At 62.2% G+C, this 45094-nt stretch carries 57 protein-coding genes (1 of these 57 running past the window's edge); 51 read left to right on the top strand and 6 right to left on the bottom strand.

From position 1 onward, the window contains the following. The 32 genes from ACTJK4_RS22900 to dsbD form a co-directional block, all read left to right on the top strand. Nucleotides 1–423 (top strand): EF-Tu/IF-2/RF-3 family GTPase (locus ACTJK4_RS22900; protein WP_440819059.1); only part of this gene is annotated, 423 nt, incomplete at its 5' end. Nucleotides 424–530: 107 nt separating this feature from the next. After that, a complete protein-coding gene (gene rpsJ, locus ACTJK4_RS22895) occupies nucleotides 531–842 on the top strand; it encodes a 30S ribosomal protein S10 (protein WP_004634473.1) in 312 nt (103 codons plus the stop codon). A gap of 285 nt (nucleotides 843–1127) precedes the next feature. After that, nucleotides 1128–1781 carry a 50S ribosomal protein L3 gene (gene rplC / locus ACTJK4_RS22890; RefSeq protein WP_024977883.1) on the top strand — a complete coding sequence of 218 codons (654 nt, stop codon included), beginning with the start codon at nucleotides 1128–1130 and terminating at the stop codon, nucleotides 1779–1781. Nucleotides 1782–1792: 11 nt separating this feature from the next. Then, on the top strand, nucleotides 1793–2413 hold the full coding sequence (gene rplD, locus ACTJK4_RS22885; RefSeq protein ID WP_004634475.1) for a 50S ribosomal protein L4: 621 nt from the start codon (nucleotides 1793–1795) through the stop codon (nucleotides 2411–2413). Continuing rightward, entirely contained in the window at nucleotides 2410–2724 is a 315-nt protein-coding gene (rplW, locus tag ACTJK4_RS22880; RefSeq protein WP_004634476.1) for a 50S ribosomal protein L23, read from the top strand. Before rplD ends, rplW begins: the two co-directional genes overlap by 4 nt. 2 nt (nucleotides 2725–2726) lie before the next feature. Next, nucleotides 2727–3557, top strand: coding sequence for a 50S ribosomal protein L2 (gene rplB / locus ACTJK4_RS22875; protein ID WP_004634477.1), 831 nt, complete (start codon nucleotides 2727–2729; stop codon nucleotides 3555–3557). Between the two features lie 21 nt (nucleotides 3558–3578). Continuing rightward, nucleotides 3579–3854 carry a 30S ribosomal protein S19 gene (gene rpsS, locus ACTJK4_RS22870; protein WP_004634478.1) on the top strand — a complete coding sequence of 92 codons (276 nt, stop codon included), beginning with the start codon at nucleotides 3579–3581 and terminating at the stop codon, nucleotides 3852–3854. A gap of 9 nt (nucleotides 3855–3863) precedes the next feature. After that, nucleotides 3864–4193 carry a 50S ribosomal protein L22 gene (rplV, locus tag ACTJK4_RS22865; protein ID WP_004634479.1) on the top strand — a complete coding sequence of 110 codons (330 nt, stop codon included), beginning with the start codon at nucleotides 3864–3866 and terminating at the stop codon, nucleotides 4191–4193. A 9-nt stretch (nucleotides 4194–4202) separates the two neighbouring features. Continuing rightward, nucleotides 4203–4991, top strand: coding sequence for a 30S ribosomal protein S3 (gene rpsC, locus ACTJK4_RS22860; protein WP_009241892.1), 789 nt, complete (start codon nucleotides 4203–4205; stop codon nucleotides 4989–4991). A gap of 2 nt (nucleotides 4992–4993) precedes the next feature. Further along, on the top strand, nucleotides 4994–5410 hold the full coding sequence (gene rplP / locus ACTJK4_RS22855) for a 50S ribosomal protein L16 (protein WP_003264123.1): 417 nt from the start codon (nucleotides 4994–4996) through the stop codon (nucleotides 5408–5410). 12 nt (nucleotides 5411–5422) lie between these two features. Beyond that, nucleotides 5423–5617, top strand: a complete 195-nt coding sequence (gene rpmC / locus ACTJK4_RS22850) for a 50S ribosomal protein L29 (RefSeq protein WP_004634481.1) — start codon at nucleotides 5423–5425, stop codon at nucleotides 5615–5617. Next, a complete protein-coding gene (gene rpsQ, locus ACTJK4_RS22845) occupies nucleotides 5614–5883 on the top strand; it encodes a 30S ribosomal protein S17 (RefSeq protein ID WP_004634482.1) in 270 nt (89 codons plus the stop codon). The genes rpmC and rpsQ overlap by 4 nt, the downstream gene beginning before the upstream one ends. 267 nt (nucleotides 5884–6150) lie before the next feature. Then, a complete protein-coding gene (gene rplN, locus ACTJK4_RS22840) occupies nucleotides 6151–6519 on the top strand; it encodes a 50S ribosomal protein L14 (RefSeq protein ID WP_003264129.1) in 369 nt (122 codons plus the stop codon). A gap of 11 nt (nucleotides 6520–6530) precedes the next feature. Then, nucleotides 6531–6839 carry a 50S ribosomal protein L24 gene (rplX, locus tag ACTJK4_RS22835; protein ID WP_009241893.1) on the top strand — a complete coding sequence of 103 codons (309 nt, stop codon included), beginning with the start codon at nucleotides 6531–6533 and terminating at the stop codon, nucleotides 6837–6839. A 26-nt stretch (nucleotides 6840–6865) separates the two neighbouring features. Then, entirely contained in the window at nucleotides 6866–7408 is a 543-nt protein-coding gene (gene rplE, locus ACTJK4_RS22830; protein WP_009241894.1) for a 50S ribosomal protein L5, read from the top strand. A 9-nt stretch (nucleotides 7409–7417) separates the two neighbouring features. After that, on the top strand, nucleotides 7418–7723 hold the full coding sequence (rpsN, locus tag ACTJK4_RS22825) for a 30S ribosomal protein S14 (RefSeq protein ID WP_004634486.1): 306 nt from the start codon (nucleotides 7418–7420) through the stop codon (nucleotides 7721–7723). Nucleotides 7724–7750: 27 nt separating this feature from the next. Beyond that, nucleotides 7751–8146, top strand: a complete 396-nt coding sequence (gene rpsH / locus ACTJK4_RS22820; RefSeq protein ID WP_004634489.1) for a 30S ribosomal protein S8 — start codon at nucleotides 7751–7753, stop codon at nucleotides 8144–8146. A 12-nt stretch (nucleotides 8147–8158) separates the two neighbouring features. Beyond that, nucleotides 8159–8692 carry a 50S ribosomal protein L6 gene (gene rplF / locus ACTJK4_RS22815; protein ID WP_004634491.1) on the top strand — a complete coding sequence of 178 codons (534 nt, stop codon included), beginning with the start codon at nucleotides 8159–8161 and terminating at the stop codon, nucleotides 8690–8692. A gap of 11 nt (nucleotides 8693–8703) precedes the next feature. Continuing rightward, on the top strand, nucleotides 8704–9060 hold the full coding sequence (gene rplR, locus ACTJK4_RS22810) for a 50S ribosomal protein L18 (RefSeq protein WP_004634492.1): 357 nt from the start codon (nucleotides 8704–8706) through the stop codon (nucleotides 9058–9060). A gap of 21 nt (nucleotides 9061–9081) precedes the next feature. Then, the gene (gene rpsE, locus ACTJK4_RS22805) at nucleotides 9082–9600 is read left to right on the top strand and encodes a 30S ribosomal protein S5 (protein ID WP_004634493.1); all 519 of its coding nucleotides are present in this window, start codon (nucleotides 9082–9084) and stop codon (nucleotides 9598–9600) included. Between the two features lie 22 nt (nucleotides 9601–9622). Next, complete coding sequence (rpmD, locus tag ACTJK4_RS22800; RefSeq protein ID WP_003264137.1) at nucleotides 9623–9805, top strand: 50S ribosomal protein L30; 183 nt, start codon at nucleotides 9623–9625, stop codon at nucleotides 9803–9805. Between the two features lie 18 nt (nucleotides 9806–9823). After that, nucleotides 9824–10255: a 50S ribosomal protein L15 gene (gene rplO / locus ACTJK4_RS22795; protein ID WP_024977880.1), complete on the top strand. Its 432-nt coding sequence runs from the start codon at nucleotides 9824–9826 to the stop codon at nucleotides 10253–10255. 57 nt (nucleotides 10256–10312) lie between these two features. Then, complete coding sequence (gene secY / locus ACTJK4_RS22790) at nucleotides 10313–11635, top strand: preprotein translocase subunit SecY (RefSeq protein WP_009277656.1); 1323 nt, start codon at nucleotides 10313–10315, stop codon at nucleotides 11633–11635. Nucleotides 11636–11661: 26 nt separating this feature from the next. Then, nucleotides 11662–11880 carry a translation initiation factor IF-1 gene (gene infA / locus ACTJK4_RS22785; protein WP_003264140.1) on the top strand — a complete coding sequence of 73 codons (219 nt, stop codon included), beginning with the start codon at nucleotides 11662–11664 and terminating at the stop codon, nucleotides 11878–11880. Nucleotides 11881–11910: 30 nt separating this feature from the next. Then, nucleotides 11911–12027, top strand: a complete 117-nt coding sequence (gene rpmJ, locus ACTJK4_RS22780; RefSeq protein WP_003264141.1) for a 50S ribosomal protein L36 — start codon at nucleotides 11911–11913, stop codon at nucleotides 12025–12027. Nucleotides 12028–12048: 21 nt separating this feature from the next. Next, entirely contained in the window at nucleotides 12049–12414 is a 366-nt protein-coding gene (gene rpsM / locus ACTJK4_RS22775; protein ID WP_004634501.1) for a 30S ribosomal protein S13, read from the top strand. A 24-nt stretch (nucleotides 12415–12438) separates the two neighbouring features. After that, nucleotides 12439–12840, top strand: coding sequence for a 30S ribosomal protein S11 (gene rpsK, locus ACTJK4_RS22770; protein WP_003264143.1), 402 nt, complete (start codon nucleotides 12439–12441; stop codon nucleotides 12838–12840). A 202-nt stretch (nucleotides 12841–13042) separates the two neighbouring features. Then, a complete protein-coding gene (rpsD, locus tag ACTJK4_RS22765; RefSeq protein WP_092975823.1) occupies nucleotides 13043–13666 on the top strand; it encodes a 30S ribosomal protein S4 in 624 nt (207 codons plus the stop codon). Nucleotides 13667–13905: 239 nt separating this feature from the next. Continuing rightward, nucleotides 13906–14886 (top strand): DNA-directed RNA polymerase subunit alpha, encoded by a 981-nt coding sequence (locus tag ACTJK4_RS22760; protein WP_004634508.1) that lies wholly within the window; start codon nucleotides 13906–13908, stop codon nucleotides 14884–14886. 155 nt (nucleotides 14887–15041) lie between these two features. Further along, nucleotides 15042–15440, top strand: coding sequence for a 50S ribosomal protein L17 (gene rplQ, locus ACTJK4_RS22755; RefSeq protein ID WP_024977878.1), 399 nt, complete (start codon nucleotides 15042–15044; stop codon nucleotides 15438–15440). Nucleotides 15441–15598: 158 nt separating this feature from the next. After that, nucleotides 15599–15937 (top strand): divalent-cation tolerance protein CutA, encoded by a 339-nt coding sequence (gene cutA, locus ACTJK4_RS22750; RefSeq protein ID WP_440475935.1) that lies wholly within the window; start codon nucleotides 15599–15601, stop codon nucleotides 15935–15937. Between the two features lie 18 nt (nucleotides 15938–15955). Continuing rightward, complete coding sequence (dsbD, locus tag ACTJK4_RS22745; RefSeq protein ID WP_440819046.1) at nucleotides 15956–17788, top strand: protein-disulfide reductase DsbD; 1833 nt, start codon at nucleotides 15956–15958, stop codon at nucleotides 17786–17788. Here dsbD and hemB read toward each other — a convergent pair whose 3' ends face one another. After that, nucleotides 17789–18784, bottom strand: a complete 996-nt coding sequence (hemB, locus tag ACTJK4_RS22740) for a porphobilinogen synthase (RefSeq protein ID WP_232041193.1) — start codon at nucleotides 18782–18784, stop codon at nucleotides 17789–17791. A gap of 150 nt (nucleotides 18785–18934) precedes the next feature. Further along, nucleotides 18935–19636 (bottom strand): ribosome biogenesis GTP-binding protein YihA/YsxC, encoded by a 702-nt coding sequence (yihA, locus tag ACTJK4_RS22735; protein ID WP_045203015.1) that lies wholly within the window; start codon nucleotides 19634–19636, stop codon nucleotides 18935–18937. Between the two features lie 256 nt (nucleotides 19637–19892). Between yihA and ACTJK4_RS22730 the strand changes: the two genes are divergently transcribed. The 8 genes from ACTJK4_RS22730 to msrQ all read left to right on the top strand — a co-directional run bounded on the left by ACTJK4_RS22730 (nucleotide 19893) and on the right by msrQ (nucleotide 27828). Further along, the gene (locus ACTJK4_RS22730) at nucleotides 19893–20552 is read left to right on the top strand and encodes a c-type cytochrome (protein ID WP_232041192.1); all 660 of its coding nucleotides are present in this window, start codon (nucleotides 19893–19895) and stop codon (nucleotides 20550–20552) included. Between the two features lie 112 nt (nucleotides 20553–20664). Further along, nucleotides 20665–22869: a cytochrome c biogenesis protein ResB gene (locus ACTJK4_RS22725; RefSeq protein WP_316871530.1), complete on the top strand. Its 2205-nt coding sequence runs from the start codon at nucleotides 20665–20667 to the stop codon at nucleotides 22867–22869. A gap of 7 nt (nucleotides 22870–22876) precedes the next feature. Beyond that, nucleotides 22877–24064: a c-type cytochrome biogenesis protein CcsB gene (ccsB, locus tag ACTJK4_RS22720; protein WP_092975806.1), complete on the top strand. Its 1188-nt coding sequence runs from the start codon at nucleotides 22877–22879 to the stop codon at nucleotides 24062–24064. A gap of 108 nt (nucleotides 24065–24172) precedes the next feature. Beyond that, nucleotides 24173–24607 (top strand): COG4315 family predicted lipoprotein, encoded by a 435-nt coding sequence (locus tag ACTJK4_RS22715; protein WP_232041190.1) that lies wholly within the window; start codon nucleotides 24173–24175, stop codon nucleotides 24605–24607. Between the two features lie 25 nt (nucleotides 24608–24632). Then, nucleotides 24633–25205: an RNA polymerase sigma factor gene (locus ACTJK4_RS22710; RefSeq protein ID WP_440819042.1), complete on the top strand. Its 573-nt coding sequence runs from the start codon at nucleotides 24633–24635 to the stop codon at nucleotides 25203–25205. Between the two features lie 8 nt (nucleotides 25206–25213). Then, nucleotides 25214–26074 carry an anti-sigma factor family protein gene (locus tag ACTJK4_RS22705; protein ID WP_440475931.1) on the top strand — a complete coding sequence of 287 codons (861 nt, stop codon included), beginning with the start codon at nucleotides 25214–25216 and terminating at the stop codon, nucleotides 26072–26074. A 94-nt stretch (nucleotides 26075–26168) separates the two neighbouring features. Next, nucleotides 26169–27164: a protein-methionine-sulfoxide reductase catalytic subunit MsrP gene (gene msrP, locus ACTJK4_RS22700; RefSeq protein WP_440819040.1), complete on the top strand. Its 996-nt coding sequence runs from the start codon at nucleotides 26169–26171 to the stop codon at nucleotides 27162–27164. Nucleotides 27165–27171: 7 nt separating this feature from the next. After that, a complete protein-coding gene (gene msrQ / locus ACTJK4_RS22695; RefSeq protein ID WP_232041186.1) occupies nucleotides 27172–27828 on the top strand; it encodes a protein-methionine-sulfoxide reductase heme-binding subunit MsrQ in 657 nt (218 codons plus the stop codon). 63 nt (nucleotides 27829–27891) lie between these two features. On the opposite strand, the gene lysA is transcribed toward msrQ, so the two are convergent. Further along, nucleotides 27892–29151: a diaminopimelate decarboxylase gene (gene lysA / locus ACTJK4_RS22690; protein ID WP_260804358.1), complete on the bottom strand. Its 1260-nt coding sequence runs from the start codon at nucleotides 29149–29151 to the stop codon at nucleotides 27892–27894. 64 nt (nucleotides 29152–29215) lie between these two features. Continuing rightward, nucleotides 29216–29449 carry an LPS translocon maturation chaperone LptM gene (gene lptM / locus ACTJK4_RS22685; RefSeq protein WP_004634541.1) on the bottom strand — a complete coding sequence of 78 codons (234 nt, stop codon included), beginning with the start codon at nucleotides 29447–29449 and terminating at the stop codon, nucleotides 29216–29218. 138 nt (nucleotides 29450–29587) lie between these two features. On the opposite strand from lptM, the gene cyaY reads away from it, so the two are divergent. Then, nucleotides 29588–29932, top strand: coding sequence for an iron donor protein CyaY (gene cyaY, locus ACTJK4_RS22680; protein ID WP_232041184.1), 345 nt, complete (start codon nucleotides 29588–29590; stop codon nucleotides 29930–29932). A gap of 69 nt (nucleotides 29933–30001) precedes the next feature. Here cyaY and ACTJK4_RS22675 read toward each other — a convergent pair whose 3' ends face one another. Continuing rightward, a complete protein-coding gene (locus tag ACTJK4_RS22675; protein WP_440819037.1) occupies nucleotides 30002–32413 on the bottom strand; it encodes a penicillin-binding protein 1A in 2412 nt (803 codons plus the stop codon). Nucleotides 32414–32865: 452 nt separating this feature from the next. Between ACTJK4_RS22675 and pilM the strand changes: the two genes are divergently transcribed. From pilM to ACTJK4_RS22635, 8 genes are all read left to right on the top strand, one after another. Then, entirely contained in the window at nucleotides 32866–33936 is a 1071-nt protein-coding gene (pilM, locus tag ACTJK4_RS22670; protein ID WP_316871539.1) for a pilus assembly protein PilM, read from the top strand. A 10-nt stretch (nucleotides 33937–33946) separates the two neighbouring features. Then, entirely contained in the window at nucleotides 33947–34588 is a 642-nt protein-coding gene (locus tag ACTJK4_RS22665) for a PilN domain-containing protein (protein ID WP_440819035.1), read from the top strand. 2 nt (nucleotides 34589–34590) lie between these two features. Next, complete coding sequence (locus tag ACTJK4_RS22660) at nucleotides 34591–35250, top strand: type 4a pilus biogenesis protein PilO (protein ID WP_260804092.1); 660 nt, start codon at nucleotides 34591–34593, stop codon at nucleotides 35248–35250. Continuing rightward, nucleotides 35247–35792: a pilus assembly protein PilP gene (locus ACTJK4_RS22655; protein WP_045203028.1), complete on the top strand. Its 546-nt coding sequence runs from the start codon at nucleotides 35247–35249 to the stop codon at nucleotides 35790–35792. The genes ACTJK4_RS22660 and ACTJK4_RS22655 overlap by 4 nt, the downstream gene beginning before the upstream one ends. A gap of 2 nt (nucleotides 35793–35794) precedes the next feature. Then, entirely contained in the window at nucleotides 35795–37954 is a 2160-nt protein-coding gene (pilQ, locus tag ACTJK4_RS22650) for a temperature dependent type IV pilus secretin PilQ (protein ID WP_440819065.1), read from the top strand. Between the two features lie 138 nt (nucleotides 37955–38092). Continuing rightward, on the top strand, nucleotides 38093–38665 hold the full coding sequence (locus ACTJK4_RS22645; protein WP_316871541.1) for a shikimate kinase: 573 nt from the start codon (nucleotides 38093–38095) through the stop codon (nucleotides 38663–38665). After that, nucleotides 38662–39768 (top strand): 3-dehydroquinate synthase, encoded by a 1107-nt coding sequence (gene aroB, locus ACTJK4_RS22640; protein ID WP_260804094.1) that lies wholly within the window; start codon nucleotides 38662–38664, stop codon nucleotides 39766–39768. Before ACTJK4_RS22645 ends, aroB begins: the two co-directional genes overlap by 4 nt. 19 nt (nucleotides 39769–39787) lie before the next feature. Beyond that, nucleotides 39788–40954 carry a deoxyguanosinetriphosphate triphosphohydrolase gene (locus ACTJK4_RS22635; RefSeq protein WP_440819032.1) on the top strand — a complete coding sequence of 389 codons (1167 nt, stop codon included), beginning with the start codon at nucleotides 39788–39790 and terminating at the stop codon, nucleotides 40952–40954. A 219-nt stretch (nucleotides 40955–41173) separates the two neighbouring features. On the opposite strand, the gene ACTJK4_RS22630 is transcribed toward ACTJK4_RS22635, so the two are convergent. Continuing rightward, on the bottom strand, nucleotides 41174–41848 hold the full coding sequence (locus tag ACTJK4_RS22630; protein ID WP_440819030.1) for an OmpW/AlkL family protein: 675 nt from the start codon (nucleotides 41846–41848) through the stop codon (nucleotides 41174–41176). 250 nt (nucleotides 41849–42098) lie between these two features. Between ACTJK4_RS22630 and ACTJK4_RS22625 the strand changes: the two genes are divergently transcribed. Both ACTJK4_RS22625 and ACTJK4_RS22620 read left to right on the top strand, forming a co-directional pair. After that, complete coding sequence (locus ACTJK4_RS22625) at nucleotides 42099–42824, top strand: transposase (RefSeq protein WP_232043061.1); 726 nt, start codon at nucleotides 42099–42101, stop codon at nucleotides 42822–42824. Between the two features lie 260 nt (nucleotides 42825–43084). Beyond that, nucleotides 43085–45094, top strand: the 5' portion of a protein-coding gene (locus ACTJK4_RS22620) for a glutamate synthase-related protein (protein ID WP_440819029.1). 2703 nt of this gene lie beyond the right edge of the window; only the first 2010 of its 4713 coding nucleotides appear in the window; the start codon lies at nucleotides 43085–43087; its stop codon lies off the right edge, out of view.

Raw genomic sequence — 45094 nt, 5'->3', positions numbered from 1 at the left:
ACCTGCACGGGCGTGGAAATGTTCCGCAAGCTGCTGGACCAAGGTCAAGCAGGCGACAACGTCGGTATTCTGCTGCGCGGCACGAAGCGCGAAGATGTCGAGCGCGGCCAAGTGCTGTGCAAGCCGGGTTCGATCAAGCCGCACACGCACTTCACGGGCGAGGTCTACATCCTGTCGAAGGACGAAGGCGGCCGTCACACGCCGTTCTTCAACAACTACCGCCCGCAGTTCTACTTCCGTACGACGGACGTGACCGGCTCGATCGCCCTGCCGGAAGGCAAGGAAATGGTCATGCCGGGCGACAACGTGTCGATCACCGTCAAGCTGATCGCCCCGATCGCCATGGAAGAAGGTCTGCGCTTCGCTATCCGTGAAGGCGGCCGTACCGTGGGTGCTGGCGTCGTTGCCAAGATCCTGAAGTAAAAGGCGGATCGATGCGCTGTTCGTCGTAAGGGGCGCAGCGCATCGCCTGTTGCATCGCTCTTTCAATTTACCGGCGGCCTGGCCGCCATGCTCTTTAAGGAAACATCATGCAGAACCAGAAGATCCGTATCCGCCTGAAAGCTTTCGACTATCGCCTGATCGACCAGTCGGCCGCTGAAATCGTCGAGACCGCCAAGCGCACCGGCGCGATCGTCAAGGGCCCGGTGCCCCTGCCGACCCGCATCCAGCGTTTCGACGTTCTGCGTTCGCCGCACGTCAACAAGACCAGCCGCGACCAGTTCGAAATCCGCACGCACCAGCGCCTGATGGACATCGTCGACCCGACGGACAAGACCGTCGATGCGCTGATGAAGCTGGACTTGCCGGCTGGCGTGGACGTCGAGATCAAGCTGCAGTAAGCAACACAACGCTGCCGGGCCACTCCGGTAACGGGCAAGCGGCGAGCCAAGTGCTCGCCGTTTTGCTTTTGAGCACTGGATGTTGCATCGCACACGACGTCCGGACCGCCATCCGGCAATCGCTCTTGCATATTGTTCGTAACCCGGATATATTGTAGGGCTACCCCTTTAGTCGGGGGAGTGGGCTGGCCATTTGGCCTCGCGCTGTCTCTTTAGGCGCAGTCCAGTTCAAGATTCGTAGTATCAATCAGCCCCGGCCAATCGCAGCTGGGAATGGAGCAAACCATGAGCCTTGGCCTTGTAGGTCGCAAGGTTGGCATGACCCGTATTTTCACGGACGACGGCGATTCGATTCCCGTTACCGTGCTCGAGGTCGGCGACAACCGCGTGACGCAAATCAAGACGGACGAGACCGACGGTTACACCGCGGTTCAAGTCACCTTCGGCACCCGACGCGCCAGCCGCGTCACCAAGCCGCTGGCGGGTCATCTCGCCAAAGCCGGCGTGGAAGCGGGCGAAGTCATCAAAGAATTCCGAGTGGATGCCGCTCGTGCCGCTGAATTCCAGCCTGGCGCGAACATCAGCGTCGACCTGTTCGAAGTCGGTCAAAAGATCGACGTCCAGGGTGTGACGATTGGTAAGGGCTACGCCGGTACCATCAAGCGTTACCACTTCTCGTCGGGCCGCGCCTCGCACGGTAACTCGCGCTCGCACAACGTGCCGGGCTCGATCGGTATGGCGCAGGATCCGGGTCGTGTGTTCCCGGGTAAGCGCATGACCGGTCACATGGGTGACGTCACCCGTACCGTTCAAAACCTGGAAATCGCCAAGATCGACGCAGAGCGCAAGCTGCTGCTGGTCAAGGGTGCGATTCCGGGCGCCAAGGGCGGTCAAGTCATCGTCACGCCGGCCGTGAAGGCCCGCGCCAAGAAGGCATAAGGAGCAAACGCATGGAACTGAAGCTGCTCCAGGACAACGGTCAACTCGGCGCCGGCGTTGCTGCCTCGCCGGAAGTCTTCGGCCGTGACTACAACGAAGCCCTCGTTCACCAAGTCGTCGTCGCTTACCAAGCCAACGCTCGCAGCGGCAACCGTAAGCAGAAGGACCGTGAAGAGGTCAAGCACACGACCAAGAAGCCGTGGCGTCAAAAGGGTACGGGCCGCGCCCGTGCAGGTATGAGCTCCTCCCCGCTGTGGCGCGGGGGTGGTCGTATCTTCCCGAACAGCCCGGAAGAAAACTTCTCGCAGAAGGTCAACAAGAAGATGTACCGCGCCGGCATGCGCTCGATTTATTCGCAGCTTGCCCGTGAAGGTCGCATCAACGTCGTTGACAGCCTGTCCGTCGACGCGCCCAAAACCAAGCTGCTGGCCGACAAGTTCCGCGCCATGGGCCTGGATTCGGTGCTCGTGATTACCGATAACCTGGACGAAAACCTCTTCCTGGCATCGCGCAACCTGGCGCACGTGCTCGTGGTTGAGCCGCGTCACGCCGACCCGCTGTCGCTCGTGCACTACAAGAAGGTGCTCGTGACCAAGGCAGCCGTCGCGCAGATCGAGGAGTTGCTGAAATGACGCAAGTTGCCAAGAACGACCATCGCCTGATGCAGGTGCTGCTGGCGCCTGTGGTGTCTGAAAAGGCAACCCTGGTGGCCGAGAAGAACGAACAGGTCGTGTTCGAAGTGGCTCGCGACGCCAACAAGGGCGAAGTGAAGGCTGCCGTCGAACTGCTGTTCAAGGTCGAAGTTGAGTCCGTCCAGATCCTGAACCAGAAGGGCAAGCAAAAGCGCTTCGGTCGCTTCATGGGTCGTCGTGATCACGTGAAGAAGGCCTATGTTTCGCTGAAGCCGGGCCAGGAAATCAATTTTGAAGCGGAGGCCAAGTAATCATGGCACTCGTCAAAACCAAGCCGACATCGCCGGGCCGCCGCTCGATGGTGAAGGTCGTTAACCCCGACCTTCACAAGGGCGCGCCGCACGCTCCGCTGCTGGAAAAGCAAATCCAGAAGTCGGGTCGTAACAACAACGGCCACATCACCACGCGTCATAAGGGCGGTGGTCACAAGCATCACTATCGCGTCGTCGACTTCAAGCGTAACGATAAGGACGGTATCCCGGCCAAGATCGAACGCTTGGAATACGATCCGAACCGTAGCGCCAACATCGCGCTCGTGCTGTTCGCTGACGGCGAGCGCCGCTACATCATCGCCCCGAAGGGCGCTGTGGTTGGCCAAGCCATCGCTAACGGCTCGGAAGCGCCGATCAAGGCCGGTAACAACCTGCCGATCCGCAACATTCCGGTCGGTACGACAATCCACTGCGTGGAAATCCTGCCGGGCAAGGGTGCTCAAGTTGCCCGTTCGGCTGGGACGTCCGCCGTGCTGCTGGCTCGCGAAGGCATCTACGCTCAAGTGCGACTGCGCTCGGGTGAGGTGCGCCGCGTGCACATCGAGTGCCGCGCGACCATCGGTGAAGTCGGCAACGAAGAACACAGCCTGCGCCAGATCGGTAAGGCCGGTGCAACTCGTTGGCGCGGTATTCGCCCGACCGTTCGCGGTGTGGTGATGAACCCGGTCGATCACCCGCACGGTGGTGGTGAAGGTAAGACTGCTGCTGGCCGTGATCCGGTGTCCCCGTGGGGCACGCCGACCAAGGGCTACCGCACCCGTCGTAACAAGCGCACTGACAGCATGATCGTTCAGCGCCGTCACAAGCGTTAATCGGTAGGTAGGAGCTTAGATATGACTCGTTCCGTAAAAAAGGGTCCTTTCATTGACGCCCACCTGCTGAAGAAGGTTGAGGCGGCGGTGCAAACGAAGGACAAGAAGCCCATCAAGACGTGGTCGCGTCGTTCGACCATTCTGCCGGACTTCATCGGCCTGACGATCGCCGTTCACAACGGCCGTCAGCACGTGCCCGTGTATGTCACGGAAAACATGGTTGGCCACAAGCTCGGCGAATTTGCGCTCACGCGTACGTTCAAGGGCCACGCTGCCGACAAGAAAGCGAAGCGATAAGGGGCAATCATGGAAGTTAAAGCGATTCATCGCGGCGCCCGTATCTCCGCACAGAAGACGCGGCTGGTTGCTGACCAGATCCGCGGCCTGTCGATCGAGCGCGCGCTCAACGTGCTGACGTTCAGCCCGAAGAAGGCGGCTGGCATCGTGAAGAAGGTGGTTGAGTCCGCCATCGCGAACGCCGAGCACAATGAAGGCGCCGACATCGACGAGCTGAAGGTCAAGTCGATCTACATCGACAAGGCTACGTCGCTCAAGCGCTTCACGGCGCGTGCAAAGGGCCGTGGCAACCGCATCGAGAAACAAACCTGTCACATCACTGTGACGCTGGGCAACTAAGGGGTCACGATGGGACAGAAGATTCATCCGACTGGCTTCCGTCTGGCTGTCAGCCGTAACTGGGCATCGCGTTGGTACGCGAGCAACACCCAGTTTGCCGGCATGCTCAAGGAAGACATCGAGGTTCGCGAGTTTCTGAAGAAGAAGCTGAAGAACGCGTCGGTGGGCCGCGTGGTCATCGAGCGTCCGGCCAAGAATGCTCGTATCACCATTTACAGCTCGCGTCCGGGCGTGGTGATCGGCAAGAAGGGCGAGGACATCGAACTGCTGAAGGCTGAGCTGCAGCGTCGCATGGGCGTGCCCGTGCACGTGAACATCGAAGAAATCCGCAAGCCGGAAGTCGATGCACAGCTGATCGCCGATTCGATCACCCAGCAGCTCGAGCGCCGCATTATGTTCCGTCGCGCAATGAAGCGCGCGATGCAGAACGCGATGCGTCTGGGTGCCCAAGGCATCAAGATCATGAGCTCGGGCCGTCTGAACGGCATCGAAATCGCCCGTACCGAGTGGTACCGCGAAGGCCGTGTGCCCCTGCACACGCTGCGCGCCGATATCGACTACGGCTTCTCCGAAGCGGAAACCACCTACGGCATCATCGGTGTCAAGGTGTGGGTGTACAAGGGTGACCACCTTGGTCGCAACGACGCACCCGTCGTGGAAGAGCCGCAAGAAGAGCGTCGCAAGCGTCCGGGTCGCCCGGAAGGTCGTCGCCGTGAGGGCGAAGGTCGCCCGGCCGGTCAGCGCCGCGGTGCTGGTGCAGGTGCCCGTCGTGGCGCCGACGCCAAGACTGGAGAATAAACATGCTGCAACCTAAGCGCAGGAAGTACCGCAAGGAGCAGAAGGGCCGTAACACCGGTATCGCGACGCGCGGCAACGCAGTCTCGTTCGGCGAATTCGGTCTGAAGGCGATGGGCCGTGGCCGTCTGACGGCGCGTCAGATTGAGTCGGCCCGTCGTGCGATGACCCGTCACATCAAGCGTGGCGGCCGCATTTGGATCCGGATTTTCCCGGACAAGCCGATCTCGAAGAAGCCTGCCGAAGTCCGTATGGGTAACGGTAAGGGCAACCCGGAATACTACGTGGCTGAAATTCAGCCGGGCAAGATGCTGTACGAAATGGACGGCGTTGGCGAAGAACTGGCACGCGAGGCTTTCCGCTTGGCCGCTGCCAAGCTGCCGATCGCGACCAGCTTCGTGGTGCGTCAGGTCGGAACGTAAGGAGCACACACCATGAAAGCATCCGAACTGCGCGACAAAGATGTCGCCGGGCTGAACCAGGAGCTCTCCGAGCTGCTGAAGGCCCAATTTGGCCTGCGCATGCAAAAAGCGACGCAACAGCTGCAGAACACCAGCCAGCTGAAGAAAGTGCGTCGTGACATCGCGCGTGTCCGCACCGTGCTGGGCCAGAAGGGGAACCAGAAATGACTGAAGCCGCAACGTCCCTGAAGCGCACGCTCGTCGGTCGCGTTGTCAGCAACAAGATGGACAAGACCGTCACGGTCCTGATCGAAAACCGCGTCAAGCATCCGCTGTACGGCAAGTACGTGGTGCGCTCGAAGAAGTACCACGCGCACGACGAAGCCAACCAGTACAACGAAGGCGACAAGGTTGAGATCACCGAATCGCGTCCGCTGTCCCGCACGAAGTCGTGGGTGGTGTCGCGTCTGCTTGAAGCTGCACGCGTGATCTAAAACAACAGCGGAGTAGTTTGCTGTTGCAAGGCCGAGATTATGTGATATAGTCTCGGTCTTTCCCTTTGTGAGGGTGGCCGGCAAACCTGCTGGCGGCTCAAGTGAGGGGAAAAGCGAATGGGCCAGGCGGCAATCGCCGTCGGGCAGCTACCGACTTCAAGTTGATCAACCCAATCGCAGTTGGCGCAATGCCAGCAGCCGGCGGGACCAAGACTGATCGCCTCTGCGCATTGTGCGCTTGGCGAATTAAGTTGGGACGAGAACACCATGATTCAGACAGAAAGCCGGCTCGAAGTGGCCGATAACACGGGTGCGCGTGAAGTCATGTGCATCAAGGTGCTGGGCGGTTCGAAGCGCCGCTACGCCAGCGTCGGCGACATCATCAAGGTCAGCGTCAAGGATGCTGCCCCGCGTGGTCGCGTGAAGAAGGGCGATATCTACAACGCCGTGGTGGTGCGTACCGCTAAGGGCGTGCGCCGTCCTGACGGCTCGCTCATCAAGTTCGACGGCAATGCCGCCGTGCTGCTGAACACCAAGCTTGAGCCGATCGGCACCCGCATTTTCGGGCCGGTCACTCGCGAACTCCGTACCGAGCGCTTCATGAAGATCGTGTCGCTCGCGCCGGAAGTGCTGTAATCGGAGGCCGCATGAACAAGATTCGCAAGGGCGATCGCGTCATCGTCCGTACCGGTAAAGACAAGGGCAAGCAAGGTACCGTGCTGGCCGTGCTGGCCGAGCATGTGACGGTTGAAGGCGTGAACGTTGCCAAGAAGCACGTGCGCCCGAACCCGATGCTGGGTACGACGGGTGGTGTGGTCGACAAGGTCATGCCCATCCATATTTCGAACGTTGCGCTCGTGGATGCCAATGGCAAGCCGTCGCGCGTCGGCATCAAGGTTGAAGGCGGCGTGAAGACGCGCGTGCTGAAGACTACCGGTGCTGCCGTCGGCGCTTGATTCTGGGCAATAGAGAGGAGTTGAGCATGACTGCACGTCTGCAAGAGTTTTACAAAGAAAAGGTTGTGCCCGAACTGATCAAGCAGTTTGGTTACAAGTCCGTGATGGAAGTGCCGCGCATCACCAAGATCACCCTGAACATGGGTCTTGGCGAAGCCATCAATGACAAGAAAGTCATTGAGCACGCCACGGGCGACCTGATCAAGATCGCTGGCCAGAAGCCCATCGTGACGAAGGCCCGCAAGGCTATCGCCGGCTTCAAGATCCGCCAGGGTTACCCGATCGGCACGATGGTCACGCTGCGTGGCCAACGTATGTACGAATTCCTGGATCGCTTCATCACTGTGTCGCTGCCCCGCGTGCGCGACTTCCGTGGTGTGTCCGGCAAGGCGTTCGATGGTCGTGGCAACTACAACATCGGTGTGAAAGAGCAGATCATTTTCCCCGAGATTGAATACGACAAGATCGACGCACTCCGTGGTCTGAATATCAGCATCACGACGACTGCGAAGAACGACGAGGAAGCGAAGGCGCTCCTCAACGCGTTCAAGTTCCCGTTCCGTAATTAAGGGGTTACCGTGGCTAAATTGTCTCTGATCGAACGCGAGAAGAAGCGTGCCAAGCTCGTGGCCAAGTACGCTGAGAAGCGCGCCGCTCTCGAAGCCATCGTGGCCGACCAAAGCAAGTCGGAAGAAGAGCGCTACGAAGCGCGTCTGAAGTTGCAAGCGCTGCCGCGCAATGCAAATCCGACTCGTCAGCGCAACCGCTGCTCGATCACCGGTCGTCCCCGCGGTACGTTCCGTAAGTTCGGCCTGGCGCGTAACAAGCTCCGCGAGATCGCCTTCAAGGGCGAGATCCCGGGTCTGACGAAAGCCAGCTGGTAATCACGCACAGGCTACAGGAGAAACAGTATGAGCATGAGCGATCCGATCGCCGATATGCTGACGCGTATCCGCAACGCGCAAGCGGTGGAAAAAGCGTCGGTGGTCATGCCGTCGTCGAAGCTGAAGGTGGCAATCGCCAAAGTCCTGAAGGACGAAGGCTACATCGACGAATTCGCCGTGACCGAGCAGGGTGGCAAGTCCACGCTGACGATTGGTCTGAAGTACTACGCTGGCCGTCCGGTCATCGAGCGCCTGGAGCGCGTCTCGAAGCCTGGTCTGCGTGTGTACAAGGGCCGTAATGAAATCCCGCAAGTGATGAACGGCCTGGGTGTCGCCATCATCTCGACCCCCCAGGGTCTGATGACGGACCGCCGCGCCCGCGCAACCGGTGTCGGTGGCGAAGTCATTTGCTACGTCGCCTAAGGGAGGGGAACCATGTCTCGCGTAGGTAAGGCTCCCATCGCGCTGCCCAAGGGCGCAGAAGTCAATTTCGCAGGTGGTCTGCTGACCGTTAAGGGCCCGCTGGGCACTCTGACGCAGCCGATTCACTCGCTTGTCAAGGTCAACACCGACAACGGCACGATCACGTTCGCGCCGGCAGATGAGTCGCGTGAAGCCAATGCGCTGCAAGGTACGATGCGCGCCCTGACGGCCAACATGGTCAAGGGTGTGACGACGGGCTTCGAGCGCAAGCTGAACCTGGTCGGCGTGGGTTACCGTGCATCGGTTCAGGGCACTGCTCTGAAGCTGCAACTCGGTTTCTCGCACGACGTGATCCATGAGATGCCGGAAGGCGTGAAGGCGGAAACGCCGACGCAGACCGAGATCATCATCAAGGGTTCGGACAAGCAAAAAGTTGGTCAGGTCGCCGCTGAAGTGCGTGGTTATCGTCCGCCGGAGCCCTACAAGGGCAAGGGTGTGCGCTACGCCGATGAGCGTGTGATCCTGAAGGAAACCAAGAAGAAGTAAGGGTGCACATCATGAACAAAAATGACTCGCGTCTGCGCCGTGCACGTCAGACCCGCCTGAAAATTGCGGAACTGAGCGTCGCCCGTCTGGCTGTGCACCGTACGAACCTGCACATTTATGCGCAGGTCTTCTCGGAAGATGGCACCAAGGTCCTGGCTTCGGCCTCGACGGCGGAAGCCGAAGTCCGCAAGGAACTGAACGGCAACGGTGGCAACACCGCTGCTGCCACCCTGGTGGGTAAGCGTATCGCTGAGAAGGCGAAGGCTGCCGGCATCGAAGCCGTGGCGTTCGATCGCTCGGGTTTCCGTTATCACGGTCGCGTAAAGGCTCTGGCCGACGCGGCACGCGAAGCTGGCCTGAAGTTCTAAGCCGGCATAGAGGATATCGTCATGGCAAAAATTCAACCTAAGGTCCAAGGGGACGAACGCGACGACGGTCTTCGCGAGAAGATGATCGCGGTCAACCGTGTGACCAAGGTGGTCAAGGGCGGCCGGATTCTCGGTTTCGCCGCTCTGACTGTGGTCGGCGACGGCGACGGCCGTATCGGCATGGGCAAGGGTAAGGCTAAGGAAGTGCCTGTGGCCGTGCAGAAGGCAATGGACGAAGCCCGTCGCAAGATGGTCAAGGTCCCGCTGAAGAACGGTACGCTGCAGCACGAAGTGGTTGGCAAGCATGGCGCCGCAAAGGTGCAGATGATGCCCGCGAAGGACGGTACTGGCGTGATCGCCGGTGGTCCGATGCGCGCTATCTTCGAAGTGATGGGCGTGACGAACATCGTGACCAAGTCGCACGGTTCGACCAATCCTTACAACATGGTGCGCGCAACGCTGGATGGCCTGCGCAAGATGAGCACCCCGGCCGAAGTTGCCGCCAAGCGTGGCAAGTCGGTCGAAGAGATCCTCGGCTAAGCCGAAGGGATAGGTGAACGATATGTCGCAGAAAACCGTGAAAGTCCAACTCGTGCGCAGCCTGATCGGTACGCGCGAAGACCACCGCGCCACGGTGCGCGGCCTGGGCCTGCGCCGCATGAACTCGGTGTCCGAATTGCAGGACACGCCCGCAGTGCGCGGCATGATCAACAAGGTGTCCTACCTGGTCAAGGTCATCGGCTAAGGCAAGACGGAGAAGAACATGCAACTGAATAACCTGAAGCCGGCAGCCGGCTCCAAGCACGCCAAGCGCCGCGTGGGTCGCGGTATTGGTTCGGGCCTGGGCAAGACGGCTGGTCGTGGTCACAAGGGTCAGAAGTCGCGTTCGGGTGGTTTCCACAAGGTCGGCTTCGAAGGCGGCCAGATGCCCCTGCATCGTCGTCTGCCCAAGCGTGGTTTTACCTCGCTGACCAAGGAATTCACCGCTGAAGTGCGTCTGGGCGACCTCGCGGGCCTGCCGATCGAGGAAATCGATCTGCTGTCCCTGAAGCAAGCCGGCCTCGTTGGCGAGATGGTCAAGAGCGCCAAGGTGATCTTGTCGGGTGAAATCGACAAGAAGGTCACTCTGAAGGGTATCGGCGCGACGGCTGGGGCGAAAGCCGCAATCGAAGCAGCTGGTGGCTCGCTGGCCTAATAGCCTGCTGTTTCACACTGACGGAGCATCCGTTTGGCCACGGCGAAACCTAATGTGATGGCCCAGGCCAAGAACACGGCCAAATACGGCGATCTTCGCCGTCGGCTGGTGTTCCTGGTTCTGGCACTGCTGGTGTACCGGATCGGCGCGCACATTCCTGTGCCTGGCATCGACCCGGATCAACTGGCGCAGCTTTTCCAACGGCAGTCGGGCGGCATCCTTGGGATGTTCAACCTGTTCTCCGGCGGCGCGCTGTCGCGTTTCACGGTGTTTGCGCTGGGGATCATGCCGTACATCTCGGCGTCGATCATCATGCAACTGCTGACGATCGTGCTGCCGCAGCTGGAATCGTTGAAGAAGGAAGGCCAAGCCGGCCAGCGCAAGATTACGCAGTACACGCGCTACGGTACGGTCGTCCTGGCAACGTTCCAGGCGCTGGGGATTGCAGTGGCGCTTGAAGCGCAGCCGGGTCTGGTGCTGGATCCGGGTCTGATGTTCCGGGCCACCGCAGTGATTACGCTGGTGACGGGCACGATGTTCTTGATGTGGCTGGGTGAGCAGATCACCGAGCGCGGTCTGGGCAACGGGATCTCGATCATCATTTTTGGCGGAATTGCTGCGGGCCTCCCCAACGCGATCGGCGGATTGTTCGAGCTGGTGCGTACGGGTTCGATGGGGATTTTCTCAGCGATCCTGGTGGTGGCGATTATCGGTGCGGTGACGTTTGTGGTCGTGTTCATTGAACGCGGCCAGCGCAAGATCCTCGTCAACTACGCCAAGCGGCAAGTTGGTAACAAGATTTATGGCGGACAGTCGTCGCATCTGCCGCTGAAGTTGAATATGGCTGGGGTGATTCCGCCGATCTTTGCGTCGTCGATCATTCTGTTCCCAGCTACGATCGCGGGCTGGTTTACAGCCGGTAACTCGACGAATCCGGTCGCACGGGTCGTCAAGGATCTGGCAGCAACGCTGTCGCCGGGTCAGCCGGTGTACATCCTGCTGTATGCAGCGGCGATCATCTTCTTCTGTTTCTTCTACACCGCGCTGGTCTATAACAGCCGCGAAGTGGCGGATAACTTGAAGAAGAGTGGTGCGTTCATCCCGGGCATCCGTCCGGGCGAGCAAACCACGCGGTATATCGACAAGATTTTGGTGCGTTTGACCCTGGCGGGTGCGATCTACATCACGCTGGTGTGTCTGTTGCCAGAGTTCTTGGTGCTGCGTTGGAATGTGCCGTTCTACTTCGGTGGGACGTCCCTGTTGATCATCGTGGTCGTCACGATGGACTTCATGGCGCAAGTGCAGTCCTACGTGATGTCTCAGCAGTACGAGTCTTTGATGAAGAAGGCGAATTTCAAGGGAAACCTGACGCTCCGCTAGGAGTGATCGCACGAACCTGAAGGGACATGGCTAAAGATGACGTGATCCAGATGCAGGGCGAGGTGCTGGAAAACCTCCCCAACGCAACGTTTCGCGTCAAGCTAGAGAACGGCCACGTAGTGTTAGGCCATATTTCCGGCAAGATGCGCATGCATTACATCCGCATCTTGCCCGGGGACAAGGTGACGGTCGAATTGACCCCGTATGATCTGTCCCGCGCGCGCATCGTATTCCGGGCGAAGTGAGCGGACTGGAATTGAAGGAAGAGGAAAATCATGAAAGTGCTGGCTTCTGTTAAGCGCATTTGCCGCAACTGCAAAATCATCAAGCGCAAGGGCGTGGTGCGTGTGATCTGCTCGTCGGACCCGCGTCATAAGCAGCGCCAAGGCTAATTTCGCAAAGAGGATTGACGAATGGCACGTATCGCAGGGGTCAACATCCCCAACCACAAACATACCGTGATTGGCCTGACGGCGATCTACGGTATCGGCCGCTCGCGCGCTCAGAAGATTTGCGAGGCTACTGGTATCCCGACCGACAAGAAGGTCAAGGACCTGACGGATCCGGACCAGGACGCGCTGCGTAAGGAAATCGAGAAGTTCCTCGTCGAAGGCGACCTGCGCCGTGAAACGACGATGAACATCAAGCGCCTGATGGATCTGGGCTGCTACCGTGGCGTGCGCCATCGCAAGGGCCTGCCGATGCGTGGTCAGCGTACCCGCACCAATGCCCGTACCCGTAAGGGTCCGCGCAAGGCCGGCGTCGCGCTCAAGAAGTAATCCGTCGGGTAAAGGATAGGAACTATGGCAAAAGCAGCGAATACCGCCGCCCAGCGCGCGCGTAAGAAGGTTCGCAAGAACGTCGCCGACGGCATCGCGCACGTTCACGCGTCGTTCAACAACACGATCATCACGATCACCGACCGTCAGGGCAACGCTCTGTCGTGGGCGACGTCGGGTGGCCAAGGCTTCAAGGGCTCGCGTAAATCCACGCCTTTCGCTGCTCAGGTGGCAGCCGAGAGTGCTGGCCGCGTGGCGCAGGACCAAGGCATCAAGAACCTGGAAGTGCGCATCAAGGGCCCGGGCCCGGGTCGTGAGTCGGCGGTGCGTGCACTGAACAATCTGGGTATCAAGATCCAGTTGATCGAAGACGTGACGCCGGTGCCGCACAACGGCTGCCGTCCGCCGAAGCGTCGTCGTATCTAAGTGATTCGACCGGCCTCTCCAGTTGCTGGCGAGGCTGGTCTGCGGGTGCTATACTCGCTCGCTTGCCTGTCTTCCGAATTTTCCGGAAGGCGGGTTTTGTCTTTTCATAAGCCCACTGTTCGCTGCGGTCCTGTTGTTGGGGCTGAGCGGCGGACCATCCGCGGCCGTGCGCCACGGATGACTGATAACGAAGGAACATAACGTGGCACGCTATACCGGTCCCAAGGCGAAACTGTCTCGCCGCGAAGGTACTGACCTTTTCCTGAAGAGCGCACGCCGCTCGCTCGCCGACAAGTGCAAGCTGGACAGCAAGCCTGGTCAGCACGGCCGCACTTCCGGCGCCCGCACCTCCGACTACGGTAACCAACTGCGTGAAAAGCAGAAGGTCAAGCGCATCTATGGCGTGCTGGAGCGTCAATTCCGCCGTTACTTCGCCGAAGCCGATCGCCGCAAGGGCAACACGGGTGAAACCCTGCTGCAATTGTTGGAATCGCGCCTGGATAACGTCGTTTACCGCATGGGCTTCGGCTCGACCCGCGCAGAAGCGCGTCAACTGGTGTCGCACAAGGCGATCCTGGTGAACGGCCAAGCTCTGAACGTGCCGTCGGCTCAGGTCAAGTCGGGCGACGTGATTGCCATCCGCGAAAAGTCGAAGAAGCAAGTGCGTATTGCGGAATCGCTGTCGCTGGCCGAGCAGACTGGTTTCCCGATCTGGGTTGCCGTGGACGCCAAGAAGATGGAAGGCACCTTCAAGCAAGCCCCGGATCGTGCGGATATCGCTGGCGACATCAACGAAAGCCTGATCGTCGAACTGTATTCGCGTTAATGACGACGCCCGTACTTCAAAGTGCGGGCTCGTGCGCCTTCTGGGGACGCTCATCGTCAACGATATTGTGTTCACGCGCCTGCGATATTTGGGCGCCGATCCAATCCGAATCGTTACGTGCCGCAACGCGATTGCGGCATGTGCGTCTTCCGTCGCAACGTCCGCGATGGAACCTTTCCAGTCCAATCCGTCAGCCTTATCGGTGTAACGAGCCGAGGGTATTGAAATAGGACAACCTAATGCAAACAGCACTCCTGAAGCCCAAAATTATTGCGGTTGAGCCGCTTGGCGATCATCACGCGAAGGTCGTCATGGAACCGTTCGAGCGAGGCTACGGCCACACGCTCGGTAACGCGCTGCGCCGCGTGCTGCTGTCGTCGATGGTTGGCTATGCTCCGACCGAAGTCACGATCGCTGGGGTCGTCCACGAGTATTCCACCATCGATGGCGTGCAGGAAGACGTCGTCAACCTGCTGCTGAACCTGAAGGGCGTGGTGTTCAAGCTGCACAATCGTGATGAAGTCACGGTGTCGCTGCGCAAGGAAGGTGAGGGTGTGGTGACCGCCGCCGATATCGAGCTGCCGCACGATGTCGAGATCATCAATCCGGGTCACGTGATCGCCAACCTGTCGGCCGGTGGCAAGCTGGATCTGCAGTTGAAGGTCGAGCAAGGCCGCGGCTATGTGCCGGGCAACGTGCGCAAGTTTGGCGATGAGTCGAGCAAGGTTATCGGCCGTATCGTGCTGGACGCGTCGTTCGCACCGGTGCGCCGTGTGTCGTACGCGGTGGAGTCTGCACGTGTGGAGCAGCGTACCGACCTCGACAAACTGGTGATGAACATCGAGACCAACGGCGTGATCTCGCCGGAAGAGGCGATTCGCCAGTCGGCTCGCATCCTGGTTGATCAGCTGTCGGTGTTCGCCGCGCTGGAGGGCACCGAAAGCGCTGCGGAGGCCGCCGCTGCTCGTGCGCCGCAGATCGATCCGATCCTGCTGCGCCCGGTCGACGACCTGGAACTGACGGTGCGTTCGGCCAACTGCCTGAAGGCCGAGAACATCTATTACATCGGCGACCTGATCCAACGTACCGAGAACGAACTGCTCAAGACCCCGAACCTGGGTCGCAAGTCGCTCAACGAGATCAAGGAAGTCCTCGCATCGCGTGGCCTGACGCTCGGCATGAAGCTCGAGAACTGGCCGCCCGCAGGTCTCGAGAAGTAAATCGTAATCGTCGGCCGGTGCGTGAGCATCGGCCGGTTTTCTCGCCATCTCCGTTTTGGGTGGCTTATTGTTAAGGCTACCGGCCCGCGCCACGCCGCGTTGTACACGTGGCGGCGATAGAAGAGCTGGTCAAACACTCCTAAGAAGGAATCATCATGCGTCACCGTCATGGTTTGCGGAAACTGAACCGCACCTCGTCGCACCGTCTCGCGATGCTGCGCAACATGTCCAACTCGCTGCTGCAGCACGAGCTGATCAAGACCACGCTGCCGAAGGCCAAGGAACTGCGCAAGGTTGTCGAGCCGCTGATCACGCTGGCCAAGAAGGACACCGTCGCAAACCGCCGTCTGGCATTTGCCCGCCTGCGCGATCGCGACATGGTTACCAAGCTGTTCAACGAACTGGGCCCGCGTTTCGCGACCCGTCCGGGCGGCTACACCCGTATCCTGAAGTTCGGCTTCCGTCAGGGCGACAATGCGCCGATGGCGCTGGTCGAGCTGCTCGACCGTCCGGAAGTTGCCGAAGCTGTGGAAGTCGACGGCGCTGCCGAGTAAGGTCAGCCCAGGTTTGCCGGCGCGACATGGCGTCGCGTTGGCCAAGCCCAAGAATGCGTGCTCCGGCGCGCATTACAATGAAGCCAGGATTCGCATCCTGGCTTTTTTGTTGCCCGCTTTCGGTGTTCTAGCTGTCAGCGTGCATCCCTGGAGTACCTATGTCCGCCGGAACCGAAGTACTGCTCGTGCTGACCAATTTGCCCGACGCCGATAGTGCGGATCGCGTAACCAAGGTCGTGCTGGAATCTCGTGCAGCGGCATGCGTCAATCGCTTGCCGGCTTGCGCGTCGACGTACTGGTGGAATGGTGCGATCGAGCACGCCGCCGAGATCCCGCTGCTGATCAAGACCACGCACGCAGCCTACCCGGCGTTGGAGCTGGCGTTACGCAAGGCGCATCCATACGAGATCCCCGAGATCATCGCTGTACCGGTGGCAGCAGGCTTGCCGGCGTATCTTGCGTGGGTGGCCAACGAAACGCGCCAGCCTTCCAATTGATGTTCGAGTGCCGTTGATATGACCCTTTTTCCGTTCGCGTCCGTCCGACGTGTCGTCCAGTTGGTGATGTTGCTCGTCGCAGTGGCGACGCTGCCCATGCGCGCGCTTGCTGCTGACGATTTCCTGCCACCCGAGCAGGCATTCCGCTTCGCCGCCAAACAGGTCGACAGCCAGACCGTCGAAGTGAGGTTCGCTATTGCCGACGGCTACTACATGTATCGCGAGCGCTTCGCGGTGGCGGCGGATCCGGCGACCGTCACGCTGGCACCCCCTGACATGCCGGCAGGCAAGGTCAAGTTTGACGAGACGTTCAACAAGGACGTCGAGACCTACCGGCATGACGTTGCATTCCGTGTGAAAGCCCAGAACGCCAGTGCGCCTTTCACGCTGATCGTCACGTCGCAAGGGTGTGCAGATCAGGGCCTGTGCTATCCGCCGATGAAGAGCCGTTTCCTGGTGGAGCCCGCCGCCTCGTTGTCGGGCATGTCTTCCGCGGGCGGTGGCGATGCCAGTTCCGGGGATATCCTCGGCCGCATCGCCAGCACGCTCGGCAGCGGCAATCTTGGAGCGATTGCGGCGTTGTTCTTTGGGCTCGGGCTGCTGCTGACCTTCACGCCGTGCGTGCTGCCCATGCTGCCGATCTTGTCGGCGATCGTGGTCGGCGAACATGCGACGCGCTCGCGTGCAGCAATCGTGTCGACGGCTTACGTGCTCGGTATGGCCGTCGTCTATACCGCCGTGGGTGTGGCAGCCGGTTTGGCCGGGCAGGGGCTGCAAGCCGCGCTGCAGAATGCGTGGGTGCTGGGCGCGTTTGCTGTCTTGATGGTGGCGCTGTCGCTATCGATGTTCGGGCTGTATGAACTGCAATTGCCGGCGGCTTGGCGCGATCACCTGACAAAAGCTTCCAGCAAGCATGGCGGCGGCGAGATTGTGGGAGCCGTCGTGATGGGCGCGCTGTCGGCGTTGATCGTGTCCCCGTGTGTGACGCCGGCGTTGGCGGGTGCGCTGGCCTACATCGCGCAGACGGGCAACGCAGCCATCGGGGGCATGGCGTTGTTTGCGATGTCGATCGGCATGGGCGTGCCGCTTGTGCTCGTAGGTGTGGGGGCGGGCAACTTGCTGCCGCGTGCTGGCCATTGGTTGATCGTCACCAAAGCGGTGTTCGGTTTCATCCTGCTGGCGGTGGCGCTGTGGATCGTGCAGCCGGTGTTGCCGGCCTGGGCGGTGATGGTCGCGTGGGGTGGGTTGTTGATCGGTGCGGCCGTGTTTCTGCGGACGTTCGATTCGCTGCCGGATGGCGCGGGCAACGTGCAGCGCTTGGGCAAGGTTGCGGGTGTGGTGCTCGCGCTGGCGGGGGCGGCGCAACTGGTCGGTGTCGCCGCCGGAGGCCGCGATCCGCTGCAACCGCTGGGCGGACTGATTCGCGCATCGGCGGGCACGTCCGCGCAAGCGGAAGCACGCGGCGTGATATTCAAGCGCGTGAAGAGCATCGCCGAACTCGACACCGAAGTGCGCAACGCGAGCGCATCGGGGCGTGCGGTGATGCTCGATTTCTACGCCGACTGGTGCGTCAGCTGCAAAGAGATGGAGCGCCTGACCTTTACCGATGCGCGGGTGCACAAGGCGCTTGCCGATGTGGTGCTGCTGCAGGCCGACGTGACGGCCAACAACGCTGATGACCAAGCCTTGCTCAAACGCTTCGGCCTGTTCGGTCCGCCCGGCACGATCTTCTTCGATGCGCAGGGTCGCGAACTGAAGGCGCGTGTGGTTGGCTTTGAGCGCGCCGACACGTTCCTGGAAAGCCTGCGCCGCGCGATCGGCGCGACACAGGCAGTCAAGCCGACGGCCTGATTACGCGCGCAGCAGGCGTGCGGCGTCCAGCGCAAAATATGTCAGGATGCCGTTCGCCCCGGCGCGTTTGAATGCCAGCAGCGATTCCAGCACGACCTTGTCGTGATCCAGCCAGCCGTTCTGCGCGGCGGCTTTCAGCATCGCATATTCACCGCTGACCTGATAGACATACGTCGGAAAGCGGAACTCATCTTTCACGCGGCGCACGATGTCGAGATATGGCATGCCGGGCTTGACCATCACCATGTCGGCCCCTTCGGCGATGTCGAGCGCCACTTCGCGCAGTGCTTCGTCCGAGTTGGCCGGATCCATCTGGTAAGTCATCTTGTTGCTCTTGCCCAGATTGGCAGCCGAGCCCACCGCGTCACGGAACGGGCCGTAGAACGCCGAAGCGTACTTTGCCGCGTAGGCCATGATGCGCGTGTGGATGTGGTCGTCATTCTCCAGCGCCAGGCGAATCGCGCCGATACGGCCGTCCATCATGTCGGATGGCGCGACGATGTCCACGCCTGCCGCAGCCTGCACCAGCGCCTGGCGCATCAGGATATCCACCGTCTCTTCGTTGAGCACATAGCCGTTGGCGTCGAGCACGCCGTCCTGGCCATGGCTCGTGTACGGATCGAGCGCCACATCGGTCAGGATGCCCAATTCAGGGAAGCGCGCCTTGAGCGCCTTTACCGCGCGCGGGATCAAGCCGTCGGCATTGGTGGCCTCGATACCATCCGGCGTTTTGAGCGAGGGCTCGATAACGGGGAAGAGTGCAAGCACCGGAATGCCAAGCTGCACGCACTGCTCGGCGACGCTCAGCAATACATCGATCGACACGCGCTCGACACCCGGCATCGACGGCACGGCCTGTCGCACATTCGTGCCTTCGAGGATGAAGACCGGGTAGATCAGGTCGTCAGCAGTGAGGCGCGATTCGCGCATCATGCGGCGGGAGAAATCGTCGCGGCGCATGCGGCGCGGACGATGGTCGGGGAAGCTCGCGATCATTTCAGCAGACCCTAAGAACACACTGTGAAGTTTCGAAACCTTTGTCGCGATTATCCATCCTATGCACGGACAATGCGCCAGCGACGCTGATGCAGCGTTCCCCGCGGCTCCTCCCTGACGCGGGTTCCCATCGATGGCTCGATGGGGTCGTTACCCCCGTTGCGTGTTTGGCGACGGGGTTTTTTTTGCCTGCTCGGCTTGCGGCTCGGGCTCCAGCGCCTCCGGCAGGCACAGCCAGCCTGCGACAATTCGCTGCGCCTCTTCGATGCCGCGACGCTTCAGGCTGGAGAACAACTGCACCGTGAGCGAAACATCGCCGTCGATCTGCGCGCGGTAATCGGCCAGCACCTTGCGTGCGGCCATGAGTGCGCGCGAGGCATCGTTGTTGGTCAGCTTGTCCGCTTTCGTGAGCAGCACGTGGATCGGCTTACCTGTCGGCAGGAACCACTCGACCATCTGGCAATCGAGGTCGGTAAACGGGCGGCGCGCGTCCATCATGATGACGAGGCCGGCGAGCTGCTGGCGCGCCTTGACGTAGTCGCCCAGAAGATGAACCCAGTGCGATTTGGTCTCGCCGGGCGCTTCGGCATAGCCGTAACCGGGCAGGTCGACCAGGAAACCGAGCGGGTCCTCCGCCTTGGCGGGCATCACCGAGAAATAGTTGATGTGCTGCGTGCGGCCAGGCGTCTTGCTGGAAAAGGCGAGCCGCTTCTGATTGCACAGGATGTTGATCGCGGTGGATTTGCCTGCGTTGGAGCGGCCCGCAAACGCAACTTCCGGCACGGCGGTCGCCGGTAAATCACGCAGATGATTGACGGTGATGAAGAAACGGGCTTGATGCAGGAGCGACATGCGCGGCAGTACCTGTAAACTGCAGTTCAGAACTGCGTGGTTGCTGCGCCGCGAGGTCGCATTGCAGAGGTGTTATTGTACAATACGCCGGTTTACGGACGTCCCCACCAGATCCGTCGCAGGACCGCCCCGAGGCCCGGGCCGGTCCGTTTTCATGCGCTGATCTGGCACGAGGAGAAGGGGATGCCCGGCGCCGCAGGGTCCCGCATTGGGCGGCGCACGCAGCATTCGAAAACAATCTAAACAAGGTGTGCGAATGAACCGCATCGCGAACGTTTTTGCTGTCGCAGCGCTGTCCCTGGCATCGGTCTTTTCCATGGCCCATGCCGAAGAGCAAAAAGTCGCCAAGGCCGACGCCGCGCGCGGCGAAACGATTTTCAACACCGGTGTGCCCGCCAGTGGCGTGCCTGCATGTGCCAGTTGTCACGGCGCCGGCGGCAACAGCGCCATGAACGTCAACCCGAAGCTGGCTGGCCAGCACGCCGAATACATCGAAAAGCAGCTCAAGGATTTCAAGGCCAAGACCGACCGTAACCAGCCGGTCATGTCTCTGTATGCCGGCGCGCTGTCGGACCAGGACATGAAGGACATTGGTGCCTACCTGGGTAAGCAACCGGCTTGGAAGCCGGGTTCGGCCAAGAGCAAAGACACCATCGAGCTGGGCCAGAAGCTGTATCGCGGCGGCGACGCCAAGCGCGGTATCGCAGCATGCGCAGGCTGTCACGGCCCGACGGGTGCCGGTATCCCGGCGCAATATCCGCGTATTGCAGGTCAGTTCTCCGAATACACTGAAGCTCAACTGGTTGCGTTCCAAAGCGGCACCCGCAAGAACAGCGTACAGATGCGCGACTTGGCTGGTCGCATGACGGCCCAGCAGATCAAGGCGGTGGCCGATTACATTGCCGGTCTGCGCTAATCTGCCGCACCCGGCCGTCATGTGACGGTCGCACAATCAACAAGAAGAACAGGGTGGCAATGCGCCTGGCATCGCCACCCTGTTTTCGTTTCTGAACAGGTTGTCTCCCAGCATGTCTTCGGTCTCCACTTCCGGCGTCCAGATCCGCTCCCGACGTCGCGCGCTGCGCGAAACGGTCGAGCTGCTGTCGTCGATGCGCTTTGCCATCAGCCTGCTGACGGTGATCGCCATTGCCAGCGTGATCGGCACGGTGCTCAAACAGAACGATCCGTATCCGAACTACGTCAACCAGTTCGGGCCGTTCTGGGCCGACGTGTTCCGCTCGCTGACGCTGCCCACCGTCTATAGCGCCTGGTGGTTTCTGCTGATCTTGGCGTTTTTGGTGGTGTCGACCTCGCTGTGCATTGTGCGCAACGCCCCCAAGATGCTGGCCGACATGCGCTCCTGGCGCGAGAACGTGCGCGAAGGCAGCTTGCGTGCGTTCCATCACCGCGACGAATTTGATTCGCCCGTCGCTACCGCAACCGTCATCGCTCGCTTGGCCGCACTTGCGCAGAACCGCGGCTTCCGCATCAAGGCGTTCGCGCGCGAGGGTGGTGCGACGCTGATCACCGCAAAGGCCGGGGCGGGCAACAAGATCGGCTACATCCTTGCGCACACGGCCATCGTCGTGATCTGCATCGGCGGGCTGCTGGACGGCGACATGATGATCCGCGCGCAGATGTGGTTTGGCGGCAAGTCGCCCATCAAGGGCAATGCGGTCATCAGCGACATCGGCCCGGAACATCGGCTCTCGACCTCGAACCCCGGCTTTCGCGGCAATGCGTTCGTGCCGGAAGGTTCGAGCGTCAGCACGGCGATCCTGAACATCGCCGATGGCGCGCTGATCCAGGACCTGCCGTTCATGATCACGCTCAAGAAGTTCACGGTTGAGCATTATTCGACCGGCATGCCAAAGCTGTTCGCCAGCGACATCGTCGTGACCGACCGTCGTACCGGCAAGCAGACCGCCGCACGCGTGGAGGTGAACAAGCCGTTCGTGTATGACGGCGTGGCGATCTACCAGTCGAGCTTCGAAGATGGCGGCTCGAAACTCAAGCTGACCGGCTTCCCGATGCAAGGTGATAACGCCAAGACGTTCGACATGTCGGGCGTCGTGGGCGAAAGCTCCAAGCTCACCGGCAAGGGCGGCGATTACACGGTCGAGTTCTCCGACTTCCGCCTGATGAATGTCGAAACGGTGACGGACGCCTCCGGCAAGCAGGACGCTCGCGGGGTCGGCAAGAAGGACGGTGCGGAAAGTGGTCTGCGCGCGGAGCTTGGCAACGTGACCAAGATGACGCGCGACCGCGACCTGCGCAACGTCGGCCCCTCGGTCCAGTACAAGCTGCGCGACGCCAACGGGCAGGCGCACGAGTTCAGCAATTACATGCAGCCGGTCACGCTGGACGGGCAGTCGGTGTTCCTGGCCGGCATGCGTTCACAGCCGGACGAGCCGTTCCGCTACCTGCGCATTCCTGCGGACGCACAAGGCACCGTTCGCGACTGGATGCGCCTGCGCGCTGCGCTGCAAAATCCGGCGATGCGGGGCGAAGCGGCGCGCCGGTTTGCGCTGCTCTCCATGCCCGGCGAGCAGCGTGCGGAACTGCGCAACCAGTTGATGGAAAGCGCCCGTCGCGCGCTCGACCTCTTTGCTGGCGCTGCCGATGTAAAGGACGGCTCCGCGGGTGCGCAGGGCGGCTTTGCCGCAGTCGCTACCTTCCTGCAGAAATCGGTGCCCGAAGGCGAGCGCGAGAAGGCCGCCGATGTGCTGATGAAGATCATCAACAGCTCGATGTGGGAGCTGTGGCAACTGGCCCGCGCGCAGGACGGCCAACCGGCCCCCATTGTGGATGCCGCCAGCAGCCAGTGGTTGCAGAGCGCCATCAACGCGCTGTCGGACAATGCCTTCTACGGTGCACCGGTGTATCTGCAGCTGACCGACTTCCAGCAAGTGCAGGCCAGCGTGTTCCAGCTCACACGTGCGCCGGGCAAAAACATCGTGTATCTTGGGTCGTTGCTGCTGGTGCTGGGCGTGTTCTCGATGTTTTACGTGCGAGAGCGCCGCTGGTGGCTGTGGATCCGGCCGCAATCCGGTCAGGCCAACGAAAGCGCCTCCGGCGCACATGTGCTGACCGCCATGTCGACCATGCGCCGCACGCTCGACTTTGACCGCGAGTTCGAGCGCCTCAAGCACGATATTCGCGCCGCGGCAGGAGCCCCGAGCGCCCCCGATGCCGCCGGTGCAGCGAGCGTCGACCCCAAACCAACGAAGTGAGCCGGTGATGGAAGCGAGCAATCCCCAAACGACCATGGCGAGCGCCGATCTGGGCGCGTTGCAACGCCCATCGTATTTCCGCCGCCTAGGCTGGTTTGACTGGCTGTTTGCTGCAATGCTGGCGGCCGGCGCTGGTTATGCCTTTTCCCGCTATGGCGCTTACATGGATGGCTACGAGCGCGGCATTCTCGTCGCCGCCGTGCCCGCCTTCGCATGGCTGGGCTGGACATGGAAGCCGGTGCGCGTGCTGATGATCGGCATCGCCGTGCTGGCGCTGTTCGGTATCTCGCAATATGCCGGCGCCAATGGCCCGGATCTCGCCCGCGCTGAACACGCCTTCTTCCTCAAGTATTTCCTTGCGAGCCAGTCGGCCATCCTGTGGATGAGCGCACTGATCTTCCTGTCCACGCTGTTTTTCTGGACGGGTTTTCTGCTGCGCTGGGAAGCGGGTGGATCGATCGGCAGCAAGCTGTGCTGGGCGGCCGTGGTGCTCGGCCTGACCGGCATGCTGGTGCGGTGGTATGAGTCGTACCTGGTGGGCGCAGACATTGGCCACATCCCCATCTCGAATCTGTACGAGGTGTTCATCCTCTTTACGCTGATCACCTCGCTGTTCTATCTGTACTACGAGCAGCGTTACAAGACGCGCGCGCTGGGGCCGTTCGTGATGCTGGTGGTGTCGGCAGCGGTGGGTTTTCTGCTGTGGTACACGGTGTCGCGCAGCGCGCAGGAGATCCAGCCGCTGGTGCCGGCACTGCAAAGCTGGTGGATGAAGATCCACGTACCGGCCAATTTCATTGGCTACGGCACGTTCGCGCTGTCGGCTATGGTGGGCGCGGCTTATCTGCTGAAGGAGCGCGGCGTGCTCGCCGATCGCCTTCCGTCGCTCGAAGTGCTGGACGACGTGATGTACAAGGCCATCACCGTCGGGTTTGCGTTCTTCACCATCGCCACGATTCTCGGTGCGCTGTGGGCGGCTGACGCCTGGGGCGGCTACTGGAGCTGGGATCCGAAGGAAACCTGGGCGCTGATCGTTTGGCTGAACTACGCCGCGTGGCTGCACATGCGCCTGATGAAGGGCCTGCGTGGTCGCATGGCGGCTTGGTGGGCGCTGATTGGTCTGTTGGTGACGACGTTCGCCTTCCTGGGCGTGAACATGTTCCTCTCAGGCCTGCACAGCTACGGCGAGCTGTAAGCCGTCAGTCACAAAAAAATCTCGGCGGACTGGAATAAAGACGCGCCTAGCGTGTTTACTGCTCAGTGAGGGCGCGATCGGCGCGCCCCTCCATCTCAGGAGAACAAGATGAGCCAGTCCGCAGCTTCCCAGAAGTTGTTCAATCCGCGCGCCGCATTGGCCGGCGCCGCGCTGCTTGCCGCATTCGGTTTGGCAGGCTGCAGCGGCATGGGTATGGGCATGGGCGGGTCGTCCACGCCATCCGCCGTCAAGGTGACCAACGGCACGCTTACGGATCAGCACGGCATGGCGCTCTACACGTTCGACCGTGACGCCATGGCCGGCAAGAGCGCCTGTAACGGCAAGTGCGCCGAGAACTGGCCGCCGCTGGCTGCCAATGACGCCGACAAGCCGTCGGGCGATTACACCATCATCACGCGCGACGACGGCAAGAAACAGTGGGCCTATCGCGGCAAGCCGCTCTACCTCTGGACCAAGGACAAGATGCCCGGTGATCAGACCGGAGACGGCTTCATGAACGTTTGGCACATCGCCAAGCCGTAAGCCCCCCGCCTTCGCTCGCGCTCATATGTCCGACCTGGCCAGCCGGCTGATTGCGCTCACGCCACGCCTGCGCCGACACGCGCGCGGCCTGATGCGGGATGCCAGCCGTGCCGATGATCTTGTCCAGGACACGCTGGAACGCGCCTGGCGTTATCGCTGGCGGTTCCAGCTACGGCCCAGGCTTGGGCCGATCGGGCAGATTGGCGCAAAGGGCGAGGGCGACGGGTTGTTTGCCTGGCTGCTCACCATCATGCATCGGCTGCACCTGAACGCCGTGCGCCGGCCCGATCGGATCGAGCTGAGCGACTCACCTCCCGAGATCCCCGTCGACGACGACCCCGGTTTGCGCCGCGACTTGCTGCGTGCGCTGGCGACGCTGCCCGAAGACCAGCGGGCGGTACTGCTGCTCGTCGGTCTGGAGCAGTTCGCCTACAAGGAAGCCGCCGACGTGCTGGGCGTGCCGGTGGGCACGGTGATGTCGCGGCTGTCGCGGGCGCGTGAGCGGATGCGCGTGGCGCTGGATGGCTCGCCCGCTGCGTCCCGTGCATCGGCGGTGTCTGGCGACGGGAGCAGCGCAGCGCTGCACCGCGTGAAGTGAGGCTCGCCATGTCCTCCAATTCCATTCATATCGACGAACTTCACGCCTATGCTGACGGCCGCTTGCCCGCGGCACGGCGCGCCGTCGTGGAGGCTTATCTTGCTGCGCACCCGCACGCAGCCGCCGAGGTCGCGGGCTGGCGCAGGACGGACGCGCAATTGCACCACGCGCTCGATCCGCTGCTCAACGAACCTGTGCCGCAGCGCCGCATTCCGGCGGCAATCTTGGCGGCAGCACGTCGCCCGACGGCCGGCGGCTTCGGCGCGATGCGCGGCTGGAGTGTGGTGGCGTTGAGCGTCGCCTGCCTGGCCATTGGCTCGGGTGCCGGTTGGCTCGGCCGAGGTGCCGTCGAGCGCACCATGCCCATGCAACGTTTCGCGAACGATGCACTCGTATCGCACGTCGTCTTTTCTCCCGAGTCCAAACACATGGTGGAGGTGCCGGCCGGCGAAGAGGCGCATCTCGTCACATGGTTGTCGCGGCGGCTTGATGCGCAGTTGCGTATTCCAGACCTGACGTCGCTCGGCTACCGGCTCATCGGCGGGCGCCAGACGGTCGTGGCGGATGCGCCGACGGCCATGCTGATGTACGAGGGGCCGGGCGGCACGCGGATCTCCGTGCAGTTACGGCGCATGCCGAACAATCGCGATACCGGTTTCCGGCTAGAGACGCTCGCGCCCGACAACCGCGTGCTGCAGGCGATTCATCCTGCGGTGGATCACCCGCCACCGATGGCGTTCTATTGGGCGGATCGCGGTCTGGGGTTTGCGGTCGCCGGCCCGCTGGCGCGGACGCAGTTGCTGGAAGTGGCCCAGGTGGTCTATCGGCAGTACAGCGAATTCACCGGGCCTGCGCCCCGCAAGGAATAGCACTAACTTTTTTTCCCGCACGCTGTCAGGTTGGCGGCGCGGGCACGACCAACGCACATGGGACAGCGCTCCCGCACAACGAGGACCACGAATCATGTTGATCAAGACTGACCGCTGGCTGCGTGGCGACGACATCCCCGCCAGCGAGATCACGCCGCAGCACATCTTCGAGCAGCGCCGTCGCTTTTTGGCCGCTGCCGCCATGGGCGCTGCCGGCGCAACGCTGGCGCCGTGGGCCTCACGCGAGGCCTTTGCCGTCAACCCGTCGCTAGCCAAGCTGGCCGGCAAGCCGAATCCTGCGTACACGACCGTGGAGAAAGCGACCCCGTACGACCAGGTCACCACGTACAACAACTTCTACGAGTTCGGCACCGACAAGGCCGACCCGGCGCGCTATGCCGGCACGCTGCGCCCGCACCCCTGGCAAGTCAGCGTGGAGGGCTTGGTGAAGACGCCCAAAACCTACGACCTGGACGACCTGATGAAGCTCGCGCCGATGGAAGAGCGCGTCTACCGCCTGCGTTGCGTCGAGGGCTGGTCGATGGTGATTCCGTGGGTGGGCTTTCCGCTGGCCGAGCTGATCAAGCGGGTGGAGCCCCAGGGCGGCGCCAAGTACATCCAATTCATCTCGCTGGCCGACAAGCGCCAGATGCCCGGCATCAGCAGCCCCGTGCTGGAGTGGCCGTACAGCGAAGGCCTGCGCCTGGACGAGGCGATGCATCCCTTGGCGCTGCTCACCTTCGGGCTCTACGGCCAGGTGCTGCCGAATCAGAACGGTGCGCCCGTGCGCGTGATCGTGCCGTGGAAGTACGGCTTCAAGAGCGCCAAGTCGATCGTCAAGATTCGCTTTGTCGACAAGCAGCCGCCGACGAGTTGGAACCTTGCTGCGGCCAACGAATACGGCTTCTATTCCAATGTGAACCCGACCGTGGATCACCCGCGCTGGAGTCAGGCTACCGAACGCCGCATCGGCGAAGACAAGGGCGGCTTTGGCGGCCTCTTCGCACCCAAGCGCAAGACGCTGATGTTCAACGGCTATGAGCAGGTTGCGCCGCTGTACGCGGGCATGGACCTGCGCAAGAACTTCTGAGGCCGACATGACACTGTTGCCGCCGATGTTGCCGCCCAAGCAGTTGCGTGTGGTGAAGGCGATCGCGTGGGTGGTCGCGCTCGTGCCCTTCCTGCGCATCGTCTTCCTGGGCGCGACGGACCAGTTCGGGCCGAACCCGCTGGAGTTCGTCACGCGCTCGACCGGCACATGGACGCTGGTGCTGCTGTGCTGCACGCTGGCCATCACGCCGCTGCGCCGCATCACGGGCATGAACTGGCTGATCCGGCTTCGCCGCATGCTCGGGCTGTACACGTTCTTTTACGGATCAATCCATTTCCTGATCTGGTTGCTGGTCGATCGCGGGCTCGACCCAGCGTCGATGCTCAAGGACATCGTCAAGCGGCCCTTCATTACCGTGGGCTTTGCGGCGTTCGTGCTGATGATTCCCCTGGCCGCCACGTCGACCAACGCGATGGTGCGCAGGCTTGGCGGCAAGCGTTGGCAGTGGCTGCACCGGCTTGTCTATGTGACCGGCGTGCTCGGCATCCTGCACTACTGGTGGCACAAGGCCGGCAAGCACGACTTTGCCGAGGTGTCGATCTACGCCGCGGTGATGGCCGTGCTGTTGGGGCTGCGGGTGTGGTGGGCTTGGCGCTCGCCACGCAGTGCGATGGCTGGAGGCGCGATGCCGGCGCGCGATTGACACTGGTCGCGCCCATGAAAAAAGCCGACGTTTGCGCGTCGGCTTTTTCTTTGCGATGCAGGCTTACGCCGGGAACAGGTGCTCGCCGCGGATCAGGTCTTCAAAGCACTCGCGCTCGCGTGCGAGGTGCATCTTGTCGCCATCGACGATGACTTCGGCGGCGCGATTGCGTGTGTTGTAGTTGGAACTCATCGTGAAGCCGTACGCGCCGGCTGACAGGATCGCCAGCACGTCGCCGGGCTGCACCGCCAGCGAACGGTCGCGGCCGAGCCAGTCCCCGGATTCGCACACCGGGCCCACCACGTCGTAGACGACCGGCGCGCTCTGGCCTTCGCGCACCGGCACGATGTGGTGATACGCCTCGTACATCGCGGGGCGGGCGAGATCATTCATGGCCGCATCGACGATGCAGAAGTTTTTGCTCGCGCCAGGCTTGAGGTATTCGACGCGCGTGAGCAGCAGGCCCGCGTTGCCCACCAGCGAGCGGCCCGGCTCGAACAGCACGGTGCGATCGCCAAAGCCGCGTTGCTCGACGCGGTCCAACAGCGTGCGCGCGAAGGCTGTGATGTCCGGCGGCGTCTCGTCTGTGTAAGTGATGCCCAGGCCACCGCCCACATCAATGTGCGACAGCCGAATGCCCTCGGCGTCGAGCTGCGTCACCACGTCGAGCACCTTGTCCAGCGCATCCAAATACGGCGACACCTCGGTGATTTGCGAGCCGATATGGCAGTCGATGCCGACCACGCGCAGGTTCGGCATCGCAGCCGCCGCGCGGTAGGTCGGCAGCACTTCGTCAAACGCCACGCCAAACTTGTTGCCCTTCAGGCCCGTCGAGATGTACGGGTGCGTCTTGGCGTCCACGTCCGGGTTGATGCGCAGCGACACGGGCGCGACCTTGCCCATCGAGGCGGCCACGTCGTTCAGGCGGTGCAGCTCGGGAATCGACTCCACGTTGAAGCACGCCACGCCGACCTCCAGCGCGAAGCGCATTTCGTCTGCGCTCTTGCCTACGCCCGAGAACACCACCTTCGCGGCCGGCGCACCGGCGGCCAGCACGCGCTTGAGTTCGCCGGCGGACACAATGTCAAAGCCTGCGCCAAGCTGCGCGAACACCTGCAGCACGGCCAGGTTCGAGTTGGCTTTCATGGCGTACTGCACATGCGCGTTGCGACCTTCGCATGCGGCGGCGTAGGCCCGATAGTTGGCTGTGAGCGCGGCGCGCGAGTACACGTAGGTGGGCGTGCCGAACTGCGCGGCAATCGCGTCCAGCGCGACGCCTTCGATCATCAGCGCGCCTTCCTGGCGGATCAGGGACTCGGACATGAGTGGGAACATTCTGGGTGCAGCCCTGGATTAGGGCGGCGCCGGTTGAGCAAAAAAGACGGTATCAGCGGTTCGCGGGTACCGCGCTGGCGGCATCGGCGGCTGCGGGTTTGGCGCCCGGCACCGGGGGCTGCGGCACGGCGTTCGGGCCGGCGATGCCAGGGTCGGTGGTTTGCGGCGCGGTTGGCGCCGGCGGCACCTTGGGCATGTACAGCGGCCCGCGAATCCCGCAGCCGGATAGGCCTGCGACCGTCAGGGTCAGGCCGACAGTGGCTACAATGGCGGCGGTTCGTATCATCGGATGATGGTGCAGAAAGGATGCCCCAGGGGTCAGGCCCTTGCGGCGATCGGAGTCATATGGGACGAGGCGCCTGCTGGTCAGGACGGGCCGGAAAGGGCCGCCACGCAACGTCCGCGCAAGATTTTGGAGTGTAGCATGCCCCCCCTGAGCGAATCGGAGTTCCTGGCGCTGGCTGAAGCGGAACTCACCCGCATCGAAAGCATTGTCGAAACGGCTGCAGAGGAGGCCGATGCCGACATCGAGATCAACCGTACCGGCAACGTGCTCACGCTTGAATTCGACGATGGCTCCAAGATCATCATCAACAGCCAGGCGCCGATGCAGGAACTGTGGGTGGCTGCGCGTGCCGGCGGTTTCCACTTCCGCCGTGGTGACGACGGCCGCTGGGTCGACACGCGCAGCAAGGAAGAGCTGTACGTCGCGCTGTCACGCTATGTTAGCCAGCAAAGCGATGTGGATGTGACATTGGCCGCCGGCTGAGCGCAACGTTCTTGTCGGATGCCAAAAGAAAAGCCGCCCCGAAGGGCGGCTTTTTCGTGGGCGCGAAGTTCAGTTGCCGCGGAACATGTCGAGAATCTTCTGCTTCTCCTGTTCCTGCGTCGGCGCCAGGTTGACGCCAGGCTGCGGTTGGTCGCCGGCCGGTGCGGATGCTCCCGGCATGGCATCGCCCAAGCCCACCGAAGCCACGCCCTGACCGTTGGCGTATTCCTCGTAGGCCCAGTCGCCGGCCATCTGCACGACGCCTTCGGGCGGCTGACGCTCGGTCTGCGGTTCACCTTTGAGCGCGTAGCTCATGTAGTTGATCCAGATCGGCAGGGCCAGGCCACCACCGGTTTCGCGATCGCCCAGGCTGCGCGGGTTGTCGTAGCCCATCCAGGCCACGCCGACCACCTTGGGCGTGTAGCCGCAGAACCAGGCGTCAAACGAGTCGTTGGTGGTGCCGGTCTTGCCGGCCATGTCGTTGCGGCCCAGCTTGACCTTGGCCTGGTAGCCCGTACCGCCAGACACAACGCTGCGCAGCAGCGAATCCATGATGAAGTCGTTGCGCGGGTCGATCACGCGCACGGCGTCCTTGCCGGCGGTCATCGGATGGCTCTGCTGCACGACCGTGCCGCGCGCATCCACCACGCGGTCGATGATGTACGGGTTCACGCGGTAGCCGCCGTTGGCGAACACCGAGTAGCCGCTCGCCATCTGCAGCATCGTCACCGAACCTGCGCCCAGCGCCATCGGCAGGTAGGCCGGGTGCCGATCGGCGTCGAACCCGAAGCGCGTGATGTACTGCTGCGCGTACTGCGTACCAATCGCCCGCAGAATCCGCACCGACACGAGGTTCTTCGACTTCTGCAGCGCGCGGCGCATCGTCATCGGACCGTCGTAGCCGCCGCCGTAGTTCTTCGGCTCCCACACCTGGCCACCGGTGTCGCCGGTCGGGATGGAGAGCGGCGCATCGTTGATCACCGTAGACGGCGAGAAACCCTTGTCCACCGCCGCCGAATAGATGAACGGCTTGAAGCTCGAACCCGGCTGGCGCCAGGCCTGCGTGACGTGGTTGAACTTGCTGCGGTTGAAATCGAAGCCGCCGACCATCGAATAGATCGCGCCCGTCTGCGGGTCAAGGGAGATAAAGCCCGAAGCCACTTCCGGCAGCTGCGTGATTGACCACTTCTGCGTCTTCGTGTCCTGAATCACACGGATCACCGCACCCGGGCGCAGCCTGATCTTCGGCTGCGCGTTGTTCGACAGCGCGGCTTGTGCAAAGCGCAGACCGTCGCCCGCCAGGTCGATCGTCTCACCGGTCAGCATCGTCGCGCGCACCAGCTTGGGCGTCACGCTCACCACCACGGCCGATTGCAGATCGTCGCTGTTCGGATGTTCGAGCAGGGCGTCGTCGATGGCCTGTTCGCGCTCTTCTGCGTCGGAGGGCAGATCGATGAATGCTTCCGGGCCGCGATAGCCATGACGGCGCTCGTAGTCGAGAATGCCGCGGCGCACGGACTGATACGCGACATCCTGGTCGGCCTTGCGCAGCGTGGTGTAGACATTCAGGCCGCGCGTATAGGTTTCTTCGCGGTACTGCGCATACATGAGCTGACGCACCATTTCGGCGACGTACTCGGCGTGCACGTCGAACTCATGGCCTTCGCCGCGCACCGGCAGTTGCTCGTTGATGGCCTGGGTGTACTGCTCCGGCGTGATGTAGTGCAGGTCGCGCATGCGCTGCAGGATGTATTCCTGACGCACCTTGGCGCGCTTCGGGTTCACCACCGGGTTGTACGCCGACGGCGCCTTGGGCAGGCCGGCCAGCATGGCCGCTTCGGCCAGGGTGATGTCCTTGATGTTCTTGCCGAAGTAGATCTGCTCGGCGCTGGCAAAGCCGTACGCGCGCTGACCCAGGTAAATCTGGTTCATGTACAGCTCGAGGATCTGATCCTTTGTCAGGCTCGCCTCGATCTTGTACGAGAGCAGCATCTCGTAGATCTTGCGCGTGTACGTTTTCTCGCTCGACAGGAAGAAGTTGCGCGCCACCTGCATCGTGATGGTCGATGCGCCTTGCGACAGGCCGCCGTGCAGGTTCGCCAGGCCCGCGCGCAGCACGCCGATGAAGTCGACGCCGCCGTGCTCGTAGAAGCGGTCATCCTCGATGGCCAGCACCGCGCGCTTCATCACGTCGGGCATCTGCGTGATCGGCACGAAGCTGCGGCGCTCCTCGCCGAATTCCCCGATGAGGACGTTGTCGGCGGTGTACACGCGCAGCGGAATCTTCGGGCGGTAATCGGTGATCGCGTCGAGCGACGGGAGGTTGGGCGCGGCGACGAGCAGGGCATAGCCCAGCAGCAGCGCTCCGACGACCCCCATGGCAACGAACAGGCCGAGCATCCAGAGAAGCAGTCGCACCCACAACGGGCGGCGGGCTTTGGGCGGCTTGGGCGAAGCTGGGGTGGTTTGGGCAGTAGCCATTACAGGTGGGCACCGGGGGTGTCAGTCAGCGTGGCGGCGATTATATCGTCGCGGCTTCAAGGGTCTGACGGCATCGGACGTAACAGCACGTAACCAGTGTCACCTCAGCGCACGAGACTGCACTTGTGCGCCGCGTCATGCTCACTGGGCGCGCGAATTGTGCGCCCGCCGTATCTTGATTCAAGACGGCTAAGAATCAGCCGATAGAAGTAGACGGAGCGGAAATCAAGTCAGACGAAAGGGGTATCCCCCGACCGTGGGGTTTTGACAACGCTTTCCGAAGGGCGTGGCGCGAAATGCATCGCGGTCTGCCTGAGCGTTTGCCTGTTCTAAAGGATTTTGTGAGAATCCAGCAGCAAATCTAAGCAGGCTATGGCGCACGTTGGATTTGCGACGGGCGCCAGGGTTCAAAAAACTATAAACGGTGGGGTGTCTCTGTGCGACGGGGTTTGTTGTCCGGCCTGCTGCGCCGCAATATCGTCGGGATAGATATCGGGTCTTCCAGCGTCAAGGTGGTGGAGTTGTCCGCCAACGGCAAGCAGGGGGATTTCCGTCTCGAAAAATGCGCCAGCGAGCTGATTGAACGCAGTGCCGTCGCCGACGGCAATCTGGTGAATATCGATGCGGTGGGCAATGCGCTCAAGCGTGCCATCGCCAAGGCGGGCATTCGCGGCAAGGAAGCTGTGCTTGCCATTCCCGCAAGCCTGACGGAATCGCAAACCGTCAGCCTGCCCGACAACCTGACCGAAGACGAGCTTTTCGTGCAGGTCGAGAGCGAAGCCAACCGGCTGTTTCCGCCCTCGCAGAACGTAAATTTCGACTATGTCGTGATCGGCCCGTCCGAAACCGAAGGCGGGATCGGCGTGCGTGTCACGGCAACGGTTTCGGAGCGCGTGACCGAGCGCGTGACCGCCGCCGAGATGGCCGGTCTGAAAGCGATCGTCATGGATGTGGAAGAGAACGCCATCCAGCGCGCCATGACGCACATGCTAGCCGTCAAGCCGGACGCCACCGAAACCGAGACGCGCGACATGCCCGTCGTGGCGATGTTCCACCTGGGCGGGGCGCGCTCGCACGCACTATTCTACCAAGGCTGGAAGGAGTTGTATGACCAGCCGATGTCCGGCTCGGGCGACCAGCTCACGCAAAGCATCTCGCGTCTGTTCTCACTCGATCTGCTCAAGGCCGAGGTGAAGAAGCGCAAGAACACGTTGCCCGACGAATACCGTAGCCAGCTGCTCAAGCCCTCGCTCGAGACGCTGGCCATGGAAGTGGGGCAGGCGATCCAGAATTTCCTGTCGACTTCGAGCGTCGGCCGCGTGGACGAGATCGTGCTCTCGGGCGGTCACGCATCGTTGCTGGGCGTGCAGACCGCGATCCAGCAACAGACGCAGATCAATACGACGCTGGCCAATCCGTTCGCCAACATGGGCGCGGCCAAGAACGTCAACGCGCGCTATCTGCAGCGCGATCTGCCGGCCTACATCGTCAGCGCGGGCCTTGCCCTGCGCGGGCTGCAATAAGGAGCTGACGATGGCCAATGAAAGCGCGAATGCCGTGAATGCCGTGAATGCGCTCCCGAACGTCAATCTGCTGCCGTATCACGCAGAGCGACGTGCCGGTAAGCGCAAGAAAGTCTTCATGAGCCTGGGCGGCGCTGCCGTTGCGGGCGCAGTGGTGGTGTTCCTGGGCGGCATGGTGATCGATCACCAGACTGAAGAGGCGCAACGCATCAACGACATCCTCACGCAGAAGAACGCGGAGATGGACAAGCAGATCGCCGAGGTCAACACCCTCAAGAAGGACATCGACGACCTGCTGCAACGTCAGCAAGCGGTGGAAAGCCTGCAGAACCAACGCAACCGCCCGGTGCAGTTGCTCGAAGAACTGGTGCGCCAGGTGCCGGACGGCATCTATCTCACCTCGCTCAAGCAGGATGGCGAGCGTTACACCGTATCGGGTGTGGCCCAGTCCAACGAACGCGTGTCGGACCTGCTGCGCAACCTGGGTGCGGTGCCCTGGCTGGATCACGCCGAGCTGGGTGAATCGGTGGCCACCACCATGACCAACAACCTGAAGGAACAGCGCCGTCTGTTCAACTTCACGATCCGCTTCCAATGGAAGGCCGAGCCGGCAACGCCGGCCAAGCCGGGTGCGGCCACGGCGAGGAAATAACCATGGCGCTCTCGACCGAAATTTCGCTGGAAGACCTGGTCAGCCAGTTCCGTGGCCTGAACCTGAATGAGCCGGAAACGTGGCCGATGGCGCCGCGCATCCTGTTCATGATTCTGTCCGCCGTGCTGGTGATCGGACTAGGTTGGCAGTTCTATTGGAGCGGCAAGTTTGACGAGCGGGACGCCAAGCGCACCGAGCAGAGCAACCTCAAGTCCGCATACCAGAGCAAGCTCGCGCAGGTGGTGAACCTCGAAGCGCTGCGCAAGCAGAAGGCTGAGGTGGAGCAGCGTGTCGCGAAGCTCGAGCTGCAATTGCCCAACAAGACCGAAATGGATGCGCTGCTGGCCGACGTCAACCATGCCGGTATCGCGCGTGGCCTGACTTTCGACCTGTTCCGTCCCGCTGCCGCCGTACTCAAGCCTTACTACGCCGAGATTCCGGTGGCGGTGAAGGTGAATGGCCGCTATCACGACATGGCGCTGTTCGCTGCAGACGTGGCGGCGCTGTCACGCATCGTCACGCTGCAGAACATCTCGCTGACGGGCACCAAGGATGGCGGCATGGTGATGGAAACGCGTGCTGAGGCCTACCGGGCGCTCGACGCCGACGAGCAGGCGGCTCAGCGCAAGGCGAATGCCGCCGCCAAGGGAGGCGCCAAATGAGGGGCCGCACCATGAGCCGTCGCCGCATGTCGCACGTTCTGCGTCTGTCGCCCCTGTGCCTGGCCGTCGTGCTGACGGCCTGCGGCGCGAGCGAAGACGATGAATTGCAGCAATGGATGCAGCAAGCGCGCCAGAGCGTCAGTACGACCGTGCCGCCGCTGCCCGAGCCCAAGCCTTACGCGCCGCGCGAATACACGACCACCAAGCAGACTGATCCGTTCAGCGTGCAGAAGGTGGCAGAACTCTCGCGCGCGCAGAACGAATCGCCGGAACCGAATCGCCGTCGCGAGCCGCTGGAAGACTATCCGCTGGAAGCCTTCAAGCTGGTCGGGACGATGAAGCGCAATGGCGAGACGGAAGCCGTCCTGTCTGTCGGGGACAAGACGCAGCATGTGCATGTGGGGCAGTACATCGGACAAAACTATGGTCGCATCGTCCGCATCGGAGACCAGGAACTCACCCTGCGTGAGCTGGTGCGCGAAGGCACGACCGAATGGAAAGAAAAAATGACGACCCTGAAAGTTCAGGAGAGCGCGCAATGACGATGCGTCTTGTGAAGGGCGGCCTGTCGCAGGCAACCCGAGTGGCCCGGGGGGGCGCGGTGGCATGGCTTTCGCTGTGCCTGTTCATGATGGCCGGTCAGGCTGTCGCTCAGCAGGCAGCGCCTGCGGCGGCAGTCTCCGGCAACACGATCGAAAAGGTGGAGCAGGCTTCGGCCGGTGAATCCACTGTGGTGACGGTCACGCTCAAGAACGCGCCGACCCAAAAGCCGGTCGAGTTCAGCACGCAGCAGCCCGCGCGCATCGCCATCGACTTCTTCGGGGCAACCTTTGCGCAAGGCCGTGCCAATTACCAATACGGCGGCAAGCTGCTGCGTTCGGCGAACGTCGTGCAGATCGGCGATCGCACCCGCGTCGTGCTCGATTTGTCGCGCCAGACGCAGTACAAGTCCGAGGTGCGCGGTAACCAGTACGTACTGACGCTGGAAGCCGCACCGGTGGCCGCGGCTGTCTCGGCGCCGACCTTCTCGGCTCCGACACCCGCTGCAGGTGCTGAGCGTCCGGCCGTGCGCAACGTTGATTTCCGCCGCGGCGAGGACCTCGCCGGCCGCGTGGTGGTCGATTTGTCGACTGCCAACTCGGCGATCAACATTGCGCAGCAAGGTCAGAACCTCGTGGTCGACTTCGTCGGTGCGACGCTGCCGCAGTCGCTGCGTCGCCGCTATGACGTGAGCGATTTCGGTACGCCCGTGCAGGCCATGCGCGCTACCGACAACGGCACTGGCGCACGCCTGATCATCGAGCCGCGCGGTAACTGGCAGTACAGCTCGTACCAGACCGACACGCAGTTCGTCGTGGAAGTGCGCCCCACCAAGGAAGACCCGAACAAGCTGATTTCCGGCCCGGGTTACCGTGGCGAGCGCCTGTCGCTGAACTTCCAGAACATCGATGTGCGTTCGTTGCTGCAAGTCTTCGCCGACTTCACGAACCTCAACATCGTGACCAGCGACAGCGTGACGGGCACCCTTTCGCTGCGTCTGAAGGATGTGCCCTGGGATCAGGCACTGCAGATCGTGCTGGATTCGAAGGGCTTGGCGTCGCGCCGCAACGGCAACGTGCTGTGGGTTGCCCCGCGCGGTGAGCTGGCCACGAAGGAGAAGGCTGAGCTTGAGTCGCAGCAGCAAGTGACCGAGTTGGAGCCGTTGCGCAGCCAGGTGTTCCGCCTGAACTATCAGAGTGCTGGAGATGTGCGCAACATGTTGCTGGGTACTGGAGCCGCAGGTGGGGCAGGCGGTGCCGCTGGCGGCGCCGCGACTTCACGGATTCTGTCCAAGCGAGGCTCGCTCACCGCGGATACGCGTACGAATCAACTGTTTGTCTCCGATATTCCGAGCAAGCTCGAAGAGGTGCAGGCCTTCCTCCAGAAAATCGACATCCCTGTTCGCCAGGTGATGATCGAGGCCCGCATCGTTGAGGCTGACGACACGTTCAGTCGCAACCTGGGTGCCAAACTGGGCTTCGCGTCAAAGACGAATGGCGCGGGTTACGGCAACACCTACACCAACGTGGTGTCGCCTGTGACCAAAGACGCTACGTGGGACAACAGCCCGGCGCTCAGCTTCCCGGCCAACGGCATCAACGGCGTGAACGCAGCCAGCGTTGCCGTGAGCTTGTTCAACGCCGGTGCCGGCCGTTTCCTCGCACTGGAGCTGTCCGCGCTGGAAGCTGACGGCCGCGGCAAGATCGTCTCCAGCCCGCGCGTGGTCACTGCCGACAACATCAAGGCGCTGATCGAGCAGGGTACTGAGATTCCGTACCAGCAGGCGACCTCTTCCGGCGCGACTTCGGTGCAGTTCAAGAAGGCTAACCTGAAGCTGGAAGTGACGCCCAAGATCACGCCCGACGGCAACATCTTCCTGGATGTGGACGTCAACAAGGACAGCGTGGGTATCCAAACGACCAACGGTTTTGCCATCGACACCAAGCACGTACAGACGCAGGTGCTGGTAGAGAACGGCGGCACGGTCGTGATCGGCGGTATCTACACGCAGAACGAGCGGACCGACATCAACAAGGTGCCGCTGCTGGGTGACATTCCGGTGCTGGGCAACCTGTTCAAGAGCACGAACAAGATCAACAACCGCACCGAGCTCCTCGTCTTCCTGACGCCGCGAGTGCTGTCCGATCAACTGTCGCTGAAGTAATCGGCGATAGCATCGCGATCCGAAAGCCCGGCCTCCTGCGTGGAGCGCCGGGCTTTTTTGTGTCCTGCCCCCGGGTTTGTGCAGGATGGTGACCAAATGCCACTACAATCAAGCTCAAATTCCTGATTTCACGCGATTTTGTCTGTTTCCAACGTTTTTTTCGTCGGCTTGATGGGCGCGGGCAAGACCACGGTCGGCCGGGCGGTGGCGCGCCGGCTCGATCTGCCGTTCTTCGACTCCGACCATGAGATCGAAGCGCGCTGCGGCGTGCGTGTGCCGGTCATTTTCGAGCACGAGGGCGAAGTGGGCTTCCGTGATCGCGAAACCCACATGATCGACGAACTCACCTCGCGCGATGGCGTGGTCCTCGCCACCGGCGGCGGCGCCGTGCTCCGGCCCGAGAATCGCGCTTTCCTGCGCGAGCGAGGCACCGTGATCTACCTGCGCGCCAATCCGCATGACCTGTATCTGCGCACGCGTCACGACAAGAACCGGCCACTTCTGCAGACCGAAAACCCGCGTGCCAAGCTTGAAGAACTGCATGCGATCCGTGATCCGCTATACCGTGACGTGGCGCACTTTGTCATCGAAACGGGCAAGCCCACCGTGGCGCAGCTTGTTAATATGGTGCTGATGCAACTTGAGGTGGCCGGCATTGTGGCGCCGCCGGCAGGCACCTCCACCTCCTCGCAAGTCTCCCCTCAGTCATGATTACCGTTGATGTTGACCTTGGCGATCGAGCCTATCCGATCCATATCGGCTCTGGGCTGCTTTCCAAGGCCGAGTTGTTTGCCCCCCACATTCGCGGCGCGCGTGCCGTGATCGTCACCAACGAGACCGTCGCTCCGCTCTATGCAGCCAAGGTCGAGGAGGCCATTCGTTCGCTCGGCAAGGCTGTCGACACCGTCGTGCTGCCCGATGGCGAATCGTTCAAGAAGTGGGACACGCTCAATCGCATCTTTGATGCGCTGTTGACGGCGGGCGCAGACCGCAAGACCACGCTGATCGCGCTGGGCGGCGGCGTGATCGGCGACATGACCGGCTTTGCCGCTGCCTGCTACATGCGCGGCGTGCCCTTCATCCAGGTGCCGACGACGCTGCTGTCGCAGGTTGATTCCTCTGTGGGCGGCAAGACGGGCATCAACCACCCGCTGGGCAAGAACATGATTGGCGCGTTCCACCAGCCGCAGGCGGTACTGGCGGATATCGATACGCTACGCACGTTGCCTGCGCGCGAGCTGGCTGCCGGCATGGCCGAGGTCATCAAGCACGGCGCAATTGCCGATGCCGATTACTTCGCCTGGATCGAGCAGAACATCAAGGGCCTCAACGATTGCGATACCGACCTGATGGCCGAAGCCGTGCAGGGCTCGGTCCGTATCAAGGCGGCTGTCGTGGCGCAGGACGAACGCGAGACCGGGCTGCGAGCCACGCTCAATTTCGGCCATACCTTCGGCCACGCCATCGAGGCCGGCCTGGGCTACGGCGAATGGCTGCACGGCGAGGCCGTCGGCTGCGGCATGGTGATGGCGGCGGACTTGTCGCATCGCCTGGGCTTTATCGACATCGATACGCGCAACCGAATCACCGCGCTCACGCGTGCGGCCGACCTGCCGACGGTGGCGCCGGACCTGGGCGTCGATCGCTTCATCGAGCTGATGCGCGTCGACAAGAAAGCCGAAGCGGGCGAGATCAAGTTCGTGTTGCTGCGCAAGCTGGGCCAGGCGTTTGTGACCACGGTGCCCGATGCCGACTTGCGCGCCACCTTGCAGCACGCCGTGCTGCGACCACCGACCGAAGCGCCCGTCGCCTGAGACAAGATGAGATGGCCTGATGAACGACCGATTTGATTTGCCGGCCGCCCCGTTCGATCTCGAAGGTCATCTCGCCCCCTACGCCGCGCATTCTGCGCAGACGCGCGGCCGCGTCCACGCCGAGCCGCCATCCACGTCGCGCACTGAGTTCCAGCGTGACCGCGATCGCATCATTCACAGCACCGCGTTCCGCCGGCTTGAATACAAGACGCAGGTCTTCGTGAATCACGAAGGCGATCTGTTCCGGACCAGGCTCACACACAGCCTGGAGGTCGCGCAGATTGGCCGGTCGATTGCGCGCAGCCTGCGTCTGAACGAAGACCTGGTCGAAGCGGTTTCGCTGGCACACGATCTGGGCCACACGCCCTTCGGCCACGCTGGCCAGGACGCGCTCAACGATTGCATGAAGCCGTATGGCGGCTTTGAACACAACCTGCAGAGCTTGTTGGTCGTCGATCGGCTGGAAGAGCGCTACGGTGGTTTTGATGGCTTGAACCTGACGTTCGAAACGCGCGAGGGCATTCTCAAACATTGCTCGCGAAATAACGCGGCCACGCTGGGTGACCTGGGCCGGCGCTTTCTCGAAGGGCAACAGCCTTCTTTGGAAGCACAGCTGGCCAATCTTGCCGATGAGGTTGCATACAACAACCATGATATCGACGACGGCCTGCGCTCCGGCCTGATTACGCTGGAGCAACTCGAAGGCGTGCCGCTGTGGGCCATTCACCGGCGCGAAGCCGAGGCCGCGTTCCCGAATGTCAGCGGCCGGCGCCTGATCAACGAAACCATTCGCCGCATCATCAACGCGCTGATCGTCGATCTGATCGGCACCACGCGTGCCGGCATTGCCGACGTTGCGCCGCGATGTATCGACGATGTGCGCGCCGCGCCAGCGCTCGTCGCGTTCTCAGATCCGATGCGCGAAGAGGCGCGCGCGCTCAAGCGCTTCCTGTTCGACAACCTGTATCGGCATTACCTCGTGATGCGCATGGCCGCGAAGGCGCGCCGCATCATCGACGATCTGTTCCGCGTCTTCATGGACGACCCGCGCCTGCTGCCGCCGCAGTACCAAGCGAAAGCCACCCCCGAAGAGCAGCCGCGCTGGATTGCGCATTACATCGCGGGCATGACGGATCGCTACGCCATCAAGGAGCACCGCCGCATCTTTGCCGTAGATGCGGTTTGAGTAACGGCAGTAACGGTCGAGCCGCTATCCGATCGCCTGGCTCCCAAGCGATCTGAAACCAGGTCAAAAGCAAACGCCCAAAAAAAATGCCCGGCCGCCCCAACGCATGCCGGGCCGAACGCGCCAACCACCGCCGACGAGCGCCCCCGCCGTCGACGGCCCCTGCGGCACGTCGGTAAAAGTCGATCAGGACAGTGTCAGTTCGCTGATCGTCCTCCCTTAAAAGCGATAACCCAGGCCGACGCCCAGCAGCCATGGGTCAACCTTGACCTTGCTGATGGTCTGACCGGCCATCTTCACGTCGGCGCTGATCCAGGTCTTCTTCAGGTCGACGTTGAAGTAGAGGCGATCGGTCAGGCGATAGTCGAAGCCGGCCTGCAGCGCGGGGCCGAAGCTGTTCTTGCTGAGGTCCAGCGAGCCAACGCCCGGCACCTGCAGATTCACATTCGAGATGCGGGTGTAGTTGATGCCCGCGCCCAAGTACGGCTTGAAGCGCGACTCGGGCGTGAAGTGGTATTGCATCGTCAGGATGGGCGGCAAGTGGCGGAAGCTGCCGATCTTGGTCGGGCCGCCCAGCGCGCTTTGCATGACCGTGACGTCCTGTTGTTGCGGGTAAGTCAGGATCAGCTCGGCCGCGAGGTGCGGCGTAAAGAAGTACGAGATGTCCAGCTCAGGCAGGACCTTGTTGTTGATCTGAATGGCATCAGCCGGAATGGCCAGTGCGGGCACCGCGTCGGATTTGTTGGCGGCTGTCAGGTTGACGGCGCGCAGACGCACCATCCAGTTGCCGGTGGCCGGCGCCAAATCCGTGCTCTGCGCAAAGGCGGTCTGGCTGAATCCGGCGGCAAGCATTCCGGCGGCAACAGCTACGGTGGCTAGGCGGTGAAAAGCCATGAATCGCTCCCTCTCTTGTCGTCTCGTGATGTGATGGGAGCCAGTCTCGCGGGGAAGTCGCTTGGCCGATTTGCTCGGGATCAAGTTCACCCCGTCGTCGATGACGCGTACGGCCGCCAATTTGACGGCACGCAAACTCTGCCGTCGCCCCTCGACGACAGTCGGGATGCAAGCGTTTGCCTGCCAAAAATTGGGGACAGGTTCGCCGGCTTCACGCTACGATGGCGCTTTTCGCCGCACTGTCTTTTCCATGGCCCGCCTGCCTCGCCTCAGTCCCACCGATGTCCCTGTGCACGTGTTGCAGCGCGGCAACAATCGCCAGGTCGTTTTTCGCGGTGACGACGACTACGCGTTTTATCTCGATACGTTGCGCATGGCCGCGCGCGAGCACGACTTTGCCGTCCATGGCTTCTCACTGATGCCGAATCACGTCCACCTGGTGGGAACGCCCAAGGTGGCGGACAGCCTTTCGCGCACGCTGCAGGCGGTCGGGCGGCGCTATACGCGGTACTTCAACGCCGCGGCCGATCGCAGCGGAACGCTGTGGGAAGGGCGTTTCCGCTCGACCGTGCTGGACCCGGCCGAATGGGTGTTGCCGATGCTGCTGTATGTGGAGTCCAACGCCGTGCGCGCGGGTCTCGTCAGCACGCCGGAAGACGACCGATGGAGCACGTATCGGCACCATGTGGGTATCCAATCCATCCCGTGGGTGAGTGACCACTATTGCTATTGGCGGCTTGGTAATACGCCTTTCGAGCGCCAATCTCGCTATCGAACGTTGTGGCATGAAGGTTTGGGCTCAGATCAGCTGGCGCAGATTCGCCAGCATGTGCACAGCGGTTGGCCGCTTGGCAACGAGGCGTTTCTCGCGACACTGGCGCGCGCCGGAGGCCGCCGCGTTGCCCCATTGCCCAAAGGGCGACCGCCTCGCCAACCCGCAGAAGCGGTCGCGGAGGGCGGCGTGCGTACCGAATAGCGAGTAGCGGCGCCGTCGTGCCCAGGTGCTTCGATGTGGACGAATTTAATCTGTCCCCAATAATAAACCCGCACTGTTGTCGTGCATTTATTAATTTACTCCGACCCCATTTAAAAACTTTTGCCTGTTACAGGCTGCTCTTTTATATTCGTTCCACCCCGCATTCATGGTGCGGCGCGCCATTGCCTGTCTGCCACCGCATCCGCACGATCGCGAGGGCCTTCCACGGTGCGCAGTACCGACAACCTCGGAAGATCGCCGTGGAACAACATTCCTTCCCCGCCGCACCGTCGGCCCAGGGTCTGTACGACCCGACCAATGAACATGACGCTTGCGGCGTCGGCTTTGTCGCTCACATCAAGGGCAAGAAGAGCCACGAGATCGTCCAGCAAGGCTTGCGCATCCTGCACAACCTCGACCACCGGGGCGCCGTCGGTGCCGATCCGCTGATGGGCGACGGCGCGGGCATCCTGCTGCAGATTCCCGACCAGTTCTTCCGCGAGGAGATGGCGAAGCAGGGCATCAACCTGCCGCCGGCCGGCGAATATGGCGTCGGCATGATCTTCCTGCCGAAGGAACACGCGTCGCGCCTAGCCTGCGAACAGGAACTTGAGCGCACCGTGCGCCTGGAAGGCCAGGTCGTGCTGGGCTGGCGCGATGTCCCGGTCGACAAGACCATGCCGATGTCGCCCACGGTGCAGAAGACCGAGCCGGTGATCCGCCAGATCTTCATCGGGCGCGGCCGCGACATCATGACCACCGATGCGCTGGAGCGGAAGCTGTACGTGATCCGCAAGACGGCAAGCCACGCGATCCAGGCGCTCAAGCTCAAGCACGGCAAGGAATATTTCGTGCCGTCGATGTCGGCGCGCACGATCGTCTACAAGGGCCTGCTGCTGTGCGAACAGGTCGGTCGCTATTACCAGGACCTGGCAGACCCGCGCACGGTGTCGGCGCTGGCGCTGGTGCACCAGCGTTTTTCGACCAACACGTTCCCCGCATGGGAACTGGCGCACCCATACCGCATGGTTGCCCACAACGGCGAAATCAACACCGTCAAGGGCAACGTCAACTGGATCAACGCGCGTACGGGCGGCATCTCGTCGCCGGTGCTGGGCGATGATCTGCCCAAGCTGTGGCCGCTGATCTATCCGGGTCAATCCGATACGGCATCGTTCGACAACTGCCTCGAACTGCTGACGATGGCCGGCTACCCGCTGGCCCAGGCGATGATGATGATGATTCCGGAAGCGTGGGAACAGCACACGCTGATGGACGACAACCGTCGCGCCTTCTACGAATACCACGCCGCGATGATGGAGCCGTGGGACGGCCCCGCCGCCATCTGCTTTACCGACGGCCGCCAGATCGGCGCGACGCTCGACCGTAACGGCCTGCGTCCGGCGCGTTATTACGTCACCGACGACGACATGGTCGTGATGGCCTCGGAAGCCGGCGTGCTGCCGATTCCCGAGTCGCGCATCGTCAAGAAGTGGCGTCTGCAGCCGGGCAAGATGTTCCTGATCGACATGGAGCAGGGTCGCATCATCGACGACAAGGAACTCAAGGACAACCTGGCGAACGCCAAGCCGTACAAGAGCTGGATCGATGCCGTGCGCATCAAGCTCGACGAGCTGGACGCGAAGCCCGAAGACGTGGCCGCCGAAACCAAGCCGGCCGCGAAGCTGCTGGATCGTCAGCAGGCTTTCGCCTACACGCAGGAAGACGTCAAGTTCCTGATGACCCCGATGGCCGCCAACGGCGAAGAAGCCGCGGGCTCCATGGGCAACGACAGCCCGCTGGCCGTGCTGTCGTCCAAGAACAAGACGCTGTACAACTACTTCAAGCAACTGTTCGCGCAGGTCACGAACCCGCCGATCGACCCCATCCGCGAAAACGTGGTGATGTCGCTCGTCTCGTTTATCGGCCCGAAGCCGAACCTGCTGGAGCTGAACAACATCAACCCGCCGATGCGTCTTGAAGTGAGCCAGCCCGTGCTGGACTTCAAAGACATGGCGAAGATCCGCAACATCGAGCACTACACCGGCGGCAAGTTCATGGCTTACGAGCTGGACATCTGCTATCCGGTGGCGTGGGGCAAGGAAGGCATCGAAGCGCGCCTAGCCTCGCTGTGCGCAGAGGCCGTCGATGCGGTCAAGTCGGGCTACAACATCCTGATCGTGTCGGACCGCGCGGTCGACGAGAAGCAGGCCGCGATTCCGGCGCTGCTGGCCACGTCTGCCATCCACCATCACCTGGTGGACAAGGGC

The organism is Ralstonia sp. 22111 (assembly GCF_052045895.1).
In the GTDB taxonomy this organism is placed as follows: domain Bacteria; phylum Pseudomonadota; class Gammaproteobacteria; order Burkholderiales; family Burkholderiaceae; genus Ralstonia; species Ralstonia wenshanensis.
This window is presented reverse-complemented; position numbering and strand designations above follow the sequence as displayed.

Coding starts and splice junctions, on each gene's coding strand:
- ACTJK4_RS22715 (WP_232041190.1), top strand. CDS start 24,173: ATGAGCCAGTCCGCAGCTTCCCAGAAGTTGTTCAATCCGCGCGCCGCA.
- ACTJK4_RS22675 (WP_440819037.1), bottom strand. CDS start 32,413: ATGGCTACTGCCCAAACCACCCCAGCTTCGCCCAAGCCGCCCAAAGCC.
- rplQ (WP_024977878.1), top strand. CDS start 15,042: ATGCGTCACCGTCATGGTTTGCGGAAACTGAACCGCACCTCGTCGCAC.
- aroB (WP_260804094.1), top strand. CDS start 38,662: ATGATTACCGTTGATGTTGACCTTGGCGATCGAGCCTATCCGATCCAT.
- ACTJK4_RS22710 (WP_440819042.1), top strand. CDS start 24,633: ATGTCCGACCTGGCCAGCCGGCTGATTGCGCTCACGCCACGCCTGCGC.
- ACTJK4_RS22660 (WP_260804092.1), top strand. CDS start 34,591: ATGGCGCTCTCGACCGAAATTTCGCTGGAAGACCTGGTCAGCCAGTTC.
- ACTJK4_RS22635 (WP_440819032.1), top strand. CDS start 39,788: ATGAACGACCGATTTGATTTGCCGGCCGCCCCGTTCGATCTCGAAGGT.
- rplO (WP_024977880.1), top strand. CDS start 9,824: ATGCAACTGAATAACCTGAAGCCGGCAGCCGGCTCCAAGCACGCCAAG.
- cutA (WP_440475935.1), top strand. CDS start 15,599: ATGTCCGCCGGAACCGAAGTACTGCTCGTGCTGACCAATTTGCCCGAC.
- lysA (WP_260804358.1), bottom strand. CDS start 29,151: ATGTCCGAGTCCCTGATCCGCCAGGAAGGCGCGCTGATGATCGAAGGC.
- pilQ (WP_440819065.1), top strand. CDS start 35,795: ATGCGTCTTGTGAAGGGCGGCCTGTCGCAGGCAACCCGAGTGGCCCGG.
- ACTJK4_RS22655 (WP_045203028.1), top strand. CDS start 35,247: ATGAGGGGCCGCACCATGAGCCGTCGCCGCATGTCGCACGTTCTGCGT.
- ACTJK4_RS22630 (WP_440819030.1), bottom strand. CDS start 41,848: ATGGCTTTTCACCGCCTAGCCACCGTAGCTGTTGCCGCCGGAATGCTT.
- yihA (WP_045203015.1), bottom strand. CDS start 19,636: ATGTCGCTCCTGCATCAAGCCCGTTTCTTCATCACCGTCAATCATCTG.
- ACTJK4_RS22665 (WP_440819035.1), top strand. CDS start 33,947: ATGGCCAATGAAAGCGCGAATGCCGTGAATGCCGTGAATGCGCTCCCG.
- rplV (WP_004634479.1), top strand. CDS start 3,864: ATGGAAGTTAAAGCGATTCATCGCGGCGCCCGTATCTCCGCACAGAAG.
- rplN (WP_003264129.1), top strand. CDS start 6,151: ATGATTCAGACAGAAAGCCGGCTCGAAGTGGCCGATAACACGGGTGCG.
- ACTJK4_RS22625 (WP_232043061.1), top strand. CDS start 42,099: ATGGCCCGCCTGCCTCGCCTCAGTCCCACCGATGTCCCTGTGCACGTG.
- rplB (WP_004634477.1), top strand. CDS start 2,727: ATGGCACTCGTCAAAACCAAGCCGACATCGCCGGGCCGCCGCTCGATG.
- ccsB (WP_092975806.1), top strand. CDS start 22,877: ATGGAAGCGAGCAATCCCCAAACGACCATGGCGAGCGCCGATCTGGGC.
- rplE (WP_009241894.1), top strand. CDS start 6,866: ATGACTGCACGTCTGCAAGAGTTTTACAAAGAAAAGGTTGTGCCCGAA.
- rplP (WP_003264123.1), top strand. CDS start 4,994: ATGCTGCAACCTAAGCGCAGGAAGTACCGCAAGGAGCAGAAGGGCCGT.
- ACTJK4_RS22760 (WP_004634508.1), top strand. CDS start 13,906: ATGCAAACAGCACTCCTGAAGCCCAAAATTATTGCGGTTGAGCCGCTT.
- rplD (WP_004634475.1), top strand. CDS start 1,793: ATGGAACTGAAGCTGCTCCAGGACAACGGTCAACTCGGCGCCGGCGTT.
- rplF (WP_004634491.1), top strand. CDS start 8,159: ATGTCTCGCGTAGGTAAGGCTCCCATCGCGCTGCCCAAGGGCGCAGAA.
- infA (WP_003264140.1), top strand. CDS start 11,662: ATGGCTAAAGATGACGTGATCCAGATGCAGGGCGAGGTGCTGGAAAAC.
- rpsJ (WP_004634473.1), top strand. CDS start 531: ATGCAGAACCAGAAGATCCGTATCCGCCTGAAAGCTTTCGACTATCGC.
- msrP (WP_440819040.1), top strand. CDS start 26,169: ATGTTGATCAAGACTGACCGCTGGCTGCGTGGCGACGACATCCCCGCC.
- rpsQ (WP_004634482.1), top strand. CDS start 5,614: ATGACTGAAGCCGCAACGTCCCTGAAGCGCACGCTCGTCGGTCGCGTT.
- rpsM (WP_004634501.1), top strand. CDS start 12,049: ATGGCACGTATCGCAGGGGTCAACATCCCCAACCACAAACATACCGTG.
- rpsH (WP_004634489.1), top strand. CDS start 7,751: ATGAGCATGAGCGATCCGATCGCCGATATGCTGACGCGTATCCGCAAC.
- rpmC (WP_004634481.1), top strand. CDS start 5,423: ATGAAAGCATCCGAACTGCGCGACAAAGATGTCGCCGGGCTGAACCAG.
- ACTJK4_RS22725 (WP_316871530.1), top strand. CDS start 20,665: ATGTCTTCGGTCTCCACTTCCGGCGTCCAGATCCGCTCCCGACGTCGC.
- ACTJK4_RS22705 (WP_440475931.1), top strand. CDS start 25,214: ATGTCCTCCAATTCCATTCATATCGACGAACTTCACGCCTATGCTGAC.
- rpsC (WP_009241892.1), top strand. CDS start 4,203: ATGGGACAGAAGATTCATCCGACTGGCTTCCGTCTGGCTGTCAGCCGT.
- rplW (WP_004634476.1), top strand. CDS start 2,410: ATGACGCAAGTTGCCAAGAACGACCATCGCCTGATGCAGGTGCTGCTG.
- rplX (WP_009241893.1), top strand. CDS start 6,531: ATGAACAAGATTCGCAAGGGCGATCGCGTCATCGTCCGTACCGGTAAA.
- hemB (WP_232041193.1), bottom strand. CDS start 18,784: ATGATCGCGAGCTTCCCCGACCATCGTCCGCGCCGCATGCGCCGCGAC.
- rplR (WP_004634492.1), top strand. CDS start 8,704: ATGAACAAAAATGACTCGCGTCTGCGCCGTGCACGTCAGACCCGCCTG.
- rpmD (WP_003264137.1), top strand. CDS start 9,623: ATGTCGCAGAAAACCGTGAAAGTCCAACTCGTGCGCAGCCTGATCGGT.
- rpsE (WP_004634493.1), top strand. CDS start 9,082: ATGGCAAAAATTCAACCTAAGGTCCAAGGGGACGAACGCGACGACGGT.
- rplC (WP_024977883.1), top strand. CDS start 1,128: ATGAGCCTTGGCCTTGTAGGTCGCAAGGTTGGCATGACCCGTATTTTC.
- rpmJ (WP_003264141.1), top strand. CDS start 11,911: ATGAAAGTGCTGGCTTCTGTTAAGCGCATTTGCCGCAACTGCAAAATC.
- secY (WP_009277656.1), top strand. CDS start 10,313: ATGGCCCAGGCCAAGAACACGGCCAAATACGGCGATCTTCGCCGTCGG.
- cyaY (WP_232041184.1), top strand. CDS start 29,588: ATGCCCCCCCTGAGCGAATCGGAGTTCCTGGCGCTGGCTGAAGCGGAA.
- msrQ (WP_232041186.1), top strand. CDS start 27,172: ATGACACTGTTGCCGCCGATGTTGCCGCCCAAGCAGTTGCGTGTGGTG.
- rpsK (WP_003264143.1), top strand. CDS start 12,439: ATGGCAAAAGCAGCGAATACCGCCGCCCAGCGCGCGCGTAAGAAGGTT.
- ACTJK4_RS22730 (WP_232041192.1), top strand. CDS start 19,893: ATGAACCGCATCGCGAACGTTTTTGCTGTCGCAGCGCTGTCCCTGGCA.
- lptM (WP_004634541.1), bottom strand. CDS start 29,449: ATGATACGAACCGCCGCCATTGTAGCCACTGTCGGCCTGACCCTGACG.
- rpsS (WP_004634478.1), top strand. CDS start 3,579: ATGACTCGTTCCGTAAAAAAGGGTCCTTTCATTGACGCCCACCTGCTG.
- dsbD (WP_440819046.1), top strand. CDS start 15,956: ATGACCCTTTTTCCGTTCGCGTCCGTCCGACGTGTCGTCCAGTTGGTG.